Below are 57229 nucleotides of genomic sequence, written 5' to 3' on the forward strand. Positions count from 1 at the left end.
CCACCCAACAATACGGCGGGCATACAGGTCTATAACCGTAGCGAGATAGCACCAGCGTGAACCGGCCCAGATATAGGTGATATCTCCGCACCAAACTTGATTTGGCTTTCCCACATTGAACTGACGATCAAGCTCATTCGGTATATCCGGTCGCTCGACAGTTGCCTTCTTGTATTTGTGAGGACCCGGCTGCTTGCAGGTCAGCCCGGCTTCACGCATCAAGCTACCCTGTTCTGTGCCCACGGCATGATAACCAACGTAATCGTCGGTTTGCAGGTAGCCATTGAAGTCAGACAGCAGTGTGTTGGCCACGGCTCCGCTGCGACTTGGATGGTAGTCGTAGAGAACAACTTTTTGGCCGGGTGCGCCGCCCAGGCGCACCCACATAATGAACGAACCCACCCACCAAGGCAGGAAGTGCTGTGGCCGTACGCCAGTACAAACGCTTGATGATGGCAAAAAGATCTGGATGGAAAAGTTCGTGAACTGAACCTGACCTGACAGAGCACCGTCAGAAAAATCGGTAAATGTCAGATCAAGTCTGAACTACTACAACTCATCTGAATTTTTATCTACAACTTATACGCCCTTGATTCGCGGACTTAAATTGTTCTCTATATGAACTTGGTGAAATTCCTACTTCTTTTCGGAAATGGTGCCTCATTGTTGTAGCATTATCAAATCCAGAGTTTTCTGCAATTTTTTCCATACTATAATCATATTTTTCTAACAAACTTTTTGCGTGATTTAGTCGTTGATGCGTAAGCCAGTCTTTAGGTGTGATGTTTAAGTTGGCCTTGAATTTTCTATCAAATGTTCTTCGAGTCATATTTGCCTTGGATGCAAATAAATCTATGTTAATTGGTTTACATAAATTCAGCAAAGCCCAGTCAAGTGCTTTTGAAAACTGACCTGCTTCGCTTTGAACAGGTGTTTCCGCAAATTGTGATTGACCTCCCTTTCTATGCGCCGATAAAACCAAGCGTCGAGCCACTTTGTTTGCGGCCTCATTGCCAAAATCACTTCTAATAACTTCTATTCCAAGGTCTATTGCTGATGAACTTCCTGCCGAGCAACCAATATTTCCATCATGTAGATATAAAACATCATCTACATATTCAACATCGTTGAATCTACCCTTAAATATCTCAGCATAGCGCCAATGAGTTGTGGCTTTTCTGTTCTCAAAAAGGCCAAGTTCAGCCAATAAAAATGCTCCCGAACAAAAAGAGATAATTCTCTTTCCTTTACGATAAAACCTTTTGATTTCTCTGGCTATAATTTCTGGAATATCAAATTCATCTGTCGGCCAGCTTGGGATGATCAGTAAATCGTAACCTTTGAGATTATTTACAGATTTACAATTTAATTGTATACCGCTAATAAAACTCAATGGCTTTTGACTAAAAGAGACAACTTCACACTCATACCAGTGTTCAAACTCTGGTCGAGGCAATCCGAACAACTCAATGGCGCAGCCAAGTTCAAAGAAGGCTGCTTTGTCATAAGTTAAAATGGCTGTTCTATACATAAAAGGCTCACTGAAAGAAACTGGCTTGATCTTAACGAACATTGTCCTTTAAGCCAGTATAGAATAATCCAGTTTCTATTTACAATAAGTAATATCAAATACCAAGGAGAAAAAATATGTCCTCTGCTGTTTCAAGGCCACCCGCTGCCAGTAGTAAAAACGCACTAAATCACTTTCAATCTCTGCTTGAATTTGAAACTGACTGCTGGGATGTGCATCATGCAATTAGCAATAACAGAAAGGACTTTGTACTTCTTGATGTAAGGGGTGAGCAGGTTTTTGCTAAAGGGCATATAGATGGTGCGATCAACTTGCCCCACTCACAAATAAATGAGCAAAGGCTTCAGGAATATCCAAAGAATACATTGTTTGTTGTCTATTGTGCAGGTCCACATTGCAACGCAACGGAAAAGGCTGCAATAAAACTTGCAAAATTAAACAGGCCATTAAAAAAAATGATAGGGGGCGCTATTGGCTGGGTAGATGAAGGTTTTACTTTGGTAGGTGGTAAAAGTTATGAGTGAACTTTCTCTTAAAGTAAGAAAAGCCTCTCTTGATGATTCTGCCAGTCTATTACAGATGATGAGGCAACTAGCAGAATTTGAAGGTTATTTAGATAATTTTCTTGTCACTGCTGAAGAGTTAGAAGCACGCTTATTTCATAAAAATGATTTTGATGTATTTGTTGCAGAAACAAACAATACAGTTTCAGGAATGCTGGTTTATTATCACTTGCCTTTTACCTATGATCTTACGCCCTGGGTTTATATAAAGGAATTGTTTGTTAAGCCAGAATTTCGCCAAATGTCCGTTGGTAAAGAACTTATGAAATCACTGGCTCAAGAGTGTAAAGATATTGGCTGTAAAAAAATACGGTGGGATATTTTAACTTCTAATATTTCGGCAAAAAAGTTCTATAAATCTCTTGGGGCTAAACACGAAATGGATTGGAGTTTTTTTAGTATAACCGAAGATAGTATTTCACAACTTGCCAACACGATAACTCACTAAAAGCCATAACCCACTCACCACATCTCACACTTCCGTAAATATTGATAATAAAAACCGGTAACTGTCAGATCAAGTCTGAACTACTACAAATAACAGGCAATTCGCGAAGTTGTCTGTATTTGTTCCCCCTCCCCACTTCATGTACGATCCCTCAAAATAATAGAGAGGGTTCGTCATGCATCTGATTCTGCCTATCACCCTATCCACGGTTTTGTCCGGTTGCCTGGAAGTTGAGGCCAACAGTAACAAAGTGAATCAAAGGGCGCTGTTAGCTGAGCGCTTACGCTTATCAGAGCCACATACTTCACCTTCCAGGAAGGTTGAATATGCACGCCCTGCATTTGGCTACTTACCCACTCCGGTAGCCATTGCGCAGAAATAACATGCACTACAAAACTGCTCGATGACGCTACAACTGCAACAATAAGTAACAACAAAATTCTCATTTCTATTCCAGTGATACGCTCTGAGTACGGATGCTTATAAGATGATCAGCGTGTCCAGTATTATTCCAATCACCAGTTCCAAATCAAGTCTGTGGAAAATCTTTGGTATTCTGCTTTCAACCAGTCAGCAATTCATTTTAGGTACATCAGTACAAGCCAGAAAATGGTTAACGTGAACACTACCTATAAAGCCTTCTATTGTTGGTCTTGTTTCCTTACCGGGCATTTCCTTCATAACGCTTCTTTAGGTACCAGAATTGCTTGCCAAATTTCCCCCTATAATAAATACAGAATTGAAAAAGCCCAATGCCGGGCTGCTCGCTTCCCTATGGACTTTAGTGGGGCATAGATAGGATAAAGACCCTTTTAGCCATTCACAGGTAAACACCCACCTCGTCTTGCGTACCTTTTCTTGTTTTTTTGTAGCGCCTCCGGGTGAAGATCGGGCAAATTTTCACTAACTTTACGTTCACAGGAAAGCTTGGATGTTTGAACCATGAAAAGAGTTCCATCTGGTCCGCAGTATAGATAGGTAAGGTTCATCGAACGGCTTCATCATCGATGGCGCATGCTCTGGCGGGTGTTCGTGCGGCTGAATGTCGGTTTTCAAGCCCTCCTTCGTCTTCAGGTGTTTTAGCCTATATGCGATCACAGCCAGATCTTGGATGCTGGCAATCATTTTGACTTTCTACCGCAACGGAAATATAGGCATCAAAATGATCTTATTGGATTTTATTAAGATTGTTTTTGGTATCAAGGCTACGTAAAATTGTCAAACATTTATCTGTGTTGTGGGTCGAGATTGAGTGGGCTTCTGTGAGCCAATGGCCCGGGAAGCCCAAGCGTTTCTAAAAGATCCATTTCCTCGATAGGAGAACGGTAGCGTGACATAAGCGTAAATAAAAAGGCGCTGACCCAAGGTGCACGAACACCAGGGGCCAGCTAACCAAATTGATAAGTGAACTATCAAAATGGCTTTATGGATAATACGCTAGAAGCCCGCTCGTCTTCAATAAAGCGGGGTAGATTCAGGTGGTTGGAGCGATTCCCCAGGCTCTGGGAGCGTTGCATTCGTCTGTTCTGCTTTACCGCCTACCGTTCCCGTGCCCCGCCTTGTAGTGCCTTCAGACCTTACTTTCCAAGTATTCCCATCATGAAAAATCAGCCCGGGATTTGCGACCCGGAAGGAAAGGCTTATGTTGATTTTAAAACGCCGGCCAGGCGAGAATCTCAGAATTGGAAAAAATGTCTCAGTCACCGTATTGGGTGTGACGGGTAATCAGGTAAGGGTGGGCATCAAGGCCCCAAAATCCTTGCCTGTTCACCGTGAAGAAGTGTATGTGCGCATCCAAAAGGAACGGGAGTTGGGCAATGGAAACCCTAGAGATACGGATTCTCCCCGTGGGGAGTACCCGCCATGAAACTCGATTTTCCTGTCAAGTCCCAACCATAAATCCATCAAGCTGCTGAATTGTTATCACGTTGATCTCACAATTCTTTTTCAGATGATTTTAACGGGGCAGAATCAATACTAACGGAGCCATATAACAGAATACTCGCCACATTCAGTATGCGGTGAAAGCATCCCTGTTCGCGCGTAACCGCGCCTGGGTGTAGGCACAGTTGCGCAGGACCCGGAGTTGTTCCAGCATTTATGGCCTACCGGTTCGGCAGTATGTCGTGGAGGTACGCTAGGTGGTGCATGTAAAGGTCTGTGGTCACTACTGCTGCGCTGGTATACAGCCGCCACGGGCCATAGCGTGTGTGGGTTGGTGGAGAACTGGCTGCGTATGATCGGATAAAACCTAGGTGCCGGAGGAGAAGAGCGCAACTACCGCCAGCAGAGTGACCACCCAGATACCGCACAGGATTTTCCAGAACAGGGAAGCGTCGCCCCTGTCTGTGGGGTCTTCGCGCAGGTAGTCCGGATTGGGGCTGCCCAGGTCCCGTATCAATTCCTCCAGCGTGGGGTAGCGCTGCTCCAGGTCGATACTGCAGCCGCGCGCCAGTGCGCGGTCGAACCAGAGGGGTACCACCGGGTTGAACTGGGTGGCGGAACGGTAGCGCAGGCGCTCGTAATCCGCGTTGGAGCGACACGCCTCAATCTCCTCTCCATAGGGAAGTTCCCCGGTAAACATCTCGTAGGCAATGGTGGCCAGGGCGTAGATATCGCCGCGAATACCGCTGTTGCGACCGAGAATATAGTGGGGGTCCGAATAGCTGGCGGTACCCAGCGCCGCCGGGTGTTCCAGCGGGCGGAAGATCTCGGCACTGCCGGCGATATACACCGAGCCGAAGTCGATAATTTTTACCTGGCCGTCGCTATCCACCATGATATTCGCGGGTTTCAGATCCTGATGAATGGTCTCCTGGTCGTGAAACGCCTGCAGCCCCGTCGCGACCTGCTTGAGGATACGGAAGGCTTCCGCCGGCTTGGGAAAGCGATTGCGGGCAATCCAGGTTTCCAGGGTGATACCATCCACGTACTCCATCAGGTAGTAGAGTGCGCTGCGCGGCCGTTCCTGCCGGTGCAGGCGTACCACATGCTTGCTGTGAATGCGCAGGCCGATCCACTCCTCCTGCACAAAGCGGTCGATATAGTGGATATCGTCCTCGTAATTCACCGAGGGGGTTTTCATCACCAGGGTTTCACCGCAGGCCGTATCGCACACCAGATACAGCTGGCTGCGCTGGGAGGAGAACAGCTCGCGCTCCACCCGGTAGCCGTCCAGCACCATGCCCGGCTCCAGCTCCGGCGGAAAAGGCAGGCGCGTGAGCTGGCGGCTGTAATCGTCCAGGGTGGCCTGGGGCAGTGCCTGCACCCGCACCACCAGCGCCGACAGATTGTCATCGCTGCCGTTTTCCTCGGCGATGCGCACCAGGGTTTCCGCCTTTTCCTGCTCGCTTGAATGGGTGTCCGCGAGCAGTTTGCGCAGAGCACCTTCGTCGATAAAGTCGTGTACCCCGTCGCTGGTGAGCAGCAGCATATCGTTGTCAGCCAGGCCCACTTGTCCGTAGTCCACCTGCAGGCCGGTATCCATGCCGAGTGCACGCGACAGCATCTGTTGGCGGTGTGCCAGGGTAATGTTGTGGTCGCGGGTCAGGCACTTGAGGGTATCACCGCGCAGGTGATAAATGCGGCTGTCGCCGATATGGAAATAGTGCGCGGTGCGGGATTTGAACACCAGGGCCGAAAAAGTACACAGGAAGCCCTTTTCCTGCTGGGGATAGTCGTGGCTTTTGCGGTACAGCTTGCTATTGATGGAGGCGAGGATCTTTTGTCCGGCATGGGCCACCGACCAGGTGTCCGGTACCTTGTAATAATCCCGCACAAACTGCCCGGTGGCGGTGTGGCTGGCGAGGGCCCCGGCCTCGGCGGAACTGACCCCGTCCGCCAGTGCCGCCACCGCGCCAAGGTACTGTTGCAGATGCGGGCTTTGCGGCCAGTGGAACAGGGCCGAGTCTTCATTCTGTGCTTTGATACCGGCGCGGCTGCACAGGCCGTGGCGCAGCTGCAGCACCGGTTGCGGCGCGGCAGCGGGGGGCTGTCCGCAATGTGCGGAAATGGTCGGGCCGGTTTCGGTCATGGTCGGTCCCCCTCTGGTAGCGGTGCCTGGCGCACAGAATCAGCGGAGAACAGCAGAGCCCTCCGCCGCCTCGGGGTCTTACTCTACGCTAATCAGCTGCACTGTGCCGTCTGGCAGCACTTCCGCAATCTTGCCCTTGGGCTCATCCAGAAACACGCAGGCAAAGAAGATCACAGCGGCAGCCCCGGCGATTACCAAAAAGAACTGGCTGTAGCTCACATAGGACAGGGTGGTGAGAAAGGTCACCGCGCCCACATTGCCATAGGCACCGGCCATACCGGCAATCTGCCCGGTCATACGGCGCTTCACCAGGGGCACTATGGCAAACACCGCGCCCTCGCCGGCCTGTACGAAGAAGGAGCAGCACATGGTGGCGATCACCGCGGCGGGAATCCACCAGCTGCCGTCGATCTGGCTCAGCACAAAGTAACCCACCGCCAAGCCGCCAATCAGGAACATCAGGCTGCGGCGGCGTCCCAGCTTGTCAGAGAAATAGCCGCCGGTGGGGCGCGCCACCAGGTTCATAAAGGCGAAGCCGGAAGCGAGCAGGCCGGCCTTCACCGGGCTCAACCCTTCAAAGGTTTCCAGAAAGAACAAAGGTAGCATGGAGACCACCGCCAGTTCCGAGCCGAAGGTGACAAAGTAGGCCAGGTCCAAAATGGCCACCTGCTTGAAATTGTACTTCTCCAGCGCCGGTACCCCCTTGCGCAGGTGCTCCCGGTTCACACTCCAGATCATGCGGGTCTGTAAAGCGAACAGGGCTATCAGCAATCCCCACATGCTGTAGGTGGCCTCCTGGCTGAGCAGGGCCACCCCACTGGGGGACAGCTTGTAGGCCAGTGCCGCCAGCGCCAGGTACATGGGCACGTTCATCAGCAGGTAGAAGTAAAAGTCGCGCTTGCTGGTCACTTCCAGGCCGCCGCTTTTCTTCGGCTTGAAGTAGGTGGAGCCCTTGGGGGTATTGCGCGCGATGCGGTAGTAGAGGATGCCGTAGAGCCCGGCGAGCACCCCGGTGAGGCCGAGGGCGTAGCGCCAGCCGTCCTCGCCGCCGAACAACAGGGCGAGGGTGGGCAGGGTTATGGCACCGGCAGCGGAACCGAAATTCCCCCAGCCACCGTAGATGCCCTCCGCCAGGCCCACCTGCCTGGCCGGGAACCACTCGCCCACCATGCGGATGCCGATCACGAAGCCCGCGCCGACAAAGCCGAGCAAAAAGCGGAACAGGGCCAGGGACTGGTAACTGTCTGCGGTAGCGAAGCCCAGGCAGATCGCGGACGAGGTGATCAGCAGGCCGCTGTACACCAGGCGCGGGCCCAGTTTGTCCACCAGCATACCGATCACAATACGCGCGGGGATGGTGAGTGCCACATTGAGGATTAACAGGGCTTTCACCTGCTGGCTGGTGAGGTCGAAGGCTTCCTTGATAAAGACCATCAGCGGAGCATGGGAGAACCACACCAGGAAAGTCAGGAAGAACGCAAACCAGGTAATGTGCAGCGTCTTTATTTTGGGATCGCCCCAATGAAACAGATTGAGGCCGCTGGATTGGCTCATGACTATTTTCTCCGGCTTCTCAGTAATCTAGCGGTGGATAGGGTCATGACCGATGGTATTTGAGCAGCGCTGCAAAAAAAGTGCGCAAAGGGGGTAGGCGGGGGCCTCTTGCCCGGCTCTTCAGGGCGGGTTAATCCCATTGGGGTAGCGGGAAGGGGGCCCGCCTGGCGGTTTCACTGCGCGGGCTACCCAGCAGGTGGTAGTTGTGTCAATAGGTTTCCGCTCGGGGGGATTTTTGGGAGTAATTGCTGGCGAAACCGTTTTTGTGCATCTTGTCATTCAATAGTCCCGCCGGGCTGCGTCGCCTTCGCCGGCACAGTGCGCTTCTGGCACTCTGTGGCCGGAATTTGCCCATACAGGGCCTGCGCGATCAGTCGGGCCTTTGGTTGAAAATCTGCATAACACGGGGAGCCTGCCGTGCAATATACCCAGCAACTTGCCGGGCGCGCATTGATGTTTGCCTCGGCCATGTTCGCCGCCAACTTTTCCGTGTGGACACTCTACGCGGTGCTCGGTGTGGAGATTCGTGCGCAGCTGGCTCTGTCCGCTACCGAGTACGGTATCCTGCTGGCGGCGCCCATCCTGAGTGGTGCACTGCTGCGCTTTCCCGCAGGCCTGCTGGTGGAGTATTTCTCGGCGAAAAACCTTATTTTGTTGCAGATGCTGTTGTTGTTGCCGGTGTTGTTTCTGCTGCCGTCGATCACCAGCTACAGTGCACACCTGCTGGCCGGTTTGTGGCTGGGTATTTCCGGTGTGTCCTTCGTACTGGGCATCCGCTATATCAGCCCCTGGTTTGAAAGGAGGCAGCAGGGTACTGCCCTGGGCATTTTTGGTGCGGGTAATGCCGGTGCGGCCATTACCCTGGCGCTGGCGCCGGCGATACAGAATTGGTTTGGACGGGAGTGGATAGGGCCTGTGTATGGTTTCGGCATACTGCTGATGCTGTTTCTGTTTTGGTTTTTTGCCCCGGAGGAAACCCGCTATATGCGCAGTCGCGGCAAGCGTGCGCTTGCCGATCATCTCAAACCGCTGCTGGAGATACGCGTATGGCGCTATGGACTTTACTACTATTTTGTCTTCGGCAGCTTTCTCGCCCTTTTGCTGTGGCTGCCGAACTATTACCTGGCGGTGTACGGGGTAAGTACACCGGTGGCAATGGCATTGACGTTGCTGTTTGTGGCCCTGTCCAGTTCGCTGCGTGCCCTGGGGGGCTGGTTTGCGGACCGCTATGGGGCGCGCACGGTCAGCTGGAGCGTATTCTGGACCTGCCTGGTGTGTCTTTTTTTCCTCAGCTACCCCCCCACCAGCATGACCATCCACGGTGTGGCCCGGGATGTGCAATTGAATATTGAAGTGGGTATCGAACTGTTCACCCTGTTGCTACTGGTGATCGGTATCGCCCAGGGGTTTGGGCGCGCCTCTGTGTATAAGGCCCTGCACGATAACTACCCGGCGCATATGGGCAGCGTGGGGGGCAGCGTGGCCACTATTGGTGCACTGGGCGGTTTCACCCTGCCGGTACTGTTTGGTATTGCCCAGGACTTGGTGGGTATTCACAGCGCCGCCTTTATGCTGCTCTACGGGGTGCTCGCTGTGTGTATGCTGGTGATGTATCTGGCCATACAGCGCGAAAGACACCAGCAGCGCCTGGCCTTTGCCCGGCAAAACAATTTTCTATTCGATCAGGCGGAGGATACGGCAGTGCTCCCGGATAGGCAGGGTTGACTACCAATTTGGTATCAGGCTTGCATAAGGGAAAGTAGTAGACACATTGCCTGGGTGAAAAATGCAAAGATTTCAACGGCGGTGAAAAAGTTGTAGCTTTGTCTCTGCCAATTCGTTGTTGCAAAGGAAAAGCGTCATGATCACGCACAGATTATCCAGAATTATCGGAGCTTTACTGCTGGGGGCCTGCAGCACAACCGCTTTGCAGGCTGCGGCGCAGGATGGTGAAAATGCCACATTAACCGACGCGCTGAAATCCGGTGAGGTCGGGCTGAATCTGCGCTATCGCGTGGAGGCTGTCGATCAGGACAATTTAAACCGGGATGCCACGGCATCCACCCTGAGAACCCGGTTGAACTGGAAAAGCGGCAGCTATCGTGGTTTTGACGCTTTTCTCGAAATGGATGATGTCACTGATATCGGGAATGATAATTTCAATTCGACGGTCAATGGCAAAAGCCAATACCCGGTGATTGCCGATCCAAATGGTACCGAAGTCAATCAGGCCTACCTGCGCTATCGGGGTGACAACTCGGTGATTACCGCCGGGCGTCAGCGTATCAATTTGGATAATCAGCGGTTTGTCGGCGGTGTGGCCTGGCGCCAGAATGAGCAGACCTACGATGGGGTGCGCTACCAGTATGGCAGTACCGAAAGCCTGCAACTGGACTACAGCTACATTTACAAAGTTAATCGTATTTTTGGCGAGGACAGCGCCAATGGGTACTTTGAGGGGGATATCCAACTGTTCCACGCCGCCTACCCGGTGGCCGATGGCCACAGCCTGACCGGTTACCTCTACAATCTGGATCTGGAAGATGCGGTGAATAATTCCAGCCGCACTTACGGCCTGGACTATAAGGGGGCATTTGGCCCTGTGAAGGCGAAGTTGAGTTACGCACGCCAGACCGATATCGGCGACAGCCCCCTCGACTACAGCGCCAACTATTACCTGGTGGAGTTGGCTACTGCGCTGGGTCCGGTTGACACCAGGCTTGGCTATGAGGTGCTGGGTTCCGATAACGGTGTCGGGTTCAAAACCCCACTGGCCACCCTGCATAAATTTCAGGGCTTTACCGATCAGTTTCTGGCAACACCGGGCGAGGGTATCGAGGACCTGTATATCGGCGGCGCCACAAAAATTGGCGAGGGCAAGTTGAGTGTGAATTTCCACAATTTCAAGGCGAGTGATTCCTCAACCGAATACGGTAACGAGTGGAATATCACCTACAGCCGGAAAATCACCCAGGAGGTCTCTGCACTGGTCAAATACGCCACCTATGATGCCGATGAATACAGGGTGGATACCGACAAGGTCTGGCTGATGCTGACCGCCAATTTCTAACGAGCACAACAACCCGCAGGCCGGCCTTTCCCCTCCCGGGGCACCGGTGTCGCGGCGGCAAGGGCGAAGGGGGTACCACCTTTGCCCCAAGCATAAATTGGCTGGCTTGATACACTGACACCAGTTTAAACACCGAGTCCCGCCGCCTAAACAGCGCTGATCTTTGATTCTGCTGCAGGGTGTCGGGACCGTGGCCATAACGGTCACCAGGGTCGGGCGGGAAACTGCGCGGCCTCCCCAATTTGGAAAGGCGTTTAATGTTACAAGACCGCTTTGGCCGCAGGTTTTACTACCTGCGCCTGTCCGTCACGGACATCTGCAATTACCGCTGCAACTACTGCCTGCCCGAGGGTATCGGCTGTGGCCGTTCCCTCAAGGGCGAAAACCCCCTGTCGGTGCCGGAAGTGGCCACCCTGGTGCGCGCCTTTGCCGCTCTGGGCACAGAGAAAGTGCGCCTTACCGGTGGTGAGCCCTCCCTGCGAAAGGATCTGGTGCCACTGCTTGAAGCGGTGCGGGCCAGCGACAGGATTCGCCGCCTCGCCATCACCACCAACGGCTATCGCCTACCCAGCCAGATCGACGACTGGCACCGCGCCGGCCTGGATCAGGTCAATGTCAGCATTGATAGCCTCGACCCAGCCCAATTCCAGCATATCACCGGTCACGACCGCCTCGATAAAGCCCTCGCGGGGCTGGATCGCGCCCTGGCGCTGGGCATTGAGACCAAGGTCAATGCGGTGCTGCTGCGCCAGTACAACCTGGCCGAGCTGGATAACTTCCTCGCCTGGATTCGCGAGACCCCGGTGACCCTGCGCTTTATCGAACTGATGCGCACCGGTGACAATCGCGCGTTTTTCGCCAGCAACCATGTGTCAGGCAGCGATATTGAAGCCCTGCTGTTGCGCGCGGGTTGGGAGCAGGTAATCCGCAGCCGCGATGCCGGCCCGGCGCGGGAATATTTTCACCCCGATTACGCCGGGCGTATCGGTCTGATCACGCCCTATGGCAAAGACTTCTGTGCCAGTTGCAACCGCCTGCGGGTATCGGCCCAGGGCAAGCTGCACCTGTGCCTGTTCGCCGACCAGGGCTTCGAGATGCGCGAGGTGATCGCCGCCGGCGACAGTGAGGCCCTGGCCGCGCATATTCGCGCATTGATCGGCGGCAAGACCGCCGGCCACCAGCTGCACGAAGGCTTTACCGGCGCCACCCGCAACCTGGCAATGCTGGGGGGCTAGGGTTTATGGCCAGGGCGAACATCAACAAATCGACCATCGGTGTGGTGCTGGCCGGCGGCCGCTCCCGTCGTATGGGCCGCGACAAGGCCCTGCTCACACACCCTGAGTGCGGCAGTTTCCTGGAGCACGCCGAGGCGTTGTTGCGTGCACTGCCGCTGGCACAAGTGGTGACCAGCGGCGCGCGCCCCGGAGGCATCGAAGACCTGGTGCCAGAGCGCGGTCCGTTGGGCGGCCTCTACTCTGTGGCGCTGGCCACCGGTGCCGAGGCCGCCTTGGTGATCCCGGTGGATATGCCGCTGCTGAGGCGGGCGCATCTCGCAGAATTGTTAGTGCAGGGGCAGAGCATTGGTGGCCCCTGTTATTTTGAAAACTGCTTTTTCCCCCTGTGGCTGCCGCTCAACCATCCATGCCTCGATTATTTGTGCCGTGCAGTGGCGGGGAGCGCGCATAACTCTGTGGGTGCACTGCTGCGCCACCTGGGTGCTGAATCCATTTCATTAAAAAGCGCCGGCGGCTGGCATCGCAATATCAACACGCCGGCGGATTATCTTGGCCTGACGGTACCGGATAACCTGTCCGAAAACCGTTATTTAAGAGAACACTGATGATGTCCACACACGCCAGTAAAACATTTGTACCGCTGAATATCGCAGTACTTACCGTATCCGATACGCGCACTGCGCAGACCGATACCTCCGGCCAGTACCTGGTGGAAGTCCTGACTTCCGCCGGCCACCAGCTTGCAGATAAACGTATCACTCCGGACGATATCTACCAGATGCGCGCGGTGGTTTCCGCCTGGATTGCGGACCCCGAAGTACAGGTGGTGTTGGTGACCGGCGGCACCGGCTTTACCGGGCGCGACTCCACCCCGGAAGCCCTGAGCCCGCTGTTCGATAAAACCGTCGATGGTTTTGGCGAGTTGTTCCGCCAGCTTTCCCTGGCGGATATCGGCAGCTCCACCGTGCAGTCCCGCGCACTCGCCGGCCTCGCCAACCGCACGCTGCTGTGCTGTATGCCCGGCTCCACCGGCGCCTGTCGCACTGCCTGGGAGGGTATATTGCTGGAGCAGCTGGATGCCCGCCATAAGCCCTGCAACTTCATTCCCCATGTGCGCTTTGCCAGCGCCCCCTGCGAGAGTCGGGGGTAATTTGTGAGCCAGTTAACCCACCTAAACCAGCGCGGTGAAGCCAACATGGTGGATGTCACCGAGAAGGACATCACTGATCGCAGTGCCCTGGCAGAGAGCCGTATTTGCATGGGTGCGGAGGCCTTTGCATTGCTGAGCCAGGGGGCGCACAAGAAGGGCGATGTGTTATCGGTGGCCCGCATTGCCGGTATCCAGGCCGCCAAGAAAACCGCGGATCTGATACCCCTCTGCCACCCCCTGGCGCTGACCAAGGTAGCACTGGAGTTTGAACTGCAGCCGGACAAGCACAGTGTGCATATCACCGCCTTCTGCCGCCTGGCCGGACGCACCGGCGTGGAGATGGAGGCATTAACCGCAGCCTCGGTGGCGGCGCTGACGATTTACGATATGTGCAAAGCGGCGGACCCGACGATGGAAATTGGCCCGACCCGATTGCTGCAGAAAACCGGTGGCAAGAGTGGCCATTGGCGCAGCAATGCGCCGGCAAGTGCTTGAGTATTTCAGAGGTAGAAAGACATGGTGAAGGTTCTGTTTTTCGCACGCCTGCGACAGCAGTTGGACACCGGCGAAATTGCCCTGGCAGACTTTTGCGGTAGTCTCAGTGCCCTGCGTGAAGCGCTGTGTGAGCAATACCCCCATTGGCGCGTCTACCTGCAACGGGACGATATCCGTATGGCATTGAACCAGGAGCTGGCGGAGCCCGATACGCTCGTGAATGCCGGGGATGAGGTCGCGTTTTTTCCGCCGGTGACCGGCGGCTAATGGTGCCTGTATGAAAGCAGTCGATCGTATCGAGGTGTGTGAAACGCCGCTCAATGTGGCTGTCGAATACGCGGCCCTGCAGGGCAATAGCGGGGATGGCGCCTGTGCCTTGTTTGTGGGTTCGGTGCGCGACTTCAATGCCGGTAGTGATGTCTGCGGCCTGGCCCTGGAGCACTATCCCGGTATGACAGAAAAAAGCCTGCAACGCATCACCGGTGAGGCGCGCAGCCGTTGGTCTCTGGGGCGCGTGGCCATAGTTCACCGGGTTGGCCCCATGCAGATCAACGACGAAATTGTTTTTGTCGGCGTTACCAGCCCGCACCGCCAGGCCGCCTTTGCCGCCTGCCAGTACATCATGGACCGCCTCAAGACAGAGGCCCCTTTTTGGAAGCGCGAAGCCATTGCAGATCAGACCGGTAATGCCACTGAACGCTGGGTCGAGGCCCGCGCCAGCGATGCCGAGGAGATGGACAAGTGGTCCGCCGGCTGAGCTTTCTGCTGTGCAGTTTACTGCTGGCGACTGCGCTGCCGGTCAATGCGGATAGCTGCACCCTGCGTGTGGCGGTGGCGGCCAGCTTCCGCCCGGCACTGGAACAGGTGCTGCCGGCATTCGAGCGCGGCAACACTTGCCCGGTGCAGCTCAGCAGTGGCAGCTCCGGTGTGCTCTACCAACAGATAGTGCACCGCGCTCCCTTCGATTTATTCCTGTCCGCCGACCGCGAGCGGCCCGAGCGGCTGGAAAAACAGGGCGGCGTACTGGGTGACAGTCGGCGTACCTACGCCTTGGGATTATTGGCTCTCTGGCATCCGAAATCAGAATCGGAACCTGAAGGCTTATTGCAGCACTGGCCCGATAAAATCGTATTAGCTGATCCCAACTTAGCGCCCTTTGGCAGTGCCGCCCGGCAGGCACTGGAAAGTCTGGGCTTATGGGAAAAAAAACAAACTCAGCTGGCTTGGGCCCACAATGCCGGCCAGGCCTATTTAATGCTGGATTCCGGCAATGTGCAGTTGGGCTTTGTCGCCGCCAGCCAGATGCGCGCCGCCGGGCGGGAGAATTTCTGGCTGCTGCCCCAGCATTGGTATCACCCCATTGAACAGCAGTTGGTGATCCCCATTCAGAGTCGTCAGCCTGAAAAAGCACAGGCCCTCGCCGACTACCTGCGCTCACCCGAAGTACAGGCACAACTGCGCGACCTGGGTTACGGTGTTCTGCCGGCGCAGCGCGCGGGGCGCGGGCGATGACTATCGCCGCTGCCGACTGGCAGGCCCTGTGGCTCACCCTGAAGCTGGCCGGACTGACCACCCTGCTGTTATTTGTGCTTGGGGTGCCCCTGGCCTGGCGGTTGAGCCAGTGGCAGAGCCGCTGGCGCCATGGCATAGAGATATTAATTACCCTGCCGCTGGTGCTGCCGCCGACAGTGTTGGGTTTCTATTTACTGTTGTTGTTTTCCCCCAATTACGCCTCCGGTCAGTGGCTGTCGCAGCTCTTGGGCGGACCTCTGGTATTTTCCTTCGGCGGTCTGGTGTTTGCCTCGGTGATTTATTCCCTGCCGTTTATGGTGCAGCCGTTACTCGCCGCCTTTAATACCAACGGCCAGCGCCTGAGCCAGGCCGCTTCGGCGCTGGGTATGCCGCCCTGGGCGGCACTATTAAAAGTTGTGCTGCCCGCAAGTCGCGCGGCAATTGTGAGCGCCTGCGCGCTGACCTTCGCCCACACATTGGGTGAGTTCGGCGTAGTGCTGATGATCGGCGGTGCTATTCCCGGTGAGACCCAGGTGGTCTCCATTGCGCTCTACCAGCATGTGGAGGCGATGGAGTACGGTGCGGCGCACCGATTGGCCCTGATGTTGATAGGGATTACTACAGTACTGTTATTGCTGGCCCGTTGGCTCGGGCACATTTTGGCTCCGCGCGGCTCAACTAAAGAGAGCCTTAAGCCGGCGACGGGGGTATGGGGCTAATGGAAATTACCCAGCCCCTGTTTGGTACTGATGCGAGCAGTACTGACTCTGCCGGACTCTGTGTGGAAGGGCTGGTGACTTCACTGAATGCCACCACGCCGTGGCAATTGATCCTGCCGGCGAGTGGTGTTTTCGGTCTTACCGGCCCCTCCGGCGGTGGCAAGAGTACGCTGCTGTCGACCCTGGCCGGCCAGCGGCGCTGCCGCGGCACGATCGCTTTTGCCAGTACCGTCTGGCAGTCTGGGCGCCGCGCCCTGGCGACCCACAAGCGCGCCCTCTCCTTAGGCTTTCAGGACAGCCGCCTGTTTGCCGGGCAGTCGGTGGCGGACAACCTGGCACTGGCCCGCCGCTACAGCCGCAGATCACTGCCCGGGGAAGAGTGCGATCAGCTGCTGAGGGACTTCGGTATTGCGCCGCTACTCCATCAACCGGTGGAGTTGTTATCCGGCGGTGAGGCTCAGCGGGTGGCGCTGTTGCGCCAGCTTTTCCACAATGCGCCGCTACAGCTATTCGATGAGGCGCTTTCAGCAGTGGAGCGCGCCCAGGTACTGCGGCGTTTGTTGCCGACCTTACGGGATTTCTGGACCCGTCACCCGGCGCTGGTGATCTGGACCAGTCACGACTTCGACGAGATACAACTGCTGGCGCAACGCTGCCTGTGGATGGAGTGCGCGAATTTGTCCGCGCCGATGTCTCTGACCGAGGTGGCTAGGCGCCTGGAGGCCAATGCATTGGGGGATAGCTGCCGCAGCCGGATTGAGGCGCGGGTGGAATCCCTGCGTGATGGCCTGCTGAGTTTGGATTTGGGTGGGGTTTCCCTCTATGCGGACAGGGTCACGGGCCACTACCGCAATGGCGATACCGCCGCTTTCCTGCTGGATGCCGGCGATATCAGTCTCAGTCTGGAGAAACCGGGCCTGTCCAGCATCCTCAACTGCCTGCCGGTGACCCTGGCCGGGAAACAGGGTCTGGCCAATGGCCGCATACGACTGCAATTAACTGCCGCAGGGCAAATGTTGTACGCGGATATTTCCCGCCTCTCCTGTGAGCGCCTGCAACTGCGTGCAGGCACTACCTATTTTGCCCAATTCAAGGCCGGTAGCCTTGCCGGTTTGTAAGTGATCTTTGAGCAAATGGTTGTGCAAAAAATAGTAACTAGCTAAAACCCCGGATGATTTTTTGCTATTTTTGAATGCCAGCTAACTAGATGGTACTCATATGGGCGTTTTAATAGGAATTTCTCTCGTTAACGAGGGCGATAAGTGTTACAGGGAAAAAGCACAGCTTGAGGGATTACCCATAGCGAAAGCAGTGCGTGTTGAGGATTTATATCCGGTCCTGGCCCGGTGTATTGAAGAGAATGGACACCATTACCGCTTAACCCGCTCGGGATCGGATACCCTGGAAATAGAGGAAGAGATTCAGGATTGCGAGCCCTACCGGATCAATTTTTTCCAGTACCATATTTGCCGAAAGGGCGATACTGTCGTTATTCGCTCTACCTACAAAGACGATGCCCTGTACTTTTACCTGGCTTGCCGCGCCGCCAGCGGGCAAAAGGTCAAGATCGCTTTTCATGGTGAACACCCGTTTTATAACCAAGACTCTATTGCTGAATATCAGGGGGCGGGTAACTACCACCTGGCCTCCTTCTTCGATCTTGAATACTTGCCCGGTTATATCGAAGCGCACTGCCAGCGTTTCAGTCACTATCCAAAATACTGGTCTTATCACTTCTTCATTCCGCATTTGGGCAAGGTTGAGTTAAATAACCACATATCTGATCCAACACAAGCTGTCTACAATCTCGATTTCGATCACCCGGAACGAGAGTTAACAATATTCCAATCAGCTATCGAAAAGGATGGCTGTTACTATTTTCGCAACGCCCTCACCACAGAAAAGCTTGTGGAAGTGCTTGAGGAAATGAGGGCAGAGCTACAGGCGGAAGGCATTACGACGATCTTGAGTTGTTTTGAGGCTATCCACAAGAATTATTTTGACTTTGAAAGCACCATCGAGACGGATGACAGTCTGGCCTCAGTTGTGGAAGAGCTTACCGCGTACCGACAAATTGTCCGTGAAGGCCCCGTTCAATATGCGGTAACGGAAAACACAGATGCATCTTTCACCGTGCAGGCTTACTATTTCCAGGAGCCTGTGGGTTACAATTATACGATCAGTGATGAGGATATCTCTGACGGCCATATTTATCTGGATAAGTTCCACGATATGGATTTTTACAGGGATATGTGCCGCGCCATTGCCAGGCATCTATGCCCGACGATGCCAACAGTTGAAGGTTGGGATGAAGTGGAATTCTACTATCACAAGGATTCAGATCGAAAGCTGATCGCCAGCCTTTTTGAGGAAACGGATATCACTCCAATATTGACTCAGGTGAAATAAAAAAGGGGAGGTGAAAACCTCCCCGAATTTACGCTATCCCGTGAATGAAACAGAATTACGGATTATAGAATTCGCCGTTCTTGCGCAGGTAGAACCAGTAGTTAATCACCAGGCATACCGCATAGAAGATGGCGAAGCCTGCCAGTGCGTATTCTGGGGTGGTGGCCTTGATCTGCTCCCCGAAGACCTTGGGAATATAGAAGGCACCGTAGGCGGCGACCGCTGAGGTCCATCCCAGCACCGGGCCTGCCTGCTCCTTGGGAAACACCATGGCGATGGTGCGGAAAGTAGAACCGTTGCCGATTCCGGTGGCGGCAAACAGGATCAAAAACAGCAGGAAGAAGGGCAGGAAGAATTCTTCCGGAGCGGCTGAAGCATAGGCGGCTTTCATGTAGTAGGCCACGCCCAGGGCGCTTGCCACCATAATCACCGCACAGATCTGGGTGACCAGGGCACCGCCGATTCGGTCGGAAATCCAGCCGCCCACCGGGCGGATCAGGGCGCCGATAAAGGGGCCCATCCAGGCGTACATCAGGGCACTGGGGCCGTTATTGTTGATGGTGTCATGGGTCATTACCCCATCCACCATCACATGGCTGTAGCCGAAGATGACCTTGATGGCCAACGGGAAGGCGGCGGCGAAGCCAATAAAGCTGCCGAAGGTCATGGTGTAGATCACACTCATCACCCAGGTGTGCTTGTTATTGAAGATGCGGTACTGGCGTTGCAGGCTGGTTCCGATCTCACCGGGCAGCAGTTTGAGGCCCAGCACCGTGGCGGCAATCACCAGCACCAGCACCACTTCCTTGGGCACACCCCAGCCGGAGCCGTTGGCCGCTTCCGGCAGTAACAACCACAGGCCCACCACAGCGGTGATCAGGCCGATGCCCAGCATCATGGTCATCTTGATCACGGCGCCGAGGGTATTGCCCACTTCCGGGGTGACTTCCTCGGTGCGCAGGTTGTTCATACCGAACCAGCCGATAAAGGCCAGGGGTACCAGAAACAGCAGCCACACAAAGCCGGCATTCTGAATCCATGCCTCGGAGCCCGCCGGTATCTTGCCGATCAGGGAGCCGGAGCTGCTCACCAGGGTCATGGGATCGCCGCCGGCGGCGCCGAAGGCACCGATGGTCATAAACAGCGGCACCAGGATCTGCATGGTGGTAACGCCGAAGTTACCCAGACCCGCATTCAGGCCCAGGGCCAGGCCCTGTTTTTCCCTGGGGAAAAAGAAACTGATATTGGACATGGAAGAGGCGAAGTTACCGCCGCCGATACCGGACAGCAGTGCCAGCAGTTGGAATATCCACAGAGGGGTTTCCTTGTTCTGCAGGGCGATGCCGGTGCCGAGGGCGGGAATCATCAGCAGTGCGGTGGTAAACACGATGGTGTTGCGCCCGCCAAACAGCCGGATAAAGAAGCTGCTGGGAATGCGCAGGGTGGCTCCGGTAAGGCCGGCGATGGCCATCAGGGTAAACAGATCGGCCTTGGCAATGGGAAAGCCGAGGTTGAGCATTTGTACGGTGATAATGCCCCAGTAGAGCCACACGGCGAAGCCGCACAGGAGGCTGGGAATGGATATCCACAGGTTGCGGTTTGCGATTCTTTTGCCCTTGGACTGCCAGAATTTGCTGTCCTCCGGGGCCCATTCGTAGATGTCAGACACAGCGGCCACTCCTCCTAGAAATGATTCTTGCAGCCACTATGGGCCGGGGGCCCAGCGCGCTCAATTACCCTCAGTAAGTAATCCCTTTGCCCCGCGCGCGTATTGACTACCTCTTTGGGGGTAGCCGCAGCCGTTGGGCGCTATGGTAAAGTCACTGTTCAGATTTAATACAAATCGGACCAGAAAGCAGGATTCTCCATGACCCAATCCGCCACCGTAATGATGGTCGATGACCATCCCCTGTTCCGCAAGGGTCTCAAGCAACTGTTCGCCATGGAGCCCGGCCTGGAGCTGGTGGCCGAGGCCAGCAGCGGGGAGGAAGCGCTGGAACTGGCCAAGCGATACGAGCCGGACCTTATTTTGCTGGACCTGAATATGCGCGGTATGGACGGGCTGGACACCCTGCGCGCAATGCGTGCCGCCGATGTGACTTCGCGCATTGTCATACTCACGGTGTCCGACAATAATGCCGACGTTGTATCCTGCATTCGCGCCGGAGCCGACGGCTACCTGCTCAAGGATATGGAGCCTGAGGACATTCTCGACCAGGTGATCCAGGCCACCCACGGCAAGCTCGCCATCAGCCAGCGTCTCACCGAGATTCTCGCGTCGGCTCTGCGCAAGCCGGACAATTCCGGCGCGGACACCCTCTCCAGTCTTACCAGCCGTGAATACCAGATACTGCAACTGATCGCCGACGGCCTCAGCAATAAACTGATTGCCCGCGAGCTGGATATCAGTGATGCCACCGTCAAGGTACACGTGAAACATTTATTGAAGAAGTTGGGCATGCGCTCCCGCGTAGAAGCCGCCGTATGGATGGTCAACCAGAAGCGCCCGGAGTCCCAGGACCGGGCCCATTGACGCACTCCACGCCCAGCGGCAAAGGAATACAGTGAGAGAGAATTCCCATGCCCACCGTTGATTGCTGTAGCCAGCCGGGCCTGATGCCCCTCCAAAGCGCCCGCAAAAAACTGCTGCAGGCACTGAGCCCCATCAAGGATACCGAGACACTGCCGCTGGTGCGTGCGGGTGGCCGGATACTGGCTGAGGGTGTCTGTTCCGGGGTGAATCTGCCGCCCTGTGACAACTCTGCCATGGATGGTTACGCCCTGCGCTTCGAAGACCTGGCCAGCGGCCTGCCGCTGGAACTGATCGGCAAGTCCTTCGCCGGAGCGCCTTTCGATGGTGTGGTGAATCCGGGTACCTGTGTGCGTATTATGACCGGCGCCGCCCTGCCCGCCGGGGCCGATACCGTTGTGATGCAGGAAGCTGTCGATGCCCAGGGTGAATCCATTCGTATTATCGACGAAGTCCGCCCCGGTGATCATATTCGCCGCTGCGGCGAGGATGTGGCTGAGGGCGCTGCCCTGCTGGAGCGCGGCGAGTGTATCAGCATTGCCCATATCGCCCTGCTGGCCGCTGCCGGTGTGGACAGGGTGACGGTGTTGCGCAAACCGGTTATCGCACTCTTCTCCACGGGCGATGAGTTGTGTCAGCCGGGAGAGGCGCTGGGTAAGGGGGATATATACGACAGCAATCGTATCGCCCTGCTGGCGGCTCTGGCGCAGATGAACCTGGAGGTACTGGATCTTGGGGTGCTGCCGGATAACAAACAGGCCATCAGCGAAGCTCTGCAGCGCGCCGCGCGGGATGCCGATGCCATTATCACCTCCGGCGGTGTCTCTGTCGGCGAGGCGGACTATACCCGCGAAGTGCTGGAAGCGCTGGGTGAGATCGGCTTTTGGAAAGTGGCGATAAAGCCCGGCAAACCCTTCGCCTTTGGTGACCTGCAGGGCACCCCCTTCTTCGGCCTGCCCGGCAATCCGGTCTCCGCACTGGTCACTTTCTACCAGCTTACCGTGCCCGCTCTCACCGTGTTGAAAGGGGGCAGATGGCATGGTCCGCAGACGCTGTGCGCCCGGCTGCTAAACCCCCTGAAAAAGAAACCCGGCCGCACCGATTTCCAGCGCGGTATCTATCGCACCGATGACCGCGGTGAGCTGGTGGTGGAGCCGGTGGGTAGCCAGGGCAGCCATATTCTTACCGGTCTTGCCGCTGCCAATTGCTTTATTGTGCTGGCGCAAGAGAGTGGGGGTGTCGAAGCCGGAGATCGGGTGGTGGTTGAGCCTTTGGGAGTGCCGTTGGGGTAGGGGTGGCCACTATACTTTTCCAATTTCGTATAAAAGACAGACACAGCAAGGGGTCGCTGGACACAGGGTTGGTCCTATTAAGGGAGGTTAAGGCATGCCCCGAGCAGCGGTAACACTCGAAGAATACAATGTATCCTGGGTCTCAGGGTTCGAGCGAGAAAAGCAGCGCTTAATGGCTATAGCCGGGGCGTGGAATTACGGTGGTATCGAGCATGTGGGCAGCACGGCTGTTCCGGGGATGGTTGCCAAACCTGTGATTGATATTATGTTTGGTGTCGGGTCACTGGGGGGCTCAGCACCCGCTATCGATGTACTTGTGGAGTCCGGCTATCAATACTGGCCCTACAAAGCGGAGGTCATGCACTGGTTTTGCAAGCCTTCTGATACCTTCCGCACCCATCATCTCCATTTAATCCCCTTTGAGAGCCCGCTGTGGCAGGAACGCATTCGGTTTCGTGATTTGTTGCGCTCCAACCGGGACGTGGCAATCCAATATGCACAGCTAAAACGTAAACTGGCAGCCACTTACAAAGAAGACCGTGAAGCCTACACCGAGAAAAAATGGCCGTTTATCCAACAGGCATTGCAGAATGCCTAGTGCCAACAAACGGAACAGGCACCGCTTTTTTTTGCTAAAGCCGCTCTGTGACGACGTTGGAGCGCAGAAAGAACGGGATTGGCTTTTCTGGAATTTTTGGCTGCAGCGCCATTCGTAAATTCCGTACGCGACCGTCAATTAGACCGCGACCTTTTCCACCACCAGGCTACCAATCGAGTAGCCGGCACCAAATGAGCAGATAATGCCGCGCTCGCCCGGTGTCAGATCATCGCTGTAGAGGTTGAAGGCAATCACTGAGCCGGCGCTTGCGGTATTGGCGTAGCGGTCCAGCACAACCGGTGCGCGCTCAGTACAGGTTTGATCACCCATCAACTTTCTGGCGATCAGGTTGTTCATATTGAGGTTGGCCTGGTGCAGCCAGTAGCGGCTTACTTGCTGCGGGCCGGTGCCGGTTTCCCGCAGGTGCTCCTCAATATGGGCCGCCGCCATGGGGCAGACTTCCTTGAATACCTTGCGGCCGTTCTGGCGAAACAGTTTGCCGGGCCCAAAGGGATCGACATCGGCGGCGCGCGCCGTATAACCGAAATTTGAGCGGATATTGTTGGAGTAAAGGGTTTTCGCCTTGGTGCCCAGTACTTCCCAGGCGGTGTCCACAGCGCAGGTCTCGCGGCGCTCCACCACACTGGCAACCGCCACGTCACCAAAAATAAAGTGGCTGTCGCGGTCGGTGAAATCCACCTGTGGCGAGGCCAGCTCGGCGTTGATCACCAGTGCGGTGCGCGCGGCGCCGGAACTGATCGCATCCACGGCGCGCTGCAGGGAAAAGGTGGCGGAGGAGCAGGCCACTTCCATATCGAAAGCAAAACCGTCGATGCCGAGCGCACCCTGGATTTCGATGGCAATGGCCGGGTAGGCGCGCTGCAGATAGGAAGCGCCGACGATCACCATATCTACATCACTGGCGTGCTTGTCGGCTTTTGCCAGCGCCAGCCTGGCCGCATTGACACCCATCTCGGCCTGTACACAGAGCTCGTCGTCCTTGCGCTCGGGAATTAAGGGACGCATGCGCTCCGGGTCGAGGATACCCTCGCGGGTAACCACGTAGCGGCTCTTGATACCGGAGGCGTTCTCAATAAATGCCGCCGAGGACTGGGGTTTTGGCGGCCGTGCTCCGGTGTCGATCTCCTGCGCATATTTGCGATTGTAGTGTCGGGCGTAGGTGTTATAGGCCTCCACCAGCTCTTCGTTGCTGATTGCTTCCGGTGGCGTCCACAGGCCTGTGCCGCTGATGACTATGCCCTGTGGCAATTGGTATGCACACATCGCTGAATCCCCGGCCCACACCAGATGGCATGCGGGCAATTACTCACTGAATAGAACCTTAGCAGTGTCGTCTCGACTGGCCCCGAGGCACCAGTGCGACAAGATGGAGTATTTTTGCGCCAATAGTGGATTGGGTCAATCTGTGGTCGCGCCGAAGAGTCAGGGTGTTCTGGCCAAAACGAAGGCGCTGACCTCCCCAGCCCCGGCATGCAACAGTTTTTGTGCCGCTGCTTCCAGGGTGGCACCGGTGGTCAGTACATCATCTACCAACCCCACATGGCGCCCCCCGACATTTTCGCGCAGGGCGAAACTCTGCAGCAAATTGCGCAGGCGCTGGGGGCGCCGCAACTGCGATTGGGTCTGGGTGGCGGCAACTTTGCGCAGCAGGCGCGGGCGTACCGGTAATTGCCATTGTCGTCCCAGTTCTGCTGCAATCAGCTGTGCCTGGTTGTATCCCCGCTGCCAGTAGCGACGCCAGTGCAGAGGGATAGGGGCGAGCAGGTCGGGGCGCTCAGCCGCGGGCTCCATCACCTGCGCCGCCAGTTGCGCGAGGCTGTGGCCGGCGGCCAGATCGCCACGGTATTTAAAGCGTTGAATCATTTGGTTCACAGGGAAAGCATACTGCCAGGCCGCACGCACCCTTGAGAGAGGGGGCGGCTGGCGGAGGCAGTCGGGGCAGTGCTGTGCGGCGGGGGGCAGGGGTTGGGCACAGGTCTCGCAGGCGTTGCCCAACTGGGGCAGTTCAACTGCACAGGGTGTGCAGAGGCCGCTGTAACCTGCGCGGTCTCCACACAACAGGCACTGCGCCAGGTTGTGCGGGAGCAGGGAGGATAAAAAGTGGTAAACCATAATCAGGTAATTGAGTTGACAGCGGTTGGGCCGCGGCTAAACTGGCCAGCTTGTCCGGTCGCGCGTGCCATTGCCAATTAGAGCCCGCCGATTGGCCCCGTGCGAATCTCACCAACACACACAATGCCAGCAACAGAGAGAGTAAGCCCTGTGACCGCCGCTCAGCAAATGCCCGCCGCCGAGATTCGCCACGATTGGACCCGTCAGCAGGTTCTGGATCTCTTCGCCATGCCGTTTAGCGATCTGATGTTCACCGCTCAGCAGGTGCATAGGATGCACTTTGATGCGAACCGGGTGCAGGTGAGTACCCTCTGCTCCATCAAAACCGGCGCCTGCCCGGAAGACTGCGCCTACTGCCCGCAGAGTGCCCGCTACGATACCGGCCTTGCGCGGGAAACGCTGATGAAGGTGGAGAAGGTGCTGGAGGAGGCCCGCGCGGCCAAAGCCGGTGGTGCCACCCGCTTCTGCATGGGCGCTGCCTGGCGCTCGCCCAAGAAAAAAGACATGCCCTATGTCACCCAGATGGTGCGCGACGTAAAGGCGCTGGGTATGGAAACCTGTATGACCCTGGGTATGCTCAATGATGAACAGGCCCAGAAGCTGGCCGAGGCAGGATTGGATTACTACAACCACAACCTCGATACCTCGCCCGAATATTATGGCGAGATTATCACCACCCGCACTTACCAGGATCGCCTGGAGACTCTGGGTCGGGTGCGCGCAGCCGGTATGAAAGTCTGTGCCGGTGGTATTGTCGGCATGGGCGAGGGCGACAAGGACCGCGCCGGCCTGCTGATGCAGCTGGCTAACCTGCCCGAACACCCGGAGTCGGTGCCGATCAATATGCTGGTACGGGTTGCCGGCACCCCCCTGGAAAAACAGAAAGACCTGGACCCCTTCGAGTTTATCCGCTGTATCGCCGTGGCCCGAATGATGATGCCAAAGTCCCATGTGCGCCTGTCTGCCGGGCGCGAGCAGATGAGCGACGAGATGCAGTCGCTGGCCTTCCTGGCCGGAGCCAACTCCATTTTCTATGGGGAAAAACTGCTGACCACCGCCAATCCCGAAGCCAATAAGGATATGCAGCTGTTCAGCCGCTTGGGGATCCAGCCGGAGAAGTACCAGCAGTACAGTGATGAGTCTGAAGTGGAAGCGGAGCTGAACGCCCGGATCAGCGAGCAGAAGGATGATGCGTTTTTCTACGACGCGGCCAAATGACCCTGGACCAGATTCTGCGCCAGCGTCTCGATGAGCGGCGCCGGCGTAACCTATACCGGGAAGTCAAAACCCTGGATTCGGTGCCGGGTCCCCTGGCCAGGGTGGATGGTCGCGAACTGCTCGCCTTCAGCAGTAACGATTACCTGGGGCTGGCAACCCGCCCCGAAGTCATCAGTGCCCAGCAGGCCGGTGCCGAACTGGGCGCCGGCGCCACTGCCTCCCACCTGGTCAACGGGCACTTGCAGATCCACCAACAATTGCAGCACAGCCTTGCCGAAGTCACCGGGCGCGAGGCTGCGCTGGTGTTTTCCAGTGGCTATATGGCCAACATGGGCACACTCTGCGCGCTGTTGGGTCGCGCCGATACTATGATTTCCGACAAGCTCAACCATGCCTCTTTGATCGATGGTGCGCGCCTGTGCGGTGCCAACAGCCTGCGTTTTCCACACAACGACCTGGAGGGACTGCATCGCCAGTTACAGCGCGCTGCCGGGCGCGGCGGCAATATCCTGGTGGCGGTGGATGGTGTCTACAGTATGGATGGCGACCTCGCGCCGCTGGCGGAGATTGCCGGCCTGTGCCGGGAATATGGTGCCTGGCTGATGGTGGATGAAGCACACGGATTTGGGGTGATGGGCAGCGGACAATTGCCACTGGCTGGCAGCTGCGCCGCGGCGGGCCTCGGCCAGTCTCAAGCGCCGGTTGTGATGGGCACCCTGGGCAAGGCCGCCGGCAATGCCGGGGCCTTTGTGGCCGGTTCCCGCGCGCTGATTGATTACCTGGTGCAGTTTGCCCGCCCCTATATTTATACCACCGGCATGGCGCCGGCGGTGGCCGCCGGTTGTGTCGCGGCCATTGATCTGATGCGCAGCGAGCCCCAACTGGCCCGGCGACTGGAGGGGAATATCGAGTATTTCCGCCGGCGTGCCGCACAGCAGAGTTTACCCCTGACAGATGCTCCCGGTGCCATACAGCCGCTGCTGATCGGCTGTGCAGAAACCGTGATGACGGTGTCGGCGGCGTTGGAGCGGCGCGGCTTTATGGTGGGTGCCATACGCCCACCCACGGTGCCCGCAGGCACCGCGCGCCTGCGCATTACCCTGAGTGCCGCACACAGCCACAGCCAGATCGATGCGCTACTCGATGCCCTGGCCACAGTGCTGCGGGAAAATCACGCGGTGCGTCTGTGAGCCGGATTGAAAACCTGGTGTTTCTGCACGGCTGGGATGGGGATCCGCATCCGTGGCAGCCGCTGCTTGCGGCGGTGCGCGAACAGCTGGCGCTGTCCCTGCACTGTATCGGGTTGCCGGGTTTTGGCGAACGCAGTGCCGAGCCCTGGCCGCAGCAACCAGCCCTGTTGCAACAGCTCTACCAGTCACTGCCACGCAACTGTGTGTTGGTGGGGCATTCCCTCGGCGGTATGCTGGCCCTGCAGTTGGCAGCCAGACCGGGACAAAGAAAAATCCGTGGGGTAATCACTATTTCTGCCAATGCCTGTTTCGTGGAACGGGATAACTGGCCGGGTATGCCTCGGTGCACCTTTGAGAATTTTCGCGCCGCCTTTGAGCGAGACCCCCACGGCACCTGGGAGCGGTTTTGTGCCCTGCAGTCCCAGGGTGACAGCGCCATGCGCGCCCTGCTCAAACACCTGAAGGGGCGCAGGCCCAATATCAACCGGGAGGCCTGGTTACAGTCCCTGGATTGCCTGGCCGGGCTGGATAATCGCGACCTGCTGCAGAAGCTGGCAACCCCCGCCTTGTACCTGTTTGGCGGGAATGATGCCCTGGTGCCCCAGGCGGCTGTGGAGGAAATCCGTGCCAGTGGTGCCCCGGTAGCGGTGATGGCGGGTTGTGGTCACAAGCCGCACCTGTCACAGCCGCGTCAGGTAGCGGGGCGGTTGCGGCATTTTGTGCAGGGCCTGTTCCCAACTGGTGCCCCGGGAGCGGCGCCCTTCGACAAGTCCGCGGTGGCGCGCTCTTTTGGCCGCGCCGCTGCCAGCTATGACGATTGCGCCCACCTGCAGCGGGCGGTGTGCGGCCGGCTTGGGAACATGGCGGAGCGTCGCTGGGTGCCGCGCACCATTGTCGATTTGGGCAGTGGGACCGGTTTTGGCAGCGCACTGTTGCGCCGGCACTTTCCGCAAGCCCGTATTGTCGCGTTGGATCTGGCCGAGGCTATGCTGCGCTTTGCGCGCAGGGAGCAGCCGCATGCGGATGGTTATATCGCCGCGGATGCGGAGCAGCTGCCCCTCGCGGACGGCAGTGTGGATCTGGTGTTTTCCAGTTTGGCGCTGCAATGGTGTTACCGGTTGCCGCAGCTGTTTGCAGAATTCGACAGGGTCCTGGCGCCCCGCGGCCATTGCCTCGTGGCCACGCTGGGGCCCGGCACCCTGGCGGAACTGAGCAGCAGCTGGGCCCAGGTGGACACCGGTGTACACGTCAACCGCTTTCTGCCCCTGGCCGATTGGCGCGATGCCGCGGGGCAATCCGGTTTGAAGGGAGAGGTGCAGCGGGAACAGCGCCTGTTGTACTTCGACAGCCTGCGTCAGTTGATGCAGGAATTGAAAGGGGTGGGGGCGCACAATATCAACCGTGCCGCCAGGCGGGGAATGACCGGGCGCGCCAGACTGCAGCGCCTGGAGGCGGCCTATGAGGGCCTCAGGCAGCCCCGGGGGCTGCCGGTGAGTTACGAGGTTATTTACCTGAAGCTTGCCCGCGGGGGCGATCAGGGGTAGATATCAATGGGGATGGGTGTCTTTACCAGGGCCCAGATCTCATCCATCTCCCGGTTGGAGGCCACCGCGATACAGCCATCGGTCCAGTTGTTGCGGCGCAGGTGCTTTTCCATATAGGACCACTCGGGTTTGATGCCGTGGATCATGATATCGCCGCCGGGGCTGACTCCCAGCCTGGCCGCGCGCGCGCGGTCCTGTTTGTTCGGGTAAGACACGTGGATGGAGCGGTAAAAGCGGCTGTTGGGGTTCTTCCAGTCCAGGGTGTAGCGGCCCTCGGGGGTACGCTCATCCCCCTGGCGGACCTTGTGTCCCCTGGGGCTATCGCCGAAGGAGACGGTGTAACTTTTCACCACCCGGCCGTTGCGAATCAGCTGCATCAGCTTCTTGGATTTGTACACCGCAACATGGTCGACAGGGGTCACTTTCGCTGAGGCGAGCAGGGGCACCACCAGCATCAGGGCAATCGTCAGGTATCGCATGGTCTTTAAGCTGTTTGAATGTTTTCAGTTATTTCCGGATTTACCGCGTCCCTGCAGGGCAGTTTCCCCTTTTGAGGGGGTTATTTTGTCAGCGCAACCCCGTGCCTTTGTTATCAGTGCCCGGTTTGATTTGTTTAAAATTTGCGCTACATGAGTAAATTACCATCAAGTTGATGGCGTGAAAAGCCACTATAAGAAAAAATGTACACTTTTTTGATCAGGGGAGGCGGCGGCCTTGGGCAGAACCTATTTTGTTGCCGGTACCGATACCGGAGTGGGCAAGACCTTTGTAAGCGCAGCCCTGCTCACCGCAGCTGCGAATGCGGGCTTTCAGACCGCGGCGATAAAGCCCGTGGCCTCCGGCTGCGCGCGCACCGAAGCCGGACTGCGCAACGGGGATGCCTTGCTGCTGCAGGAGGCCATGACCCTGGAACTGAGCTACCCGCAGGTGAATCCCTTCGCCCTGGAGCCCCCCATCGCCCCCCATATTGCCGCCATTGAAGCGGGCAAACAGTTGAGCCCTGCGCGTATGGCCGGCGTCTGCCGCGGTGTGATGTCCGCCGGTGCCGACCTGGTGCTGATCGAAGGCGCCGGGGGCTGGCGCACGCCGCTGGGCCCCAGGGCCTTCCTGTCCCAGTTGCCACGGGAATTAAATACCCCGGTGGTGCTGGTGGTGGGGATGCGGCTCGGCTGTATCAACCACGCCCTGCTGAGCGCCGAGGCCATCCGCAGCGACGGCCTGCCGCTGGCCGGCTGGGTGGCCAACTTTGTCTGCGCGGGGATGGCGCGCGCAGAGGAGAACCTCGCCACCCTGGAAGCGCTGCTGCCCGCGCCCCTGCTCGGGGTGGTGCCCCACAGTGAGACCCGGGATTACCAGGCGGTGGCCCAACATCTGGATATCCGCCCGCTGCTGCCCTCCTGACCCGCACTTCCCCGGGAACTCGCGCGCGCTCAAAGCGGTTGACTTTGGGCGCCTGCGCACCTAGATTCAAACAAGCGTTTGAAACACTGGAATGAGGACCGGGAGCATGGCCGACTACAAGGCGCCACTGCGGGAGATGCACTTCCTGCTGCACGAGGTATTTGCTGCGGAAAAACTCTGGGCGGAACTGCCCCAACTGGCCGGGGCCGTGGATCGCGAGACTGCCGACGCGATTCTGGAGGAAATGGCCAAGCTGGCCGCCAATACCCTGGACCCGATTAACCGCACCGGCGACGAAGAGGGTTGCCACTGGCGCGATGGTGAGGTGACCACACCGGCGGGCTTTAAGGAGGCCTATGCCACTTTTTGTGCGGGTGGCTGGGGCGCGCTGCTGGGCAATCCCGAATACGGCGGCATGGGGATGCCGAAGATGCTGGGGGCCCAGGTTGAGGAAATGCTCAATGCGGCGAATATCTCCTTCGCCCTCTACCCGGTGCTGACCAACGGCGCCTGCCTGGCGATCGACGCCCATGCCAGCGAAACGCTGAAGCGGAAATACCTGCCCAGGATGTACGAGGGCATCTGGGCCGGTGCTATGGACCTGACCGAGCCCCACGCCGGCACCGACCTGGGCATGATCCGCACCAGGGCCGAGCCCTGCGAGGACGGCAGCTACCGCATTACCGGCAGCAAGCTTTTTATTACCGGCGGAGACCAGGACCTCTCCGAAAATATTATTCACCTGGTACTGGCCAAACTGCCGGATGCCCCCAAAGGGCCCAAGGGCATTTCCCTGTTCCTGGTCCCCAAATACAAGGTGCATGAGAACGGCAGCCTTGGCGAGCACAACAATGTGAGCTGCGGTTCCATTGAACACAAGATGGGTATTAAGGCCTCCGCCACCTGCGCCATGAACTTCGACGGCGCCCAGGGCTGGCTGGTAGGGGAGGTGAACAAGGGGCTCGCGGCCATGTTCACCATGATGAACTACGAGCGCCTGGGTGTGGGTATTCAGGGGCTCGGTGCCTCTGAACGCTCTTACCAGAATGCCCTGGCGTATGCGCGCGATCGTATCCAGAGCCGTTCGCCCGCCGGCGCGCAGCAGCCTGAAAAAGCTGCCGATCCGATTATTGTGCACCCGGATGTGCGCCGTATGCTGCTGACCCAGAAAGCCCTGGTGGGCGGCGGTCGCGCCCTGTCCACTTATGTGGCCCAATGGCTGGACATCGCCAAGTTCGGTGAGGGGGATGCGAGGAAAAATGCCGAGGCCATGGTAGCCCTGCTGACGCCAGTCGCCAAAGCCTTTACCACCGATATGGGGCTCGACTGCACCGTGCTCGGCCAGCAGGTGCTCGGCGGTCACGGCTATATCCGCGAGTGGGGTCAGGAGCAACTGGTGCGCGATGTGCGCATTACCCAGATTTACGAGGGCACCAACGGCATCCAGTCCCTGGATTTGGTGGGCCGCAAGACCGTTGCCAACGGCGGCTCCCTGTTCGAGTTGTTTGCCGCGGACGTACAGGAGCTTATCGACACTGAAGTGGATTGCGAGGCGATGGCGGAGTTTATCCAGCCCCTTGCGACAGCGCTGCAGTGCCTGCGCGACGCTACCGGGAAAATGATTGCGGCCACCCGGCAAGACCCCTGCGCGCCGGGTGCGGCTTCGGTGGAATACCTGCACCTGTTCGGTTATGTGGCCTACGCCTTTATGTGGGCGAAGGTGGTTTCAGTGGCGCAGGCCAAGCAGGAGACGGACAGTTTCTACCGCGGCCAGGTGAAAACCGCGCGCTTCTATTTTGCCCGCCTGCTACCGCGTACTCAGGCATTGGCTGCCAGCGTCAATGCCGGCAGCGCAGCCCTGATGGATATGGAGGATGCGCTGTTCTAAACACAGCTAAACGCCACTCGGAAAGCCCCGCAGCGCGGGGCTTTTTACTAGAGTCGCCTGTGGCTTTCCCCTACAATCGGGGCGCAATAATAATGCGGGAAAGTGCCCATGTCCGATACCCCACCGAAAAAGCTGTCCGACGAGGACCAGGCCAGGGTTGAAAAGTACCTCAACAGCGGCGTCAACCGGGTCGAGCGCCGCCCTTTTCGCCCCTGGTTGCTGCTGTTGGTGATCGTGGTGGTGTTGACACTGCTATCCCTGCTCAGCCTGTTGATCGCTCGGGCCAAGGGCGTTGTTTAGGGGGACCTATGAATACAGAAAAATCCTTTCAGCCATTGGATTTCACGCACCTGGAAGAGGCCGAAATGTGCAGCCGCGCTGCGGAATTCTACCAGTTGATGCGCCGGCGGCGCTCGGTGCGGGATTTCTCCTCCAGGCCGGTGCCCCGAGCGGTGATTGAGAATGCGCTGCGCGCGGCGGGCAGCGCGCCCAGCGGTGCCAATATGCAGCCCTGGCACTTCGTGGTGGCGGAGAGCGCCGGTATCAAGCGCCGTATCCGCCTGGCTGCGGAAGAGGAGGAGCGCGAGTTCTACCAGCGCCGCGCCTCGGAGGAGTGGCTCAATGCCCTGGAGCCCCTGGGCACCGATGCGCACAAACCTTTCCTGGAGACAGCCCCCTACCTGATTGCGATTTTTTTGAAAAAGTTTTCCAGTGATGCCTCCGGTGCGCGTCGGAAGAACTATTACACTGCGGAATCGGTGGGCATTGCCACGGGGATGTTGATTGCGGCCCTGCACGATGCCGGAGTGGCCACCTTGACCCACACCCCCAGCCCGATGAAGTTTCTCAATGATATCCTCGCGCGTCCCGCCACGGAAAAGCCCTATATGCTCCTGGTGGCCGGGCTGCCGGCGGAGGGGGCCGAGGTGCCGGCAATCGACAAAAAGCCGTTGGAGGAGATTGCGGACTTCCTGTGAGGTTCCCAGGACTAAGGGCTGGCATAGCACCCTGTATTGTATGCAAAAGGGTGTATTCCAAGGGCACAGAGTCGGTTGAGAATCCGGGAGCGTTTGAGCGTGGGCCCCATGTCAAAAATACTGATCGTCGAAGACGAAGCCGCAATCGCCGACACTCTGGTTTACGCCCTGCAGGCGGAGGGCTTCGCCACCCACTGGGTGACGCTGGCCGGTGAAGCGCTGGCGCTGCTCGGGCGCGAACAGTTCGACCTGGTCATCCTGGATGTCGGGCTGCCGGATATCAGCGGCTTTGAGGCCTGCAAGCGCCTGCGCCGTTTTTCCGAGGTACCGGTCATCTTCCTCACCGCACGCAACGCGGAGATAGACCGGGTGGTGGGCCTGGAGATCGGCGCCGACGACTATGTGGTAAAGCCCTTCAGTCCGCGCGAACTGGCGGCGCGGGTCAAGGTTATCCTCAGGCGCATGGCGCCGCACACCGACAAGCCCACTGCAGGGGCGCCCCTGGGGCCTTTTCGCATCGACCTGCTGCGCTACCAGGTCCATTTCCACGGCCAGTTGCTGCCTTTGACCCGCCATGAATTCCGCCTGCTCGAAACCCTGCTGGGCCAGCCCGGGCGGGTATTTTCCCGCGAGCAACTGCTCAACGCCCTGGGGGTGGCTCCCGAGGCCGGTTACGAGCGCAATATCGATAGCCATATCAAGGGACTGCGCGCAAAACTGCGGGTGGTGTCCCCCGCCGCCAAGCCGATCCAGACGCACCGCGGGCTGGGTTACAGCTGTTCCTCGGCGCACTGAGATGCCACTGGGCATACGCATCTTTGCGGTCTATTTCCTGTTCGTCGGCCTGGCCGGCTGGTTCGTACTGAGTACCGTGACAGACGAAATCCAACCCGGTGTGCGCCAGTCCACCGAGGAAACCCTGGTGGACACCGCCAACCTATTAGCGGAAATTCTGCACGATGAGGTCAAGGCCGGGAGCCTGGCTCAGGGCCACTGGCCCGAGTTGCTCGAGGCCTATGGCCGGCGCCAGCCGCAGGCGAATATCTGGGGGCTGACCAAGCGTGCAGTCAACCACCGTATCTATGTCACCGATGCCTCCGGCAGGGTCCTGCTGGATTCCAGCGGCCGGGCCCTGGGTCAGGACTATTCGCGCTGGAACGATGTCTACCTGACCCTGCGCGGCGACTATGGCGCGCGCACCACCCACGAAGATCCGGATAATCCGGAATCCTCGGTGATGTATGTGGCAGCGCCGATCCTCGATGGCGAACAGATCATCGGTGTGGTCTCGGTGGCCAAGCCCAACCGCACCCTGCAACCCTATATTGAGCGATCGCAGCGGCGCCTGCGGTGGTTTGGTGTGGGGTTGATCGCCCTCGGTCTGCTGGTCGGCGCGCTGCTGTCCTGGTGGCTCAGCAGCGCGCTGGGCAAACTGACCCGCTACGCACAGGCTGTCAGTGCGGGTAGCCGCGCCGAGCTGCCGCGGCTACCCGGCGGCGAACTGGGGCAGCTGGCGATGGCTGTGGAGCATATGCGCACCGAGTTGGAGGGCAAAGCCTATGTGGAGCGTTACGTCCATACCCTGACCCACGAATTGAAGAGTCCCCTGGCGGCTATTCGCGGTGCAGCCGAGCTGCTCGACAGCGATCTGCCGGCGCCGCAACGCCGACGTTTCGCGGCCAATATCCAGCGGGAGAGCAGGCGCTTGCAGCAGTTGATTGAACGCCTGTTACATCTGGCCCAGGTGGAGCAGCGCCAGGGCCTGGAGGAGCGGGTGGCAGTGCCGCTGGCGGCTCTGGTGGAAGAGCTGGTGCAGGGCCGGCAAGCGCGTATCACCGCCGGCGGTGTGCGCATAGAACAGGCGCTGGATCCGGCGCTGCGGCTGTGCGGCGAGCGCTTCCTGTTGCGCCAGGCACTGGCTAACCTGTTGGATAATGCACTGGACTTCACGCCCCCCGGCGGCCTGATCCGCTTTGTTGCCGAGCGGCGCGGGGCACACATTGTTCTTTGCCTGTACAACCAGGGCGTGGCGATTCCGGAATACGCCCTGGCGCGCCTGACCGAGCGCTTCTATTCACTGCCGCGGCCCGGCGGCGGGCGCAAAAGTACCGGTCTCGGGCTCAATTTTGTACAGGAGGTGGTCGGGTTGCACGGCGGTACCCTGGCGATCGGCAATGCAGCGGGCGGTGTTGAGGTGCGCCTCGACCTGCCCGGTGCCTGAGAGACAGCGCGGCCGCCCCACCAGACCCCACACAGTCTCCATCCATTCCCCTTATTCTCCCCATCGATTCCCCATATTGGCGCTTCAGACTCGGCAGCTCGAAATTCAACAGTGAGGACTGAAGCATGAACCGAATCCTGGTTTTTAAGTTGGGTGCCATCGCCCTTTTGATATTGCTGCTGCTGATTCCCCTGACCATGATCGGCGGACTGATTTCTGAACGACAGCAATACCAGCGGGAGGTAGTACAGGATATTGCCCGCAGTTCGAGCTACAGCCAGACCGTTGTCGGGCCCATTCTGGTGTTGCCTTATACAAGGACTGTGCAGCGGTTGAAAATCCATGACCGCACCGGTGAGCAGTATCAGGAGCAGCGGGAAATGAGCGGGCACCTGTATTTTTTACCGGAGCGTTTCACTTTTGATGCGACACTTGGCACCGAATGGCGCGCAAGGGGCATCTACAAGGCCCTCCTGTACCACAGTGATAGCCGGGTCGGTGGTCTGTTCCGCACGCCGGCGCGCCTGGGGCTGGGGGATAAGTTGGACCAGTACCGTTTTGAGACACCGTTTCTCGCTGTTGGTATCAGCGATATTCGCGGTATCCGCAACGGCTTGAAATTGCATCTGAATGGTAAAGCCCTGGCGTTTGCCCCCGGCAGCGGCGCCCCCATACTCGGTGCCGGCGTGCACGCAGTATTGCCGGCGCTGGAGCGCGAGGGCGGCCAGACCCTGGAGTTTGCCTTCGATCTCAATCTGCAGGGCACAGAGCAGCTGCAACTGGTGCCGGTAGGTCGCGACAGCCAGGTGATGCTGAGTGCCGACTGGCCGCACCCCAGCTTTGTGGGCGAGTATCTGCCCAGCCGCCGCGAGGTGACCGAGCGCGGTTTCAGCGCAGAGTGGCAGACCAGTTTCTTTGCCACCAACCTGGAGGAGGTGCTGCAAGGCTGTGGGCAGGAGAGTGAGTGTGCCGGCCTGCGCAATCGCAGTTTCGGAGTCAGTTTCCTCGATCCGGTTAACCGGTACCTGAAAACCGACCGTGCGATTAAATACGCGCTGCTGTTTCTCGCCCTGACGTTCGCCACCTTTTTCCTGTTTGAGATTTTGAAGCGTCTGGCGGTGCACCCGGTGCAATACGCGCTGGTGGGTCTGGCACTGGCGCTGTTTTACCTGTTGCTGTTATCGCTTGCTGAGCACATTGCCTTCGCCCTGGCCTATGGGCTGTCCGCCGCTGTGTGCGTGGGCCTGATTGGTTTCTACACCAGCTCGGTACTGCGCAGTTGGCGGCGGGGGCTGGGCTTTTCCGCGTTGCTGGCGGCCCTGTACGGATTGCTCTATGGCCTGCTCAGCGCCGAGGACTATGCCCTGCTGATGGGGTCAGTGCTGGTGTTCGCGGTACTCGGCTGCACCATGGTGCTGACCCGCAAGCTGGATTGGTACAGCGTGGGTCGCGATTCCCCCAAACAGGAGTGAATACCCTGTCGCGGCGCCGCGGGTGCCGCGACAGCTTCAGAGACCGCCCAACGCCAGGATGGTCTCCCACTCCGCTTTGCGTACCGGCTGGATCGACAGGCGCCCCTGTTTCACCAGTACCATCTCTGTGAGTTGCGGGTTTTTCCTGATTTCGATAAGGGGCAATGGTTGCGCAAACTGACCGCGCCAGGTCAGGTCCACACAATACCAGCGGGGCTTGTCGGTGCTGGCCCTGGGGTCGAAGTAGCGGCTGTCGGGGTCGAACTGGGCCGGGTCCGGGTAGGCGGCGCGCACGACCTCGGCGGTGCCTACCACCGCGGGTTGCTTGCAGGCGCTGTGATAGAACAGCACCCCATCGCCGAGCGCGACCCGGTCGCGCAGGTAGTTGCGCGCCTGGTAGTTGCGAATTCCATCCCAGCAACCGCGGCCACCTGGCTCGGCGGCGAGGTCCTGCAGACTGTATTCGTTGGGCTCGGATTTGAATAACCAGAATGCCATGCGGCAGTTTGTCCCTGTGCTGCGCCGGTTGGTGTTTCGCTGGCGATCTGTGCCATTTAGTATGAATCCATACAACGGTGTCAAATCGACGCCTTTTTCATACCTGCCAGCGGGAGATTATGGGAAACATAGCATTTCAGTGGCTTTCACGGCGCCTGTCCAGTCACCGGTCCAAGTACTGGGCCCTGCAGCTCAGTGGTTGGGGCGGCTACACCCTGCTGACTTTTGTGGGCAGTTTTTTCTGGGTTAAGGACCACTGGTTACACATGGGCTACATCGCCGTGGCCACGGCCACCGGGGTGCTCCTGAGTGAGGCTATGCACGCGGGTTTCCAGCGTCTCTGGAACAGACCGCCGGCTACCCGCTTTCTGGGCTCTTTGCTGCTGGTGCTGGTGGTGGCGGCTGTGTGGGCGGCGATCAAGTTCAGTGGTTCCCTGTGGCTTTACGGCAACAAGAGTGAAGAGCACCCGGCGGTGCTGGCCACCTATTGGTTTTCCTATTCCTTCCTGATTCTCACCACCTGGGCAGCGCTCTATTACGGCATTAAGTATTACCGCGCTTCCCAGACCCAGCAGGCCAAGATCCTGCGCGCGGAGGCGATGGCGCACCAGGCCCAGTTGAAAATGTTGCGCTACCAGTTGAATCCCCATTTCCTGTTTAACACCCTGAACGCCATTTCCACACTGATCCTCGATAGCGAAGGGCGCACCGCCAATACCATGGTGACGCGCCTGTCGCAGTTTCTGCGCCACTCTCTGGACAATGACCCGATGCAGAAGGTCACCCTGGCCAAGGAGGTGGAGGCACTGATGCTCTATCTGGATATCGAAAAGGTGCGTTTTGACGACCGGTTGGGTGTGCGCCTGGAGTTGCTGGGAGAATCGCCCCGCGCCCTGGTGCCGAGTCTGCTGCTGCAGCCATTGGTGGAAAACGCGATTAAATACGGTATCTCGCGGCGGGAGTGGGGCGGTGAGATCAGTATCAAGGCGCGGGTTTTCGCCGGGGAGTTATTACTGGAGGTCAGCGACAATGGCCCCGGTATGTCGGAAGAGACACTGCGCCGGATTGGCAAGGGCGGTGGTGTGGGTATTCGCAACACCTGTGAGCGCCTGCAGGCACTGTTTGGCGATGACCAGAGGGTGCGTTTCGGCAACCGGACCGGGGGTGGCCTGTCGGTGAATATTCGCATCCCCTACGAACAGGAATAAAGAAATGAGCGCAGTTGATGAAAGCCTGACCGCAATTATTGTCGATGACGAACCCCTGGCGCGCCGCGGGTTGCGCCTGCGCCTGGCGCAGATGCCCGGTGTGGAGGTGATCGCTGAGTGTGGCAATGGGCGCGAGGCTCTGCAAAAGATCCTCAAACTGAAACCGGATGTGGCTTTTGTGGATATCCAGATGCCGGGTATCAACGGCCTGCAGCTGGTGCAGCAGATTCCCATGGAACAGCTGCCACAGGTGGTGTTCGTGACCGCCTACGACCAGTATGCGGTGAAGGCTTTCGAAATCAATGCTGTGGACTATGTGTTAAAGCCCATTGAGGAGGAGCGCCTGGAGCTGGCACTGGACCGCGTGCAGGAAAAAATTGCCACAGCGGATATTGCCCTGCAACGGGAGCAGCTGCTGGAGGCGGTGGCGGATTTGACCCGGCAATCTCCCGAGGTGCTGGAGCAGAAGCTGGTGAGTGGTCAGATTGCCAGTAGTGCCTATCCGGATAAGATCGCGGTGAAGGATTCCGGCAAGATCACCCTGGTACCGGCGCGCGAGATCGACTGGATTGATGCCGCCGGGGACTATATGTGCGTGCACGCCCGTGGTGAAACCCATGTGATGCGCATTACCATGAAGGAGCTGGAACAGCAGCTGGACCCAACCTTATTCCAGCGTATTCACCGCTCCACCATTGTGAACCTGAGCCGGGTACGTGAAATTCGCGCACACATTAACGGCGAATATCATCTGGTTTTGGAGAACGGCGAATGCCTGAAAATGAGCCGCAGCTATAAAAGCAAGGTGCAGCACTTTTTGTAACCCAGGCGCAGTGCCAGTAAAAATATCATCTATGGCTTGGTCGACAACTCCGGTCGATTAGCCGCAAAGCCCTTGTCTGCAATTGTTAATACATTAGCCTTTGATGCCAATAAAAAACAAGGACCACCGGAATGGCACTGACAAGAGCCGCGCTGAAAAACCCCGCCGCCGCCGGTGTGGCGGTCGTGTTGGCCGTATTGCTGGGTGCCTTTCTCGCCAGCCGCCTGCCGGTGCAACTTTTCCCCGATATTGAAAATCCGCGTATTACCATCCAGGCCAGCTGGCGCGCCGCGGCGCCCAAGGAAGTGGAGGCGGAAATTGTCGAGCCGATAGAATCGGTACTGCAGGGCCTCACCGGCCTGGAGAGAATGCAGGTCAACGCCGGTCGCGGCGGTGCCTCGGTGAACCTGGAGTTCACCAGGAGCACCGATATGGACAAGGTGTTGATCGATGTGATCAACCGCATGAGCAGCCTGCCACCGCTGCCGCGGGATGCGGAGCCGCCGCGGGTGATGCTCGGTGGTTGGGGTGGCGATGCCACCGCACTCACTTACTTCTTTTTACAGAAACTGCCCGGCAATCCCAAACACCTGGATGATTACGCCGGCCTGATCGAGGATATGCTGCGCCCGGAACTGGAATCCGTGCCCGGCGTTGCCAGTGTACAGGCCCAGTCCGGCCGCGCCGCGCAGGAAGAATTGCAGGTTATATTCGACCCCTGGAAAGCGGCGGACTTGGGCATCCAGCTACCGGCGATCAGCCGTCAGCTGGCCTCGGCGCGGGATGTCTCCGGCGGCTTTACCGATGTAGGGCGGCGCCGCTACACCCTGCGTTTTGTCGGCGAGTACCGGCCCGATGATTTATCCAAACTGGTGCTGGAGTGGCGCGATGGACAGCCGGTGCGCCTCGGCGATATCGCCGAGGTGCGCGTGGGCCAGTCCGAATCCCGCGGGGTGACCACGCAAAACGGTAACCCGGCGGTGTCCATGCGGATCAATCGCACCAATGACGCCAATATGCTCGCCACCCTGGAGCGGGTGAAACAGAAAGTTGCCGAACTGAATGCCACCAAGTTGAAGACTGAGCAACTGGTGCTGGTGCAGTCCTTCGACGCGTCGATCTTTGTCTACCGTGCCCTGAACCTGCTCGGCGGCAACCTGGTACTGGGTATTCTGCTGGCAGTGGGCGTACTCTGGTGGTTTATGCGGCGTCTGCGTGCGACTTTGATCGTGGCCGCCGCCATTCCCATCTCCCTGCTCTCCACCTTTGTGATTCTGTCTGCCGCCGGGCGCAGTGTGAATGTGATTTCCCTTGCCGGTCTCGCCTTCGCCACTGGTATGGTGCTCGATGCCGCGATTGTTGTGCTGGAAAATATTGTGCGCCTGCGGGAAAAAGGGCTCGGGCCCCAGGAGGCCTCGGAGCAGGGTGCAGCTCAGGTGTGGGGTGCGCTGCTGGCCAGTACGGCGACGACCGTGGCGATCTTCCTGCCGGTATTTTTCCTCGACAGTGTCGAGGGCCAGGTGTTCGGTGACCTGGCCCTAACGATTGCCGTGGCTGTGGTCTTCTCCCTGTTGGCGGCCGTGGCCATAGTGCCGCTCGCGGCAAAGCTGTGGCTGCCGCCGGTTGCCAGCGAGGACCGCCTGGCGCGCATCTGGGAAAAAATCACCGCGCGGATAATGGCACTGACCAGCACCCGCGCGCGCCGCTGGCAGGTGATCGGTGGTTTCCTGGTGATACCTGTTGCCGCCACTTACCTCCTTTTGCCCAAACTGGATTACCTGCCGCCGGTAAAACGGGACGCGGTGGATGTGTGGATGAATTTCCCTTCATCCACCAATACCAAAACCATCGAAAAGGAAATTGTCAATGAACTGGACCGGCGTATGGCGCCTTATATGCGTGGTGAACGCGAACCGGCGCTGAAGAACTATTACATTATTTCCTGGCCCAACGGTGGCACCATGGGGGTGCGCGTAAAGGATATGAATCAGGCCAAGGAAATGGAGCGCCTGTTGCGCGAGGAGATCCTGGTGGATATTCCCGACTTCCAGGGCTTTGCCGCGCGCGGCAACCTGTTCGGCCAGTTTGGCGGCGACCGGCGCATTGCCCTGCATCTGCAGTCCCGCGACGCGGATGGCCTGATGCGCGCCGCCACCCGCGGCGTGGCGGTGATGGAAGAGATAATGCCGGGTACGCCGGTGCAGACCAATCCGGGACTGTCCCTGTCGGAGCCTGAGCTGACGGTGCACCCCAATGACCGCGCCATGTTGGAGCAGGGCTGGAACCGCCAGGATATGGGCAGTTTGATCCGCACCCTCGGCAACGGCCTCTATGTGGGGGAGTATTTCGATGGCGAAAAGCGTCTGGATGTGATCTTTAAGGCGCAGTCCTGGCGTACCCCGGAGCAGTTACAGAACACGCCGCTGGTCACCCCGCGCGGTGAGGTAGTGACTTTGAACCAGCTCGCCAGCGTAGAGCGCACCGTGGGTCCGGGCAGTCTGCGTCGGGTGGATGGGCGCCGCACAGTAACCTTAAATATCGTGCCGCCGGACGATGTGTCCCTGGAGGAGGTGCGCGCACAACTGGAGGCGGAAGTACTGCCAGGGATTCGTGCGGTCCTGCCCGCTGATGGCAGCATCCTGGTGGGTGGTAACGCCAGTGACCTGGACAAGGCACTGGTGTCGCTCTCACAGAATTTTATTCTGGCACTGCTGATCCTGTTCCTGTTGATGAGCGCCCTGTTCCGCTCCCTGCGCGATGCCGGTCTGGTACTGTTAACGGTACCTCTCGCCACGGTCGGCGGTGTGCTGGCACTGCGACTGCTAAACCTGGTGAGCTTCCAGCCATTGGATCTGCTGACCATGATCGGCTTTGTCATTTTACTGGGCCTGGTGGTCAACAACGCTATCCTGCTGGTACACCAGACTCGCGCCGCGGAAGAGGCCGGCGCCACCCGGGTGGCGGCGGTGGAGCAGGCACTGCGTTTGCGCCTGCGCCCCATTTTTATGAGCACCCTGACCAGTGTATTCGGCATGCTGCCATTGTTGGTCGCGCCCGGCGAGGGCAGTGTGATCTACCGCGGTCTGGCCGCAGTGATTGTCGGTGGTATGGCGGTCAGCACTCTGTTTACCCTGATTTTATTGCCGGCCCTGTTGCAGCTCGGACAGCTGCCCCTGCCGCAATTCACCCGCCTGCGCCAGAAACTGGCCGTGAGGAGTTCCCGATGAAACCGTTCTTGGCCGCAATGGCTCTGTCCCTGATCGCAGCCGGCCCGGCCCTGGCCCAGCGCGGCGCGGTGGTGGTCACTGTGGACCGGGCGCAAACGCGCGAGATGGCACCGAGCCAGTGGTCTGCCGGTCAGGTGGTGAGCCGCCGCGATGTCCGGATCTCCTCTGAATTGGATGGTGTGCTGGAATTTGTCGCCGAGCCCGGCAGCCTGGTAAAAAAGGGCGAGCGTCTGGCGCAACTGGATGCCACGCACTGGCGGTTGCAGCTGCGCAACAGCGAGAGCCGTATTGCCCAGTTACAGGCCCGCCTCACCTATATGGATGCGCAGTTGCAACGCCTGAGCAAACTGGCGGAAACCAACAGCACCTCCCGCGCGGCGCTGGAGGAACAGCAGGCCGAGCGCGAGGCCATGGCACAGGACCTGTTGGCCGCGCAGATCGAGCGGGACAGGCGCGCCTATGAACGCTCCAAAACCACCATCGATGCACCATTTGACGCTTTGGTGGTGAGCCGGGAATTGCAGGCGGGAGAATATGTGCGCACCGGCTCCGAACTGTTGCGCGCGCTGGATATGTCTCAACTGGAAGTGGAGGCAGATATTCCCCTGGCGGCACTGCCATTGATCAATGCCGGTGACACCATTGCCGTGCGCAGCGATGTGGTGTCCCGTTCCGAGGGGGAGCGCGCCAGAGCGCGGCTATTTACCGGCCAGGTGCGGCAGTTTGTGCCTGTGGCCAGCGACCATTCCCGCCGGGCCAAGCTGATGGTACAACTGCCGCAGAGCGCGCCGCAGCAATGGGACTGGATTGTGGGGATGCCGGTGCAGGTGGCCGTACCCCTGTCGGAGGCGCGCGCCATCCTGGCCGTACCGCGGGATGCACTGGTATTGCGCAATGGTGATACCTTTGTTTACCGGGTGGGTGAGGGCGACAAGGCAGAACGCCTGTCTGTGCGTATCGGCAGTGGCGATGGCGAGTGGATTACCGTGCATGGAGACCTCGCTAGTGGCGACCGGGTCATCGTGCGTGGCGCCGAGCGCCTGCAGCCGGGCCAGGCAGTGAAGATATTGGCAGAGGTCGTGCGCGATGCGGAGGGCAACAGCGCCCACAGCGATAGCTGATCAATTTCCTTTTTACAGATCAAAAAGCCTAGCTCCCAAGGCCTATTACTTGCCGTGTTTAAAAAATCGGCAAAACGGCCTGGAATGGCCTGTATTTCAAGCGTTTGAGCTGCCGAGTCGGTCCTCTGCTTTTTGTAGCCGTGCGTTGACAACTGATGCTACATACTACCGGGTGGGAAGGAAAGAATACCCCTCTCCCAGGATACGCTGTGAATACATCCTTGTACGCTCGTAATCGGCATCCATGCCTCGTACGATCCTGGCAGAGGGATATTCTTCCCTCCTACTTTACTAGTAACTCTCTGCTGCCCTCTAACGACAACCAGTATCACTTGAGATAATAGCTTTTGGGATGATTGTCTCTATCTCTAGAATATTTTCACATGTAAGTTCATTGTTTTGAATGGCAAGACGTTTCAGCTCCAAATTGTTTGATACATCTAGCTCAGTTAATTTATTATTCGTAAGGTAAAGCTCCCAGACATTAAAGTTTCCGCTTACATCTATTTCGGTTAAGTTGTTGTAGTCAAGAGAAATATTTATTAGCGATGGATTTGTTGTTAGATCTATACTTTCCAGTTCGTTAGAATCTAAAGAAAGATATTTGAGGTTAGAGTTATTGCTGATATTTACCAGATTCAGCTGATTATGTGAAAGTACAGCGTTTTCTAATAAAGGGTTGTCTTTTAGGTTAACTCCAGTCAATTTGTTGTAATAAAGAATAACTTCCTTTAGTGCTGTTTTTCCGTGTAAATCAATATCTCTAATCTCATTATTAAAGAGATTAACAAATTCCAGCTTAGGGTTCTTAGATAAATCAATTTCAGTCAGCTGATTAGAGGTTATAGATAGTTCTACTAGCTCAGTATTATTACTTACATCAATTATTTCTATTTGATTAGAATGAAAAGAAATAGACTCCAATGCAGTTAATTTCTCTATACCTATTGTGCTGGAAATATCCATTTTTATACAGCTTAACGATTTTAAATCTTTAATGTAGGTCGCCCCATGGCCTAAAATACAAGATTCAAATTGAGGATCTGGGAAATTAATTTCACTAATAAGCTGCGTATTAAGAATTTCACCGTAGGCAAGTGATGTTATTAAAGGTGCTGCCAAGATAGGACTTATTTTCATATTCATTTTCTTTCCTTGTAAAATTATTGTTGCGTACTGTGATACGAAATATTAAATTATTTTAAGTTAGAGCAAATGTCAACCCAGATTCAACTTGTAAGTGTGTATCTTAATGGGGCGAGAAAAGGCGGCCAGTTGATCGTAGGCTTCGTGCTTTTTCTCCGGCAAGAGATATGCAATGAGACACTACAGGTAACTATCCTATGAGCAAAGATGCCAGATTGAGGCGTTCAAGAAAAGCAATTTTTCACAAGCAGAGACTGCAACGGCTGTAGGTGTGAGCCAATTAACGATGTTGAGGGAGGTAGCGCAGAATAGTGGTCAGCGCGGGTATCGGAACAAGTAAGCCCAGAAGTTTGCGCTCATGAGTCGTGAAGAGGCCAGAAAAGCAACAAAGATGATCCCAGAGCTGACAAACCTAATCGAGGATAAGCTTGCTGAAAAATGGAGCCCGGAGCAAATCTCAGGCTGGCTGCTCAAGGAGCACTTGATACTGTTGAGCCATGAGTGCATCTATCAACATGTGTGGACCGACAAGGCGAGGGGTGGAGAACTGTTCATGAACCTCCGGCGGCACGGTAGAAAGTATCACAAGCGAAGCAATGGTAAAACCAATCGCGGCCAAATCAGGAACCGTATAAGTATCGATGAGCGCCCGGTGGAGGTAGATGCGAAGAGTCGGGTTGGTGACTGGGAAATTGATACCGTCATTGGCAGGGGACATAGCGGCGCTCTGGTGACTATTGTAGAGCGCGTAACGCAGTTTACCTTATCTGCACAAGTGGAGAACAAAAGTGCAGAGGCGGTGACAGAGGCCACTATAGCTCTGCTGAAGCCGTATACGGCGGCATTGCATACGATCACGGCGGACAATGGTAAAGAGTTTGCCTATCACGAAAAAATTACTAAGGAGCTTGGGGCGCAGGTTTATTTCGCGTGAAGCGCGTTGCAGAAGCCGTCCGCCAGAATGGCCTGATTATGTTTTACTCCCATCAAATTTACAGACTCCCCTTCTCCAAAAAAACACGGCAATGATACCCACCACTAAAGGCAGAACAGCGCCAAACTCGTCTACAAACCAAGCTGAGCTTGAAGTGCTTCCTGTGATGGGCGTGAAGAACTTCTGCAAGAAGGCATTGTGGCTCATGTGGAAAACTACTGCGGGCCACAGGCTGCTTGTTTGATATCGGATATAGGTCATCACAACCGACATAGACAAAATGCACAACGAAAAGAACATCACCTGATAGCCAATGGGAACCTCTGGATTATTGTAGAACCCCAAGAGCATGACAGGCCAGTGCCAGACGGCCCAAATCAATCCGCTTATCAGGGATACTTGCGAGAAACTCAGACTCTTGGAGAGTTCCGGCGCGAGCAACCCACGCCACCCCATTTCCTCGCCGAAAACACCGGGCAATAGGAGCGCGAAGCTCACAGTGGCTGTTACTGCGAAGCGAAATGCAATGATTGCCCCGTCTGTCCACTGCTCGACCTGATATCCACTTCGCAACGCCTCAACGAAACTCTGATCGTACCAATTGCCTAGACCAAGCCCCCAGATAACAGCATAAGCGATTGAGCAGTAGGCCAACGGAATGAGATAGCTAACCCATTGATATTTCCAACTTCCCCAGCCCCAACCCAGAGATCCGAGACTGCGCCGGCAGATAAGACAGGCGCCGATCGCAGCAAGCCCGACTGTGAGCATCAGCGGGCTTGCGCTTTGCAGTCTCACTAGCAGCCATAAACCCAGGGGGTATAGGCATACAGTCAAACCCAGAAAAATCAGTACAATGCGGTACGAGCTTGTCATTAATTTGGCATCTCACAGTTCTTGAAAAATGAAACATAACGCCCCAATCAGCTGCAGCCGGCATGGAGCTTACTTTGTGTTAATTTGTGAGCGCAGCGAGCACCACAAAGTAAGCGGAGTGTTGGTTGCCTGCTGCATTGGTTTGTGTACGCCCAGCATGGGCAGAAACTAATGAGGTGAAAGTCCTCTGTATAAGAGCCTGCTCACCGGTGATCATAACTACTAGCCGACGGCAAGGGCAACCCCGCGAGGGGTGGTCTGGAGGAAGGCCGAGCGCAAATCTGTGAGCCGACGAACAGAAATCGTAAATAAAGCCCAGCTCCGGGGACGAGTTAGCACAAGGTAACCAAGTCCACAGGTTCGAGGAGTAGGGTGTAGTGGTCAACTACAGGGACAATACGGCGGTGGTGCAGCGACAGTCCATGTTCTTATCTGGGGAGGTCTGCGCTACAGGCGGGAAGCGACCCCAGCGCCACGAGGGGAAACCCGCGCGGTAATGGTGCAGCAGTCAGCAGAGGGCATAGTACCTGGAACCGGTAGGGAGCTGGAGAGAGGGAAGGCCCGAACATTAAACAAAGAGTGAGATATCATTACCTTAGGAGGATATCCCAAAAGGAATCTATACCACCAACCCCGTTGAGCCACTGAATAGCGTTATCCGGAAAGCAACCAGGCAACGCAAGGTGTTCCCCTCGAATGACTCTGCGATGAAAGTGGTGTACTTGGCGATGCAAGCCGCTGCGAAAAAATGGACGATGCCGATCCGCAACTGGAAGCCGGCACTGAACCGTATTATGATCGAATTCGGCGATCGCCTCACCGATTATCAAAAAGGAACTGGCAGGGGCGGTTACACAGAATTATTGACACTCTCTCTTTGCCCGATTATATTTTTTCTACGTAGGCCTCGATTTCGATTTCAACTAGATGACTAGGACTATAAAGCCTTTCAACTTGTACTAAAGTCGAGCTAGGATATTCGCCTTCATTGAAGTACTGTTTTCTAACCGCACCAAGTTTTTTATAGGCCTCAATGTCAGTGGTATAAATTACTTGCTTGACCACTGAATCCATGCCCAGACCGTTATCCTTAAGAGTATTTTGAATAATTTGATATATCTCTTCCACTTGCTTTTCCAGTGTAGCTTTATTACTAGCTATCCCAGAAATATATACGGTATTACCTGCTTTAACCACTTGAGAATACCCAATTTCAGATTCCCAAGGATTGTACATTTTACGCTCTATCTTATCACTTGCGAAACTACATGTAGCTGCCAACAGTGCGGCCCCAAGTACTATTATTTTAAGTTTCAATTCGATATCCCTTCTAAAATATAACGTCGCCAGTACAGGCGTGGGGCACGCATTGTGGAGGTCCAGGCCACGAAGTGGGGGGATTGTGCCTGGCTTTGTGTACGCCCAGCATGAGCTAGTGAAGTGAACGTCCTCTGTAAGAGAGCCCACTCACTGGGTTACCGGTGATCATAATACTAGCCGACGGCAAGGACAACCCCGCGAGGGGTTGTCTGGAGAAAGCCCGAGCGGAAACCTGTGAGCCGACGAATAGAAATCGTATATAAAGTTCAACTCGGGGAATTGGAGTATCATGAATTTGGTGTACAGCATGTGTCGATTGGTAAGCTCGCAAGGTCGACGTGCGCCCGCTGCATGAGACATATGAGAAAGCTTGCTCAAAACAGGCCAAAATACCCTGAAACCCATCAAATACAGGTTTTTTGCAACTTTCAATAAAATTATGCTCGATAAAAAAGGGAAACACAGGGGGCACTGAATTATGCAGTTTTATGTGGATTGATAGAGATGCCCTAAAGAGATAGCTGCCTTAGTCGGAGTTGCACCTTTCAATATCGACACTCTCCGCGACAATTCACAATCCGATTATCCGGAATTTTTATAGCCGCTCGGTCAACGAGGGTAAACACAGAAAAGTCGCCAGTATGAGGAAGATAATTGTAGTGTTAACTGCGATGGTAAGAAATAGCACCTACTGGGAAGGGCGTGATGTCAAACTAGCTGCGTGACATTACAGTCGCTTGTTATGGCCTTTCCACTGTCATCAGTCTTTATGCTCATCCGGGTTCTCTCTTCACCGTATGGATAAGCACCAGCAATCAAAGTGACGACAGCATCACAAACCGGATTTCCCCTCTCATCAACGACCACTATTTCAGCGTGAGGCTGAATTGTTTTATTGATTGGGTAGCAAGCCGAAATCAAAATGACGTAAATTACAAAAATTATTGCTCTCATGCTATTAGCCATAACGCCAGGCACAACTACCGGAGACTGCTGGCGCTTTTATGCAGAATTTTGCGCAAAAAGTGACGGTGACCCGAGGTCAGCTTGCTGCCGTTTGATATGTATTTTTGCTCTGATGTTCAATTTTATCAGAATTCTTTCCCGGTTTTTCATCAAATTTTACGATATTGACTGTTTTTGGCTTTGTATCTAAGCATGTTACATTGATAATAAATAGGGATTACTGTTTCGGCCTAAGATTCTCAATAATTTTTGCATCCACCCAATAGATATCCAGATTGTCACCATTGTTATCTATCTTTCTGTTGAAGAGTATGTATTTGCCATCTGGGGTGACGCTCGCATAGGTATCCCCCTTTTCGGAATTGACCTTGTCGCCCATATTGATGGCAGGGCCCCATGAGCCATCTTTTTGCCTGAAACTAATATAAAGATCAGATTCTCCATAGCCACCTTCCCGCTCGCTATCCCAAATAAGATAGCTTTCGTCAGGCGCGATAAATGGGTGGGCTGTCAATTTCCCGGAGTTGACTATCGGCCCCATTTTAATGGGTTCCTGGTGCTTGCCGTCCTTGACTGTTGAGATGTGGATTGCTTTATTTTTGAAATCGTCAAAAACATAGGTGCCTTTTGAGGAGGCCGACAAGCGCATAATACCCCAGTCTTCCCGGTCAAGCATGGGGCCAAGGCTTTTGCGCTCTGACCATCCATCGCCAGTGCGATCTTTGTAGCCTTTCGCCATGTGCATGCGTCCACCATCAGGTGAGAATACGATTTCACCTTGACGCGGAAATTCCAGATACTTAATCCAGATATTGTTTTCCTGCCGGAAGCCGATAACGGTCGGGCGAAAGTTGTTAGCGTTGTAGTTTGTATACTCACCGAGGTCTCGGGTGAAGTAAAATTCTTTCATGCCGGGTGCAAACACGCCTTCAAGCTCCCAACCTTCTTTGGAAATAATACCCGGTGCAAACGGTTCTGCCACCATACCAGGTGGCTTTTGCCCCATATAGGGACCTTCGAGGGCTGGAAATTCATTTTGCCCATGACTATTGCCACTCACACTTAGAGTAGAAAATAATAGAGCAATAAAAATATAAGCTTGATTCATGAATGGTTCCTTCATATAACATTTATATTGTGGTCGCCGTGACCACTATTATCCTGATTACGCTCCGGGCAGCAATTCTGCGTTCATCCACAAAAATCTCTTTCAAAGTCAGATGATGACACAAGCTTGATACAATCGTACAAAATAGGATAGTGGTCACCGAGACCACTATCCCGGAATATACCATCATTTGTGAAGTGCTGTATTTACGCGCTTTTTCGGAACAATTCTATTTCCCGTCAAACTAACGGCGACGCTGAGCGCAATCCCCCTCGTGTCAGGTTATTTTTTCTAAAAAACTGTATAGATTCAGAGTTTAGTCCGAAGTTTGCGTCGACAATCTGTCTTGGCAGGATAGTATTCCAGTAGTTTGCGATGCGCTCGAGCAGGCCGGGGACTGGTTGTCATTCATGCTCTTTGGTCAAACGTAAGCTGGACCAGCTTTTTCCGGGGAATTATTGTCAATAGTGGAGTTCAGGAAACTAGTCAAATAACGCATTGTTTGACCTTTTAAACGTCCTCTCCATCATTAAATTTGGTGTCGGCATTGACCCTGGCCAGGTCATTAAAGCCTCGCAGTCGGCGCCAGTTCTTCTTCGTAGTTAAATAGCATGTGCAACATACGCTTCTGCCCCCGCTCATTGACGCCGAGAATGAAGTGGCATAGTGAGTCTTGTTTGAGCGGGCCTCCGGCTCTTTAAATGCTGTGGCGAGAATTGCCAGGGTTATAGGCCCGCAATTCATTGCAACCACGGCACCGGTTAGGTTGGGATCTTAGCCTCAGAGAGACATAGCGGTGTCAGCCTGCTTGTCCAGACTGGGTTTAGAGTCCTGTGCCCTATTTTCCTGCTCTGCCACTGCCTTTTCCACATTGTTGTTAACCCAGCGGAACAGGAAAACCGCCATAAGGAGCATGAACCCGATGACGGCCAGGCTGAGCAGGCCGGAAAAGCTGGTAAATAGATCCACTAAAGCCCCCATCTCTCTCTCCTATGCCAATTTCTCACCCATCCAGTGTATGGCCTGGGTGGGTGGGTTCCTTGACCTGAATCAACCGGGGTGTGGTTTTCCCCGACACAAGGATTCACTGCAACCACTGCCCCAGCAGCAGGCTGCCGCAGGAAGCGCCCACCAGCAGGAACAGGTCTGTCTCCTCGCGCCAACGGGGCAGGAGCAATAACAGCGCCAGTGGTGGTATAAACAGGGCCAGCAATCCGCTCAGATTGCCATCGGCAAAGCCGATGCGCAGCAGCCGCAACCAGGCAATGGCGGCGAACACCAGTGCAAAGACCGTCAGGGCTGCGTTGAGCGGTACCATGCTATACCCTTTGGAGACCCGTGATCGGGCGGAAAATGGATGCGCAGGTTTCAACGTCTCCGAAAAACGCAAGCAGGAAAAAGAGTGTATATCAGTATTGCCATCCCGAAATTGCCAGAGTGTTCTGGAGCTTTTCGTGCCTGGGCACTGATCGCTGCATCTTGGCTACTGAGTGGCTGTGAAACTGTTGGTTACTACACACAGGCCGCCGCCGGCCAGTGGCGTATCCTCTCCGCCCGGCAGTCGATCGAGGCGTTGCTTGAAGAGCCCGGCACCGACGAGCGTCTGCTTGCGCAGTTGCGCTTGATACAGGAAATACGGGCCTACGCTGCGCGGGAGTTGCGGCTGCCCGTGGGCGAAGCCTACGGTTCCTATGTGGCCCTTGACAGTGATTACCCCATCTGGAATGTGCTTGCTGCCCCTGAATTTTCTCTTGCCCCCAAGCGTTGGTGTTATCCCATAGCGGGCTGCGCCAGCTACCGGGGCTATTTCCGCAAATCCGCTGCCGTGGCCAAGGCCGATCAACTGCGCGCACAGGGGTATGATGTATATTTGGGCGCAGTACCCGCCTACAGTACCCTCGGCTGGTTCGATGACCCGGCGTTGTCGAGCTTTGTGAACTGGTCCCCGGAGCGACTGGCAGGACTGTTGTTTCACGAACTGGCACATCGACGCGTGTATATTGCCGGGGATACCCAGTTCAATGAAAGCTTTGCCACGGCGGTTTCGGAAATTGCCGTGCCAGATTGGCTTAAAAGTCAGGGGTTGACCAGTTCCGCCGCTGAGTTGCGTACCGAGACAATGGCCGTGCGAGAACTGATGGTGACGGCGCGCCGGCAGCTGGAGTCCATTTACCACACCTCGGAACCGGTCGATTTCAAGCGGGAGCAGAAAGCGCAGGTGCTCAAACGCCTGCGCCGGTGTTATCGAACAATAGCTGCCAACTGGCCCAATCCTGAACGCTATCGGGTGTATATAGAAAAAACCAATAACGCCACCCTGGCGCTGGCCGCCGAGTATGAATCCCAGGTGCCGGCCTTTCGCCAGCTGTATCGTGAAAGTGGCAGCTGGGAAGCCTTTTACACTGCTGCCCAGCGCCTGGGGGCATTGGATACGGTTGAAAGAGCGCAGAGACTGCGACAGCTCGGGGCCATGTATCGCCGCGCGCATTCTGACAAGCGGACAGAGGCTGCATACCCTGTTGACGCGTGTATGGCTGGGAGAGGCTAAGGGATTGAGCACCGGGTTATCGACCCGGCGGTGAATCTTGTCAGGTCAGGCAGAGACAAGTCTGAATGGAGCAGACGGCTGCGAAAAAACGGCGAATCGGACCGCAATCCCCCGGTATTGGCTTTCTTGCGAAGAACTTTTTTCGCCCATGGCCCCTCATTGTTTTGTTGGCACCCCCACCACTGCGGATACGCACTGGTGGGGGTTTGGTAACTCGGATAGCTAGTGCCTTGCGTGGTGATGGTGTCCGTGATGGCCCCGGTAGCCGCGATATCCACGGTGCCCATGATAGCCGCGATACCCGCGATGGTAAGCGCGGTAGCGCAGGTGGGATGATCGGGGAGAGTAGAAACGGTTGTAGTAGGGCAGCCCGCGGTAATAGTGCCTGGCCCGGTAGCGGGCGTTGCCGCGATAGGCGGGCAAAGCGCGGTAATAGGGATAGGCGCCAGCATAATAGTAGCGGTAGCGTGGTGTGGACCGGTAGTACTGGTAAACCGGTGTCCGGTAGGAGAGATAAACGTTGCTCGATGGATAGTAATTGGGGGTACCGTAAGGGTAACTATAAGAGGAGGTGTAGTAGTAGCCATCGGTAGCGCAGGCGCCCAGAGTGAGGGCTGCGCATACCGTGGTGGCGATGATCGCCGTCTTAGCAACTCTATTCATAAGTGCAATCTCCGGTAAGCGAAATTTCCCCCCGAGAGGCTTTGCCGGTGGGGCCAAGCCCCTTTTGTGTGCCAGCCAGGCAGACACAGAATTGCATGATCAATAAGGTCTGGCGCGCAGAGGTGGATCGGGCAGATCAAGTGGGTAGCCCCTGTAGCGCGCCCGAGGGGGGCCCCGACGATGGGTGTTGTCGCCCCTATTTTGCGTATTGCGGCATGCACCGTTGGGGTAGGCGTGGCGGTTGTGTGAATGGTAATAAGTGTTGCAGCTGTAATAACTATCTGGGTAGCCGGTTGCGCAGGGAGCACCAGTGCCGCTACAGGCCGACAGGGAGAGTCCCGCGGTAATGGCCAACCCATAGCCACCAAGCAACCGCCTGGGGAGTGGTTTCATCGAGACCTCCACGCCTGTTGACAGGTGAGACTTCTATTATTCAGCCTAGCACTTTTGGCGCAAAATTCATCACAAGGTACAAAAAATGTTCTACCACGTTCCAGTGGTCGATAGGATTGGTATAGGGTGGAGGGGAATCGGCTCAAACCTTGCCGAAGGCTCAGTGCCTGAAAGAATAAGGTCTGGCCCGGTGGCAGACCAATAAGCGCATCACGAAATACAGGGAGAACGGGAAGACCCCTGTTCTCCTGGATGAATAACACATCAAAGCAAAGCGCACCAGTGGGTGCTTAAGACCCGCTGGGCAGCAGTGTGGAAGCAATGAATTGCAGGTAAATACCCTGCCTGAAGAGCTGCTTGGACTCTTCAATATCCGGGGCAAAATAGCGGTCTTTGTCGTAAAAGGGCACGCGCTCACGGAGTTTTGCCTTGGCTTCTTCGAGTTTTTTCGTGGTTTTCAATGGGGCGCGAAAATCCAGGCCCTGGCAGCCGGCCAGCATTTCCACCGCGAGGATACCGCAGGTGTTATCGGCCATGTCGCGCAGGCGGCGAGCGGCAAAGGTGGCCATGGAAACATGGTCCTCCTGGTTGGCGGAAGTGGGCAGGGAGTCCACGCTGGCGGGGTGCGCCAGGGATTTATTCTCGCTGGCCAGCGCCGCAGCGGTCACCTGGGCGATCATAAAGCCAGAGTTGACCCCGCCATTCTCCACCAGAAAAGGCGGCAGGCCCGACAGGCTGCTATCGATCAACAGTGCCATGCGACGCTCCGATAGGGCGCCGATTTCCGCCAGTGCCAGCGCCAGGTTGTCGGCCACCATGGCCACGGGCTCCGCATGGAAGTTGCCGCCGGAAATAATATCGGCGTTTTCCGGGTTTTCCTCGTCGGTGAACACCAATGGATTGTCGGATACCCCGTTGGCTTCGGCCAGTAAAACCTCTGCGGCAAAGCGCATCTGCTGCAGGCACGCCCCCATGACCTGAGGTTGGCAGCGCAGGGAATAGGGGTCCTGTACCTTTTCGCAGGACAGGTGCGAGTCGCCGATCTGGCTGCGCTCGCCCAGCAGGTTCCGATAAGCGGTTGCGACATCCCGCTGTGCCCGCTGGCCGCGAGCGGCGTGGATGCGGTCGTCAAAGGGGCGGCGTGAACCCTGGGCGGCCTCCAGCGTGATGGCGCCGGCCACCAGCGCACCCGCAAACAGGTCTTCGCTGGCAAACAGGCCGAGCAGGGCAAACGCGGTGGAGGCCTGGGTGCCGTTCAGTAGGGCCAGCCCCTCTTTCGGGGCCAGGGTAATGGGCTCCAGGCCGGCGCGCTGCAGGCCCTCACGCGCGCTCTTGCGCTCGCCGCGAATAAAGACTTCGCCCTCTCCCAGCAACACCACGCTCATATGGGCAAGCGGCGCCAGGTCACCGGAGGCCCCCACGGAACCTTTTTCCGGAATGGCCGGGTAAATGCCGGCATTGACCAGCTGCATTAGCGCCTCGATCACCAGTGGGCGCACCCCGGAAAAACCCCGTGCGAGTGAGTTGATTTTCAACACCATCAGCAGACGCACGGTCGCCTCACTCATAAAGCTGCCGGTGCCGGCGGCGTGGCTCAGTACAATGGCGCGCTGCAGTGTTTCCAGATCGTGTTTTTCGATGCGCGTATTGGCGAGCAGGCCAAAACCGGTGTTGATGCCATACACGGTGCGCCCCTCGGTAATGACCTGGGCGACGGTGTGGGCGGCGGCTTTGATAGCGGGGTAGGCACCTTCCGCCAGTGAGAGCCGAACCGGCTCGCGCGCAACCCGGCGCAATTGCGCCAGGCTCAATTGGCCGGGATCGATTTCCAGATGATACATATCTTCAGTCACCAAAATTAAAATTTACTCTGCAGTGCCGGTTAAACTGCAACCTGAAAAAAAGTTGCCCGGGTGCGCCATTGTTGCGCCGGTACGCGTGTGTACTGCGTGAAAACATCAGTCACTTACCATGGGCAGATCCAGGCCCTGGGCGTTTGCACAGTGCTTGGCGCGATCGTAACCCGCATCGGCATGGCGCATCACACCGGTGGCCGGATCGTTCCACAGTACGCGCTCAATGCGCCTGTGTGCGGCCTCGGTACCGTCACACACGATGACAACACCGGCGTGTTGGGAAAAGCCCATACCCACACCGCCACCGTGGTGAATAGACACCCAGGTGGCGCCGGAGGCCGTGTTCAGCAAAGCGTTCAGAAGCGGCCAGTCGGATACGGCATCGGAGTCGTCCAGCATGGCTTCGGTTTCGCGGTTGGGGCTGGCCACCGAGCCGCTGTCCAGGTGATCGCGGCCGATCACAACTGGAGCCTCCAACTCGCCGCTGGCAACCATCTCGTTAAACGCCAGCGCCAGGCGCGCGCGGTCCTGGAGACCCACCCAGCAGATACGTGCGGGCAGCCCCTGGAAATGAATGCGCTCGCGGGCCATATCCAGCCAGTTATGCAGCTGCGGGTTGTCGGGGATCAGTTCTTTAATTTTGGCATCGGTTTTGTAAATATCTTCCGGGTTGCCGGACAGGGCCGCCCAGCGGAAAGGGCCGATCCCTTCGCAAAATAACGGGCGAATATAGGCGGGCACAAAGCCGGGGAAGTCGAAGGCATTTTCAACACCTTCTTCGAGAGCCATCTGGCGAATATTGTTACCGTAGTCTAGTGTGGCGGCGCCGCGCTTATGCAGTTCCAGCATGGCTTCGACTTGAATGGCCATAGACTGCTTGGCTGCCTTTACGACTGCCGCTTCGTCTTTTTTACGCATTTCAGCAGCGTATTCCAGAGACCAGCCTTTGGGCAGGTAGCCATTTAACGGATCGTGTGCGGAAGTCTGGTCGGTCACCACATCCGGCAGGATATTGCGTTGGACCAGCGCCGGAAAAATATCCGCAGCATTACCCAGCAGGCCAACAGAAAGGGCCTGATTGTTTTTCTGCGCCTCCTCGATCATCTGCAGGGCTTCGTCCAGGCGGGTGGCTTTTTTATCGACATAGCCGGTGCGCAGGCGGAAATCGATACGAGTTTCATCGCATTCCACCGCAATCATACAGAAACCGGCCATGGTTGCTGCCAGGGGCTGGGCGCCACCCATACCGCCGAGGCCGCCGGTGAGAATCCACTTACCACTGGCAATGCCATCGAAATGCTTGCGCGCAACTGCGGCAAAGGTTTCGTAAGTGCCCTGAACAATGCCCTGGGAGCCAAT

Annotated in this window: 52 protein-coding genes, 4 pseudogenes and 1 riboswitch (1 of these 57 cut by a window edge); of the genes and pseudogenes, 35 read left to right on the forward strand and 21 right to left on the reverse strand. The window is 56.7% G+C overall.

All coding sequences use genetic code 11. The annotated features are described in order from the left end of the window. From Q1A48_RS11040 to Q1A48_RS11050, 3 genes and pseudogenes are all read right to left on the reverse strand, one after another. A pseudogene (locus Q1A48_RS11040) lies at positions 1–225 on the reverse strand (DDE-type integrase/transposase/recombinase); the annotation flags it as partial. A gap of 21 nt (positions 226–246) precedes the next feature. Further along, positions 247–387, reverse strand: a pseudogene (locus Q1A48_RS11045) (transposase); the annotation flags it as partial. Between the two features lie 181 nt (positions 388–568). After that, the gene (locus Q1A48_RS11050; RefSeq protein ID WP_299944696.1) at positions 569–1573 is read right to left on the reverse strand and encodes a helix-turn-helix domain-containing protein; all 1005 of its coding nucleotides are present in this window, start codon (positions 1571–1573) and stop codon (positions 569–571) included. 74 nt (positions 1574–1647) lie between these two features. Here Q1A48_RS11050 and Q1A48_RS11055 point away from each other — a divergent pair, with 74 nt between their 5' ends. From Q1A48_RS11055 to csrA, 3 genes are all read left to right on the forward strand, one after another. Beyond that, positions 1648–2055: a rhodanese-like domain-containing protein gene (locus tag Q1A48_RS11055; protein ID WP_299944698.1), complete on the forward strand. Its 408-nt coding sequence runs from the start codon at positions 1648–1650 to the stop codon at positions 2053–2055. Further along, positions 2048–2542 (forward strand): GNAT family N-acetyltransferase, encoded by a 495-nt coding sequence (locus tag Q1A48_RS11060; RefSeq protein ID WP_299944700.1) that lies wholly within the window; start codon positions 2048–2050, stop codon positions 2540–2542. Before Q1A48_RS11055 ends, Q1A48_RS11060 begins: the two co-directional genes overlap by 8 nt. Before the next feature lie 1642 nt (positions 2543–4184). Further along, positions 4185–4409: a carbon storage regulator CsrA gene (gene csrA, locus Q1A48_RS11065; RefSeq protein ID WP_299944702.1), complete on the forward strand. Its 225-nt coding sequence runs from the start codon at positions 4185–4187 to the stop codon at positions 4407–4409. Between the two features lie 384 nt (positions 4410–4793). Here the strand turns inward: csrA and Q1A48_RS11070 are convergent, their stop codons facing one another. Together Q1A48_RS11070 and Q1A48_RS11075 are read right to left on the reverse strand one after the other, a co-directional pair. Continuing rightward, positions 4794–6575 carry a bifunctional protein-serine/threonine kinase/phosphatase gene (locus Q1A48_RS11070; protein WP_299944704.1) on the reverse strand — a complete coding sequence of 594 codons (1782 nt, stop codon included), beginning with the start codon at positions 6573–6575 and terminating at the stop codon, positions 4794–4796. A 78-nt stretch (positions 6576–6653) separates the two neighbouring features. Then, positions 6654–8129: a NarK family nitrate/nitrite MFS transporter gene (locus Q1A48_RS11075; RefSeq protein WP_299944706.1), complete on the reverse strand. Its 1476-nt coding sequence runs from the start codon at positions 8127–8129 to the stop codon at positions 6654–6656. Between the two features lie 417 nt (positions 8130–8546). Here Q1A48_RS11075 and Q1A48_RS11080 point away from each other — a divergent pair, with 417 nt between their 5' ends. The 12 genes from Q1A48_RS11080 to Q1A48_RS11135 all read left to right on the forward strand — a co-directional run bounded on the left by Q1A48_RS11080 (position 8547) and on the right by Q1A48_RS11135 (position 18719). Then, the gene (locus tag Q1A48_RS11080) at positions 8547–9854 is read left to right on the forward strand and encodes an MFS transporter (protein ID WP_299944708.1); all 1308 of its coding nucleotides are present in this window, start codon (positions 8547–8549) and stop codon (positions 9852–9854) included. 136 nt (positions 9855–9990) lie between these two features. Further along, positions 9991–11199, forward strand: a complete 1209-nt coding sequence (locus Q1A48_RS11085) for an alginate export family protein (RefSeq protein ID WP_299944709.1) — start codon at positions 9991–9993, stop codon at positions 11197–11199. A 118-nt stretch (positions 11200–11317) separates the two neighbouring features. Next, positions 11318–11468, forward strand: a riboswitch (molybdenum cofactor riboswitch). Continuing rightward, on the forward strand, positions 11457–12434 hold the full coding sequence (moaA, locus tag Q1A48_RS11090; protein WP_299944711.1) for a GTP 3',8-cyclase MoaA: 978 nt from the start codon (positions 11457–11459) through the stop codon (positions 12432–12434). (Overlaps the previous riboswitch by 12 nt.) Before the next feature lie 5 nt (positions 12435–12439). Beyond that, entirely contained in the window at positions 12440–13039 is a 600-nt protein-coding gene (locus Q1A48_RS11095) for a molybdenum cofactor guanylyltransferase (protein WP_299944712.1), read from the forward strand. A gap of 2 nt (positions 13040–13041) precedes the next feature. Further along, positions 13042–13584 carry a molybdenum cofactor biosynthesis protein B gene (moaB, locus tag Q1A48_RS11100; protein ID WP_299944796.1) on the forward strand — a complete coding sequence of 181 codons (543 nt, stop codon included), beginning with the start codon at positions 13042–13044 and terminating at the stop codon, positions 13582–13584. A 3-nt stretch (positions 13585–13587) separates the two neighbouring features. Next, complete coding sequence (gene moaC, locus Q1A48_RS11105; RefSeq protein ID WP_299944714.1) at positions 13588–14079, forward strand: cyclic pyranopterin monophosphate synthase MoaC; 492 nt, start codon at positions 13588–13590, stop codon at positions 14077–14079. A gap of 21 nt (positions 14080–14100) precedes the next feature. Further along, positions 14101–14346 carry a molybdopterin converting factor subunit 1 gene (gene moaD, locus Q1A48_RS11110; RefSeq protein WP_299944716.1) on the forward strand — a complete coding sequence of 82 codons (246 nt, stop codon included), beginning with the start codon at positions 14101–14103 and terminating at the stop codon, positions 14344–14346. A 10-nt stretch (positions 14347–14356) separates the two neighbouring features. Further along, a complete protein-coding gene (gene moaE / locus Q1A48_RS11115) occupies positions 14357–14836 on the forward strand; it encodes a molybdopterin synthase catalytic subunit MoaE (RefSeq protein WP_299944718.1) in 480 nt (159 codons plus the stop codon). Then, entirely contained in the window at positions 14821–15591 is a 771-nt protein-coding gene (modA, locus tag Q1A48_RS11120; protein ID WP_299944720.1) for a molybdate ABC transporter substrate-binding protein, read from the forward strand. The genes moaE and modA overlap by 16 nt, the downstream gene beginning before the upstream one ends. Continuing rightward, positions 15588–16310, forward strand: coding sequence for a molybdate ABC transporter permease subunit (gene modB / locus Q1A48_RS11125; RefSeq protein WP_299944723.1), 723 nt, complete (start codon positions 15588–15590; stop codon positions 16308–16310). Before modA ends, modB begins: the two co-directional genes overlap by 4 nt. Continuing rightward, entirely contained in the window at positions 16310–17428 is a 1119-nt protein-coding gene (locus tag Q1A48_RS11130) for an ATP-binding cassette domain-containing protein (protein WP_299944725.1), read from the forward strand. The genes modB and Q1A48_RS11130 overlap by 1 nt, the downstream gene beginning before the upstream one ends. A gap of 100 nt (positions 17429–17528) precedes the next feature. Then, the gene (locus Q1A48_RS11135) at positions 17529–18719 is read left to right on the forward strand and encodes a hypothetical protein (RefSeq protein WP_299944727.1); all 1191 of its coding nucleotides are present in this window, start codon (positions 17529–17531) and stop codon (positions 18717–18719) included. A gap of 55 nt (positions 18720–18774) precedes the next feature. Here the strand turns inward: Q1A48_RS11135 and Q1A48_RS11140 are convergent, their stop codons facing one another. After that, a complete protein-coding gene (locus tag Q1A48_RS11140) occupies positions 18775–20388 on the reverse strand; it encodes an MFS transporter (protein WP_299944729.1) in 1614 nt (537 codons plus the stop codon). A 198-nt stretch (positions 20389–20586) separates the two neighbouring features. Between Q1A48_RS11140 and narL the strand changes: the two genes are divergently transcribed. From narL to Q1A48_RS11155, 3 genes are all read left to right on the forward strand, one after another. Next, positions 20587–21252, forward strand: coding sequence for a two-component system response regulator NarL (gene narL, locus Q1A48_RS11145; protein ID WP_299944731.1), 666 nt, complete (start codon positions 20587–20589; stop codon positions 21250–21252). Positions 21253–21299: 47 nt separating this feature from the next. Then, a complete protein-coding gene (gene glp / locus Q1A48_RS11150; protein ID WP_299944732.1) occupies positions 21300–22541 on the forward strand; it encodes a gephyrin-like molybdotransferase Glp in 1242 nt (413 codons plus the stop codon). Between the two features lie 94 nt (positions 22542–22635). After that, the gene (locus Q1A48_RS11155; RefSeq protein WP_299944733.1) at positions 22636–23139 is read left to right on the forward strand and encodes a GrpB family protein; all 504 of its coding nucleotides are present in this window, start codon (positions 22636–22638) and stop codon (positions 23137–23139) included. Between the two features lie 138 nt (positions 23140–23277). Here Q1A48_RS11155 and Q1A48_RS11160 read toward each other — a convergent pair whose 3' ends face one another. Beyond that, complete coding sequence (locus Q1A48_RS11160; RefSeq protein WP_299944734.1) at positions 23278–24423, reverse strand: beta-ketoacyl-ACP synthase III; 1146 nt, start codon at positions 24421–24423, stop codon at positions 23278–23280. A gap of 159 nt (positions 24424–24582) precedes the next feature. Continuing rightward, positions 24583–25272 carry a ComF family protein gene (locus Q1A48_RS11165; protein ID WP_299944735.1) on the reverse strand — a complete coding sequence of 230 codons (690 nt, stop codon included), beginning with the start codon at positions 25270–25272 and terminating at the stop codon, positions 24583–24585. A gap of 168 nt (positions 25273–25440) precedes the next feature. Here Q1A48_RS11165 and bioB point away from each other — a divergent pair, with 168 nt between their 5' ends. The 3 genes from bioB to bioC are packed head-to-tail and all read left to right on the forward strand — an operon-like array spanning position 25441 to position 29224. Further along, complete coding sequence (gene bioB / locus Q1A48_RS11170; RefSeq protein ID WP_299944798.1) at positions 25441–26490, forward strand: biotin synthase BioB; 1050 nt, start codon at positions 25441–25443, stop codon at positions 26488–26490. Further along, positions 26487–27680, forward strand: coding sequence for an 8-amino-7-oxononanoate synthase (bioF, locus tag Q1A48_RS11175; RefSeq protein WP_299944736.1), 1194 nt, complete (start codon positions 26487–26489; stop codon positions 27678–27680). Before bioB ends, bioF begins: the two co-directional genes overlap by 4 nt. Further along, positions 27677–29224, forward strand: coding sequence for a malonyl-ACP O-methyltransferase BioC (gene bioC, locus Q1A48_RS11180; protein WP_299944737.1), 1548 nt, complete (start codon positions 27677–27679; stop codon positions 29222–29224). Before bioF ends, bioC begins: the two co-directional genes overlap by 4 nt. Here bioC and Q1A48_RS11185 read toward each other — a convergent pair. After that, positions 29215–29703 (reverse strand): L,D-transpeptidase family protein, encoded by a 489-nt coding sequence (locus Q1A48_RS11185; protein WP_299944738.1) that lies wholly within the window; start codon positions 29701–29703, stop codon positions 29215–29217. The genes bioC and Q1A48_RS11185 overlap by 10 nt on opposite strands. 235 nt (positions 29704–29938) lie before the next feature. Here Q1A48_RS11185 and bioD point away from each other — a divergent pair, with 235 nt between their 5' ends. The 7 genes from bioD (at position 29939) to creD (ending at position 37183) form a co-directional block, all read left to right on the forward strand. After that, complete coding sequence (gene bioD / locus Q1A48_RS11190) at positions 29939–30625, forward strand: dethiobiotin synthase (protein ID WP_299944739.1); 687 nt, start codon at positions 29939–29941, stop codon at positions 30623–30625. A gap of 106 nt (positions 30626–30731) precedes the next feature. Further along, on the forward strand, positions 30732–32513 hold the full coding sequence (locus Q1A48_RS11195; RefSeq protein WP_299944740.1) for an acyl-CoA dehydrogenase C-terminal domain-containing protein: 1782 nt from the start codon (positions 30732–30734) through the stop codon (positions 32511–32513). A gap of 108 nt (positions 32514–32621) precedes the next feature. Beyond that, positions 32622–32813, forward strand: coding sequence for a DUF3094 family protein (locus tag Q1A48_RS11200; RefSeq protein WP_299944741.1), 192 nt, complete (start codon positions 32622–32624; stop codon positions 32811–32813). A gap of 8 nt (positions 32814–32821) precedes the next feature. Continuing rightward, positions 32822–33490, forward strand: a complete 669-nt coding sequence (locus tag Q1A48_RS11205; protein WP_299944743.1) for a nitroreductase family protein — start codon at positions 32822–32824, stop codon at positions 33488–33490. A gap of 108 nt (positions 33491–33598) precedes the next feature. Then, positions 33599–34285, forward strand: a complete 687-nt coding sequence (creB, locus tag Q1A48_RS11210; RefSeq protein WP_299944745.1) for a two-component system response regulator CreB — start codon at positions 33599–33601, stop codon at positions 34283–34285. Between the two features lies 1 nt (position 34286). After that, a complete protein-coding gene (gene creC / locus Q1A48_RS11215) occupies positions 34287–35711 on the forward strand; it encodes a two-component system sensor histidine kinase CreC (RefSeq protein ID WP_299944747.1) in 1425 nt (474 codons plus the stop codon). A gap of 125 nt (positions 35712–35836) precedes the next feature. Continuing rightward, a complete protein-coding gene (gene creD / locus Q1A48_RS11220) occupies positions 35837–37183 on the forward strand; it encodes a cell envelope integrity protein CreD (RefSeq protein ID WP_299944749.1) in 1347 nt (448 codons plus the stop codon). A 36-nt stretch (positions 37184–37219) separates the two neighbouring features. Here creD and Q1A48_RS11225 read toward each other — a convergent pair whose 3' ends face one another. Further along, positions 37220–37681, reverse strand: coding sequence for an EVE domain-containing protein (locus Q1A48_RS11225; protein ID WP_299944751.1), 462 nt, complete (start codon positions 37679–37681; stop codon positions 37220–37222). A gap of 119 nt (positions 37682–37800) precedes the next feature. Here Q1A48_RS11225 and Q1A48_RS11230 point away from each other — a divergent pair, with 119 nt between their 5' ends. The 4 genes from Q1A48_RS11230 to Q1A48_RS11245 all read left to right on the forward strand — a co-directional run bounded on the left by Q1A48_RS11230 (position 37801) and on the right by Q1A48_RS11245 (position 44060). Then, entirely contained in the window at positions 37801–38889 is a 1089-nt protein-coding gene (locus tag Q1A48_RS11230; protein WP_299944753.1) for a histidine kinase, read from the forward strand. 4 nt (positions 38890–38893) lie between these two features. Continuing rightward, the gene (locus Q1A48_RS11235) at positions 38894–39712 is read left to right on the forward strand and encodes a LytTR family DNA-binding domain-containing protein (RefSeq protein ID WP_299944755.1); all 819 of its coding nucleotides are present in this window, start codon (positions 38894–38896) and stop codon (positions 39710–39712) included. Between the two features lie 131 nt (positions 39713–39843). Continuing rightward, positions 39844–42939: an efflux RND transporter permease subunit gene (locus Q1A48_RS11240; protein ID WP_299944757.1), complete on the forward strand. Its 3096-nt coding sequence runs from the start codon at positions 39844–39846 to the stop codon at positions 42937–42939. Next, entirely contained in the window at positions 42936–44060 is a 1125-nt protein-coding gene (locus Q1A48_RS11245) for an efflux RND transporter periplasmic adaptor subunit (protein ID WP_299944759.1), read from the forward strand. Before Q1A48_RS11240 ends, Q1A48_RS11245 begins: the two co-directional genes overlap by 4 nt. 312 nt (positions 44061–44372) lie before the next feature. Here the strand turns inward: Q1A48_RS11245 and Q1A48_RS11250 are convergent, their stop codons facing one another. Beyond that, positions 44373–45206, reverse strand: coding sequence for a hypothetical protein (locus Q1A48_RS11250; protein WP_299944761.1), 834 nt, complete (start codon positions 45204–45206; stop codon positions 44373–44375). 352 nt (positions 45207–45558) lie between these two features. On the opposite strand from Q1A48_RS11250, the pseudogene Q1A48_RS11255 reads away from it, so the two are divergent. Beyond that, positions 45559–46140, forward strand: a pseudogene (locus tag Q1A48_RS11255) (IS30 family transposase); the annotation flags it as partial. A 36-nt stretch (positions 46141–46176) separates the two neighbouring features. Here Q1A48_RS11255 and Q1A48_RS11260 read toward each other — a convergent pair. Further along, the gene (locus tag Q1A48_RS11260; RefSeq protein ID WP_299944763.1) at positions 46177–46938 is read right to left on the reverse strand and encodes a CPBP family intramembrane glutamic endopeptidase; all 762 of its coding nucleotides are present in this window, start codon (positions 46936–46938) and stop codon (positions 46177–46179) included. Positions 46939–47618: 680 nt separating this feature from the next. On the opposite strand from Q1A48_RS11260, the pseudogene Q1A48_RS11265 reads away from it, so the two are divergent. After that, positions 47619–47834, forward strand: a pseudogene (locus Q1A48_RS11265) (transposase); the annotation flags it as partial. Positions 47835–47901: 67 nt separating this feature from the next. Here the strand turns inward: Q1A48_RS11265 and Q1A48_RS11270 are convergent. The 5 genes from Q1A48_RS11270 to Q1A48_RS11290 all read right to left on the reverse strand — a co-directional run bounded on the left by Q1A48_RS11270 (position 47902) and on the right by Q1A48_RS11290 (position 51728). Continuing rightward, positions 47902–48333, reverse strand: coding sequence for a RidA family protein (locus Q1A48_RS11270; RefSeq protein ID WP_299944765.1), 432 nt, complete (start codon positions 48331–48333; stop codon positions 47902–47904). Between the two features lie 711 nt (positions 48334–49044). Next, on the reverse strand, positions 49045–49290 hold the full coding sequence (locus Q1A48_RS11275) for a hypothetical protein (RefSeq protein ID WP_299944767.1): 246 nt from the start codon (positions 49288–49290) through the stop codon (positions 49045–49047). A 229-nt stretch (positions 49291–49519) separates the two neighbouring features. Next, entirely contained in the window at positions 49520–50410 is an 891-nt protein-coding gene (locus Q1A48_RS11280; RefSeq protein ID WP_299944773.1) for a hypothetical protein, read from the reverse strand. Positions 50411–51190: 780 nt separating this feature from the next. Next, positions 51191–51391 carry a DUF3149 domain-containing protein gene (locus tag Q1A48_RS11285; RefSeq protein WP_299944774.1) on the reverse strand — a complete coding sequence of 67 codons (201 nt, stop codon included), beginning with the start codon at positions 51389–51391 and terminating at the stop codon, positions 51191–51193. A gap of 103 nt (positions 51392–51494) precedes the next feature. Next, positions 51495–51728, reverse strand: coding sequence for a hypothetical protein (locus Q1A48_RS11290; protein ID WP_299944776.1), 234 nt, complete (start codon positions 51726–51728; stop codon positions 51495–51497). An 84-nt stretch (positions 51729–51812) separates the two neighbouring features. Between Q1A48_RS11290 and Q1A48_RS11295 the strand changes: the two genes are divergently transcribed. After that, on the forward strand, positions 51813–52958 hold the full coding sequence (locus Q1A48_RS11295) for an aminopeptidase (protein ID WP_299944777.1): 1146 nt from the start codon (positions 51813–51815) through the stop codon (positions 52956–52958). Positions 52959–53180: 222 nt separating this feature from the next. On the opposite strand, the gene Q1A48_RS11300 is transcribed toward Q1A48_RS11295, so the two are convergent. The 4 genes from Q1A48_RS11300 to hutU all read right to left on the reverse strand — a co-directional run. Then, positions 53181–53621 (reverse strand): hypothetical protein, encoded by a 441-nt coding sequence (locus tag Q1A48_RS11300; protein WP_299944779.1) that lies wholly within the window; start codon positions 53619–53621, stop codon positions 53181–53183. Between the two features lie 99 nt (positions 53622–53720). Then, on the reverse strand, positions 53721–54014 hold the full coding sequence (locus tag Q1A48_RS11305) for a hypothetical protein (protein ID WP_299944781.1): 294 nt from the start codon (positions 54012–54014) through the stop codon (positions 53721–53723). Positions 54015–54304: 290 nt separating this feature from the next. Further along, the gene (hutH, locus tag Q1A48_RS11310; RefSeq protein WP_299944783.1) at positions 54305–55855 is read right to left on the reverse strand and encodes a histidine ammonia-lyase; all 1551 of its coding nucleotides are present in this window, start codon (positions 55853–55855) and stop codon (positions 54305–54307) included. Between the two features lie 117 nt (positions 55856–55972). Then, on the reverse strand, positions 55973–57229 hold the 3' portion of the coding sequence (gene hutU / locus Q1A48_RS11315; protein WP_299944785.1) for a urocanate hydratase. The gene runs 420 nt beyond the window's last position; 1257 of the gene's 1677 nt are visible here — the last part of the coding sequence; its start codon lies off the right edge, out of view; its stop codon occupies positions 55973–55975.

The organism is uncultured Microbulbifer sp., assembly GCF_947489355.1.
In the GTDB taxonomy this organism is placed as follows: domain Bacteria; phylum Pseudomonadota; class Gammaproteobacteria; order Pseudomonadales; family Cellvibrionaceae; genus Microbulbifer.

Excerpts from the sequence above, each read along its gene's own strand:
- Q1A48_RS11050 (WP_299944696.1), bottom strand. The coding sequence starts at position 1,573 with ATGTTCGTTAAGATCAAGCCAGTTTCTTTCAGTGAGCCTTTTATGTAT.
- Q1A48_RS11055 (WP_299944698.1), top strand. The coding sequence starts at position 1,648 with ATGTCCTCTGCTGTTTCAAGGCCACCCGCTGCCAGTAGTAAAAACGCA.
- Q1A48_RS11060 (WP_299944700.1), top strand. The coding sequence starts at position 2,048 with ATGAGTGAACTTTCTCTTAAAGTAAGAAAAGCCTCTCTTGATGATTCT.
- csrA (WP_299944702.1), top strand. The coding sequence starts at position 4,185 with ATGTTGATTTTAAAACGCCGGCCAGGCGAGAATCTCAGAATTGGAAAA.
- Q1A48_RS11070 (WP_299944704.1), bottom strand. The coding sequence starts at position 6,575 with ATGACCGAAACCGGCCCGACCATTTCCGCACATTGCGGACAGCCCCCC.
- Q1A48_RS11075 (WP_299944706.1), bottom strand. The coding sequence starts at position 8,129 with ATGAGCCAATCCAGCGGCCTCAATCTGTTTCATTGGGGCGATCCCAAA.
- Q1A48_RS11085 (WP_299944709.1), top strand. The coding sequence starts at position 9,991 with ATGATCACGCACAGATTATCCAGAATTATCGGAGCTTTACTGCTGGGG.
- moaA (WP_299944711.1), top strand. The coding sequence starts at position 11,457 with ATGTTACAAGACCGCTTTGGCCGCAGGTTTTACTACCTGCGCCTGTCC.
- Q1A48_RS11095 (WP_299944712.1), top strand. The coding sequence starts at position 12,440 with ATGGCCAGGGCGAACATCAACAAATCGACCATCGGTGTGGTGCTGGCC.
- moaB (WP_299944796.1), top strand. The coding sequence starts at position 13,042 with ATGTCCACACACGCCAGTAAAACATTTGTACCGCTGAATATCGCAGTA.
- moaD (WP_299944716.1), top strand. The coding sequence starts at position 14,101 with ATGGTGAAGGTTCTGTTTTTCGCACGCCTGCGACAGCAGTTGGACACC.
- moaE (WP_299944718.1), top strand. The coding sequence starts at position 14,357 with ATGAAAGCAGTCGATCGTATCGAGGTGTGTGAAACGCCGCTCAATGTG.
- modB (WP_299944723.1), top strand. The coding sequence starts at position 15,588 with ATGACTATCGCCGCTGCCGACTGGCAGGCCCTGTGGCTCACCCTGAAG.
- Q1A48_RS11130 (WP_299944725.1), top strand. The coding sequence starts at position 16,310 with ATGGAAATTACCCAGCCCCTGTTTGGTACTGATGCGAGCAGTACTGAC.
- Q1A48_RS11135 (WP_299944727.1), top strand. The coding sequence starts at position 17,529 with ATGGGCGTTTTAATAGGAATTTCTCTCGTTAACGAGGGCGATAAGTGT.
- narL (WP_299944731.1), top strand. The coding sequence starts at position 20,587 with ATGACCCAATCCGCCACCGTAATGATGGTCGATGACCATCCCCTGTTC.
- glp (WP_299944732.1), top strand. The coding sequence starts at position 21,300 with ATGCCCACCGTTGATTGCTGTAGCCAGCCGGGCCTGATGCCCCTCCAA.
- Q1A48_RS11155 (WP_299944733.1), top strand. The coding sequence starts at position 22,636 with ATGCCCCGAGCAGCGGTAACACTCGAAGAATACAATGTATCCTGGGTC.
- Q1A48_RS11160 (WP_299944734.1), bottom strand. The coding sequence starts at position 24,423 with ATGTGTGCATACCAATTGCCACAGGGCATAGTCATCAGCGGCACAGGC.
- Q1A48_RS11165 (WP_299944735.1), bottom strand. The coding sequence starts at position 25,272 with ATGGTTTACCACTTTTTATCCTCCCTGCTCCCGCACAACCTGGCGCAG.
- bioB (WP_299944798.1), top strand. The coding sequence starts at position 25,441 with ATGCCCGCCGCCGAGATTCGCCACGATTGGACCCGTCAGCAGGTTCTG.
- bioF (WP_299944736.1), top strand. The coding sequence starts at position 26,487 with ATGACCCTGGACCAGATTCTGCGCCAGCGTCTCGATGAGCGGCGCCGG.
- Q1A48_RS11185 (WP_299944738.1), bottom strand. The coding sequence starts at position 29,703 with ATGCGATACCTGACGATTGCCCTGATGCTGGTGGTGCCCCTGCTCGCC.
- Q1A48_RS11195 (WP_299944740.1), top strand. The coding sequence starts at position 30,732 with ATGGCCGACTACAAGGCGCCACTGCGGGAGATGCACTTCCTGCTGCAC.
- Q1A48_RS11200 (WP_299944741.1), top strand. The coding sequence starts at position 32,622 with ATGTCCGATACCCCACCGAAAAAGCTGTCCGACGAGGACCAGGCCAGG.
- Q1A48_RS11205 (WP_299944743.1), top strand. The coding sequence starts at position 32,822 with ATGAATACAGAAAAATCCTTTCAGCCATTGGATTTCACGCACCTGGAA.
- creB (WP_299944745.1), top strand. The coding sequence starts at position 33,599 with ATGTCAAAAATACTGATCGTCGAAGACGAAGCCGCAATCGCCGACACT.
- creC (WP_299944747.1), top strand. The coding sequence starts at position 34,287 with ATGCCACTGGGCATACGCATCTTTGCGGTCTATTTCCTGTTCGTCGGC.
- creD (WP_299944749.1), top strand. The coding sequence starts at position 35,837 with ATGAACCGAATCCTGGTTTTTAAGTTGGGTGCCATCGCCCTTTTGATA.
- Q1A48_RS11225 (WP_299944751.1), bottom strand. The coding sequence starts at position 37,681 with ATGGCATTCTGGTTATTCAAATCCGAGCCCAACGAATACAGTCTGCAG.
- Q1A48_RS11230 (WP_299944753.1), top strand. The coding sequence starts at position 37,801 with ATGGGAAACATAGCATTTCAGTGGCTTTCACGGCGCCTGTCCAGTCAC.
- Q1A48_RS11235 (WP_299944755.1), top strand. The coding sequence starts at position 38,894 with ATGAGCGCAGTTGATGAAAGCCTGACCGCAATTATTGTCGATGACGAA.
- Q1A48_RS11240 (WP_299944757.1), top strand. The coding sequence starts at position 39,844 with ATGGCACTGACAAGAGCCGCGCTGAAAAACCCCGCCGCCGCCGGTGTG.
- Q1A48_RS11245 (WP_299944759.1), top strand. The coding sequence starts at position 42,936 with ATGAAACCGTTCTTGGCCGCAATGGCTCTGTCCCTGATCGCAGCCGGC.
- Q1A48_RS11250 (WP_299944761.1), bottom strand. The coding sequence starts at position 45,206 with ATGAATATGAAAATAAGTCCTATCTTGGCAGCACCTTTAATAACATCA.
- Q1A48_RS11275 (WP_299944767.1), bottom strand. The coding sequence starts at position 49,290 with ATGAGAGCAATAATTTTTGTAATTTACGTCATTTTGATTTCGGCTTGC.
- Q1A48_RS11280 (WP_299944773.1), bottom strand. The coding sequence starts at position 50,410 with ATGAATCAAGCTTATATTTTTATTGCTCTATTATTTTCTACTCTAAGT.
- Q1A48_RS11285 (WP_299944774.1), bottom strand. The coding sequence starts at position 51,391 with ATGGGGGCTTTAGTGGATCTATTTACCAGCTTTTCCGGCCTGCTCAGC.
- Q1A48_RS11290 (WP_299944776.1), bottom strand. The coding sequence starts at position 51,728 with ATGGTACCGCTCAACGCAGCCCTGACGGTCTTTGCACTGGTGTTCGCC.
- Q1A48_RS11300 (WP_299944779.1), bottom strand. The coding sequence starts at position 53,621 with ATGAATAGAGTTGCTAAGACGGCGATCATCGCCACCACGGTATGCGCA.
- Q1A48_RS11305 (WP_299944781.1), bottom strand. The coding sequence starts at position 54,014 with ATGAAACCACTCCCCAGGCGGTTGCTTGGTGGCTATGGGTTGGCCATT.
- hutH (WP_299944783.1), bottom strand. The coding sequence starts at position 55,855 with ATGTATCATCTGGAAATCGATCCCGGCCAATTGAGCCTGGCGCAATTG.